Here is a 47,885-nt window from a genome sequence, read left to right on the forward strand (position 1 = left end):
GCCGAGCGCCTAACACCACCCCACCCCAACAAATCTGCCACCCAACAACACCCCCGTGCTCGGGGGGGGGGCCGCCCCCCCCGCGCCGAGCATGGGGCGGAGCGGGCGTTGTCACCTCCGGGGTGGGCGGAACGGCGCAATCCCGTCACCCGTACAGGGCGGAACCCTTGTGACGCAGGGTGCCTGAGGAGGCGTCAGCCTTCTCGTCCGGATCGATGCCGGGCCTCGCGCCCGCGGCCCTACGTCTCCGGCTTCGCGTCCGGTTGCACGTCGGATTGCACGTCGGGCTGCACGTCCGGTTTCGACCAGGGCCACTTCAGCGTGCGGGGCCGCCCGTCCGGTGCGTACACGTACTTCCAGCCGCGCTGGATGCCCAGCCGCCTGGTATGGCCGGCCGGGGTGCGGACATAGACCAGTACGGTCGGCGGCCCGCCCCCGGCGTCCGGTACGGGAACCTCGTACACCTTGGGCGGCTGACCGGTGGGGCCGAGCAGGACGGGCAGGATCCGCCCGTCCAGGGGACCGCCTTCGAACAGGGTCTCTTCGCTCTTCACCGGGCCAGTCTGACCCAGCCGCCCCGTCAGACGCCCGCCCGGGGCGCCCGGCCGGCGGCCTCCACGTCCGGACCGCCGCCGAGCAGCCGCGCCGCCTCGTCCACCACCGGCACCAGCCGCCGGGCCAGGACTCCGACGGCTCCGTCCGGCCGCTCACCGGCCAGTGCGGTTCCGATGGCCGCAGCGGTCTGCGGGTCCGTCCCTGCTGTCGCCGCGAGGAGCGCGACGAGATGGTCGATCAGCCAGTCGCGCAACTCGCCGACCGGCGGCTGCTTCTCCTCGTCCAGCCAGATCAGCGAGGCCGCCTCGACAGCGGCGATCCAGGTCCGCACCATCATCCGCAGTCGGGGCCCCGGCTGACCGACCCCGAGGTGGACCAGGATCTGCTCGGCAGCGGCCCGCCGTACCTCGTCCACGATCGCCCCGGTACGGGAGGTCTCGGCGACGCTGCCGCCCTGGAGCAGTGCGGAGAACCCGGCGTCGTGCTCGTCGACGAAGGCGAGATAGCGGTCGAGCACCCGGGCCAGTCGTACGGTGAGCGGTCCGGTCTGCGGCTCGGCGAAGCAGAGTTCGAGCTGGTCGGCCGCCGAGCGCAGCGCCTTCTCGTACAACTGCTGCTTTCCGCCGGGGAAGTAGCGGTAGACCAGCGGCCGGGAGACCCCGGCCGCCTCAGCGACGTCGTCGAGCGAGACCTCGTCGGGCGCCCGGTGCGCGAAGAGCGTCAGGGCCGCGTCGAGGAGCTGGACACGGCGCTCCTCGACGCTGAGACGGCGGTACGCGGGGATCGCTGCGGGGGTCATGACCGCAGCGTAATCCCGGTGTTCAGGGCGGGGCACGTTCCGGGCAGCCCCCGGGGACGGCCGCCGCCCCGCCACCGCCATACTGCGGGTGATCGTTTCAGCGGTTCCGGCCCGTGCCACCTCTGCCCTCGTCCTCCCCCGTGCCCCCACCGGACTCGCCCCCGCTCCGCATCCGAAGGGATCCCCCCGACGTGTCCTCGGCTCTTCCCGTCCTCACACACACCTCCGTCGTCGTCATCGGCGCAGGCCCGGCCGGCCTCGTCGTGGCGAACCGGCTGCACGACAGCGGCGTCGACTGCGTACTCCTGGAGGCGGAGAGCAGAGAGTTCATCGAGCGCCGGCCGCGCGCCGGGTTCATGGAGGAGTGGGCGGTACGGGCGCTCGCCGCGCACGGCCTCGCGGAGCGGGTCCTCGTACGGGCCGAGACCCAGGGCGAGTTCGAGTTCCGCTTCGACGGCGAGCGGCACACCGTACCGACCGCGGAACTGTCCGGGCGGCGCCATTTCGTCTACCCCCAGCCGGAGTTGGTCACCGACCTGCTGGCCGCGTACGCCGACAAGGCCGCCGGGGAGGCCCGCTTCGGTGTCCGTGACGTACGCCTTGACGGCATCGGCGGCGACCGCCCGGTCGTCTCGTACACCGATCCGCTGACCGGCTCCCGGCACCGCGTCGTCTGCGACCACGTCGCGGGCTGCGACGGTGCGCGCGGGGTCTCACGGGCGGCGATACCCGAGGACCGTGTCACGGTCAGCCGCCGCGACGACGGGGTGGCCTGGCTGGCGCTGCTCGCCCAGGCTCCGCCATCGGCGGGCGGGGTGGTCTTCGGGATCCACGAGCGCGGCTTCGGCGCCCATATGGCCCGCAGCCCCGAGGTCACCCGCTACTACCTCCAGGTCCCGCCCGGCGACGGCCCGGACAACTGGCCGCACGAGCGTGTCTGGCACGAACTGCGCACCCGGCTCGCGGCGGACGGGGCCGCGCCGCTCACCGAGGGGCCGATCGTCGAGAAGGTGGTCCTGGGCATGCACAACTACGTGGTGGAGCCGATGTCCCACGGCCGGCTCCATCTCGCGGGCGACGCGGCACACCTGGTCGCACCGATCGCGGCGAAGGGCATGAACCTCGCGATCCACGACGCCCTGCTCCTCGCGGACGCGCTGATCGCGGCTGCTCCGGGGCGTGAACGCGGAGCGGGGAGCGGGGACGGCGGTACCGCCCTCGCGGGGTACTCGGACGCGGCGCTGGAACGCGTCTGGCAGTACCAGGAGTTCTCGCAGTGGTTCTCGGACGTCCTGCACGGGGCGTCCTCCGGCGACCGCTTCCGCGCGGGCACGGCCCGCGCCCGCTTGCGAAGGCTCCTGGCATCGGGGCTCGACGCCAGGGCGTTCGCCGGGCTGTACATGGGGGAGGAGAGCGGAAGGTGACCCGGGCGCGGGCGACCGCGACCCGGGGCGGCCGTCACCGTACGAGGTCGATCTCCGCCCACACCACCTTCCGGGGTACGGGTCCCAGGGCCACGCCCCAACGATCGGCCAGCGCTTCGACGATCAGCAGACCACGCCCGGCTTCGGCGTCGTCCGGGGGCGGGGCGGTGCTGCCGGGCCGGGCGGGCGGAAGCCGGTCGCCCCGGGTGTCGGTCAGCTCGATCCGCAGCAGCGTGTCGCCGTGCACGGCGAGACTCAACCGGAAGTCCCGGCCCCGTACCCGCCCGTGGACGGCGGCGTTGGCGGCCAGTTCGGCGACGATGTGCGCGGCTGTGTCCGACGGCAGCCCCCAGGCCCCGAGATGGGCGACGGCCAGCAGCCGGGCAAGTCTGGCGCCGCGGCGGGTGGGGGAGAGCAGCACGGTGAACTGCCGGGCAGGAGCGGAATGTTCGGTTCGAGTGATTTCTTGGGTCACGTCACTCAGAGTGGCCGCAGCCGCCTACCGTGAACAGCGACATGGCGCCTACGTACGGTGACTGTCCCGAGCTTGTCCAGTGCTGTCCCGGCTGTCCGGGGTGACGTGCGGGGGACGAACAGGGTTGAGCCAGAACGGCACTGAGGTCGGAAGCGGGGCACGGATGAGCGTGGACGAGGCTGGTACGGAGCGTGGGGACGGCGGAGCGGACGAGCCCGGCTGGGACGTCGATCCGGATGACGAGTCCGGCACGGCGGTGGTCGCCGCGGTGGGCCGCCAGCTCAAGGCGTGGCGGGAGTCGGCGGGGCTGCGGGCGAGCGAGTTCGGGGGCGCGATCGGGTATGGGGAGGATCTGGTCTACAAGGTGGAGGGCGGTCGGCGCATCCCGCGCCCGGAATTCCTGGACCGGGCGGACGAGGTGCTGGGCGCGGGCGGGAAGATCGCCGCGATGAAGAAGGACGTCGGTGACGTCCGGTATCCGAAGAAGATCGGGGATCTGGCGCGGATGGAGGCGAAGGCGGTCGAACTGGAGGCCTACCACCATCACAACATCAACGGCCTGTTGCAGACCGAGGAACACATGCGGGCCCTGTTCGCATCATGGCTGCCCACCTACACGCTGGACGAGATGGACCGCGTGGTGGCGGCTCGGCTGGCTCGACGGGCCATCTTCGACCGGGACCCCCTCCCGTCCCTGAGTTTCATTCAGGAGGAGGTGACGCTTCGTCGTCCGGTCGGAGGCACAATGGTTCAGCGCCGACAACTCGAACGCCTACTGGAAGTAGGGGAGTTGCGCAATGTGACGATTCAGGTGATGCCGACACACCGCGAGGAACATCCCGGCACAGGCGGCTTGATCGAGGTCCTCAAGTTCCCGGACGGCAGCGCTGTGGGCCGCTCGGAGGGCGCTTTCAGCGGCCGTCCGGTCTCCGATCCGAAGCAGCTCAGGATCCTTGAGTTGCGCTATGGGATGATCCGGGCCCAGGCTCTCACACCACGGGAGTCGCTGGCCTTCATCGAGCAACTTCTGGGGAAGACATGATCCACAGGCCCTCTGCCGGGGACACCGCCGAGCTGAACTGGTTCAAGAGCAGCCACAGCAGTAGTGGCGATGGCAACGACTGCGTCGAGGTCGCGTCCGTACCCGGCGCGGTCCATGTCCGCGACTCCAAGAAGGCGCCGGGCCCGGATCTCGGCTTCGGTCCCGGTGCGTGGGCGGAGTTCGTGGCGTACGCGTCCACGAACTGACCGAGCTGTGTGGAGCAGGGCTGATGTCCTCGCCTGACGACGGGCGAGGGCATCAGCGTGTCCGGGCGGCCCGGGTCCCGCAAGGGGAAAGCCGGAATGTCAGAGGCGGCCAGTAGCCTCTGGTTCCATGGGAGTTCAGATAGACGCAGTGGTGGAATACCCGGTCAACGACGAGGTGGAGAGGGTGCTCGGTCTGGCCGAGGCGGCCGACGAGCCCATCACTGTCACGTTCGTCTGGGAGGGGCGGGGGGTCGAAGAGGCGGAACGCGCCGTCCTGGTGCCCGCGGCCACTCTGGCCCTCTGGGAGCACTGGGCCCCCGCTGCCTGCCCGACGAGCGACGCCAGGGCCAGGAACCAGGCCGAAGAGGACAAGCCGGAGCTGGCCCACCCGGAGGAGTTCGGCCCGTACACACTCTTCCGTCGTCGCGTGGGAGGGCGCACGGCGGTAGCGCGCGGAGGCGTGGTGGTCGCCGAACTGCTCGCCCCCGACGAGGCGCACTGGCTCCAGGAGCAGGCCCGCGACGTCCGCCAGGGCTTCATGGATCCGAAGCAGAGGGCGGCGTTCGAGGAGTTCCTCGCCCGCCAGCCACCCGTCCATGAGCAGTGACGCATGAGGCCCTCGCTGTCCCCACCGAACCTGAGTAGCCGTACTCAGGCGTGCGGCAGTCGCCCGCGTCAGCATGACGGGCATGCTGACGTGGGGCGTGGACATGGGTGCGGCGGTTCTGCTCTCGGCCCTGGACGTGGCCGCACTTGTGGCTTTCTGGTTCGCCGAGAGCCTGAAACAGTGGGCCGCCCAGGGGCAGGCCGTTCCCGGCGCGGTGATCCGGTTTTTCCTGGTAGGGAGTGTGGGGTCGGCTTTCTTGGCAGCAGTCGGCTACGGCTTCTTCTGTGCCGGTCTGCCAGTGGCTTGTGTGTCCCAGGCCCTCTTGTCCGGCTTCCTCGCCCTGCTGCTGATCCTGAGCGCAGGGAGGACGTGCCGTAGGCGAGTGGCGACCTGGCGGACCCGGCGTCGTCTGCGCCGAGAACGCCGTCGTTGGCACGAGTCGCCCCCCCCCGGAGGCCCTGATGCGCGTAACGCTGAGAGAAGTACGAGACGGTGACCTGCCCGTCTTCTACGCTCAGATGAACGATCCCGAGGGGATCCGGATGGCGGCGTTCACTGCCGAGGACCCATCGGACCGTGCGCATTTCGCCGCCCACTGGGCGCGGATCCGCCGTGATCCAGAGTGCATCCTGCGCACAGTCGTGGGCGAGAACGGGGAAAACGTCGGCCACGCCGGCGTGTTCGGGCCACCCGAGGAGCGTGAAGTCACCTACTGGATCGGTCGGGAGTACTGGGGCCGGGGAGCGGCCACCGCCGTGCTGCGAGAACTGCTCGGCACCGTACCGTCCCGCCCGCTGTACGCCCGTGCGGCTGCGGACAACGGCGGCTCTGTAAGAGTCTTGCAGAAGTGCGGATTCGTGGTGACCCGCCACGAGCGAGGTTTCGCGAACGCACGCGGCGAGGAGATCGCAGAGGTGATCCTCACCTCGTCCGACTGACAGGCACCCGTTCAGGCCCCGGCGCCGCGCGCCCCGGCCAGGCACAGGACCTGGTGGAACTCACGTGGGTCTCAGCGCGGGTCGGCCAACTCCTGCCGCACGGCCAGGGCTTCGTCGGAGGCGCGAGCAAAGCCGAACTCGGTCATGGCTTCTTTCTCTCCTGGGCGGGTCTGGGCGGAACATCGCGCGAACGACCGCCCACACGAGGAACAGTCAGCAGTGGTGGATCGGTTCGGTGCCATCGGCTCAGTCGAGGCGGTCCTTTCTACGCCCAGCCTTCCGCCAGAGCACCGTCATCCCGAGCGTCAGGATGCCCAGGGCCGCGACCACGATGGCGACCTTGATCGCGCGGTCCAGCAATAGGTGGCGAAGGAGGTCGGACGACTCCGCTGCAAGGGTGGTCATCGCCCACCACCCTGTCGCCGCGACCAGGACGCACCGCTCCGCCTGTCCTCGAACCGTCGTGCGGCGGCACGCAGTCCGGCCCTCGCCACGGGGTCCGCATAGCGACGCACTTTGTCGAGCCTGCCCCTGTGCTTGAGGGTCAGGGCAATGGCGAAGACCAGCAGCGCCAGCACCACGAGACCGCCCACGATCAGGCCGAACCTGATGAGCATGAAATTGAGATACGTCTCCACGAAGAATCCTCCACCCGTTCTATCACGCCTGTGATACTTCTTTTGTAGCACACGCGTGATAGAACGTATGCATGCCCAAGCACGTTGACCCGGACGCTCGCCGCCGCCTCGTCGTCGACGCGTTGTTTCGAGTCGTCGTCCGTGATGGCCTGCAGCGCACCTCACTGCGAGCCGTGGCCGACGAGGCCCAGCTCAACATCGGCTCCCTGCGCCACTACTTCGCCAGCCAGCAGGACCTGATGCGGTTCGCGATGCAGTCGATGCTCGACCGGGTCGGCGGTCGACTGCTCGAACACATGGAGGACATCGGCGATCTGGGCAGCCACCCCCGCCCGGAACAGCTCCGGCTCGCAGCCGGCCTCCTGGCCGAACTTCTGCCTCTCGACGAACGCCGCCGCGCCGAGGTCACCGTCTTCCTGGACTTCAACACGACCGCCCGCACCAACCCGGCCTTCAGCGACCTGTCCCGCCAGGCCGCCGAAGGCGCGAGACGTCTGGTGCGCCGCGTGCTCACCCGGCTCAACGCATCAGGCACCCTGCGCCCCGGCCTCGACGTCGACATCGAGACCGAGCGGTTGACCGCGCTCCTGGACGGACTCGGCCTCAACGCCGTCCTGCACCCCCAGATCCTGAACCCGCGGACATGTGTTGATGTGCTGCTCACGCACCTGGGCGATCTGTCACTGCCTTTCGAGCCTCCGAGTCCGGCTCGGTGATTGGAGGTGAGTCAGGCGGCGTGAGTCTCGGGGCGTTCGCCGAGGTAGCCGCGTTCGAAACGGGCGCCGGCCCGGACCAGAGCGACGAGGTGGGGTGCGTTCACGGCCCGCCGGCGTCCCTGGGTGGACTCGATGAGTTTGAAGACCACGGCGAGGGCGGCGGCCCGGCTGCCAGCCCCTTTGGTGACCTTGGTCCGTAGCCGGACGGTGGCGAAGGTCGACTCGATGGGGTTCGTGGTCCGCAGGGGGTCCAGTGCTCGGCGGGGGAGTGAAAGAACGTCAGCACTTCGTCCTCGTCGTCCGTGATCCACTTGGCGGCCTTGGGGTATTGCGCCCCATCCTTCGGGAAGGTGCGTCGTTCGCGTGCCGGCCCGAGGCTGATCCACAGGTCTTGAGCATTGCTCCGCCCGCACTCAGCAATCTCTTCTGCCGGCGGGCCAGTTGTTACAGCCTCCCGGCTCGCTCACCCTCCTGAAGAGCGAACGCACCTGTTCGCTCGCTGGCCTTGCCCCTGCTGAGGCCGAGTCCCTTTCAGCGGAGGCGTTCATGGCTCCGGTACAAGGTTGTTGTGGGCCGTCGGGCGTTCTCGCCAGGCCCCATATGGGAGGCCGGCCGCGTGCGGCCTCTGAGGGAGGGGGCGGCAGTCCGGCCATCGGCCCGACTCCAGTACCGGTATAGTTTGACCGGTATAGTTGTTGGTTCCATGAGGGAAAGTGGCACATGATCGAGATCCTGAACCCCGCCCTGCTGACCCGGGCAGAAGACACAGGCGCCCTGGTCGCAGAGATCCTGCAGACGCTGAAGAGCCGGAGCGCGGTCGGCACGAACCTCCTGGACATCGACCGGTGGACCAAGACCATGATCGCCGAGGCGGGAGCGTTGTCCTGTTACGTCGACTACGCGCCGTCCTTCGGGCGCGGACCCTTCGGCCACTACATCTGCACCTCCGTCAATGATGCCGTGCTCCACGGGCGGCCCTACGACTACACGCTCGCCGACGGTGATCTGCTCTCGCTCGACCTTGCCGTCTCCAAGCGCGGAGTTGCCGCTGACTCTGCCATCAGCTTCGTCGTGGGCAAGGCCCAGCCTGCGGAGAGCATCGCGATGATCGGGACAACCGAAAGCGCACTGGCCGCGGGGATCGCCGCCGCCAAGCCCGGGGCCCGTATTGGCGACATCTCACACGCCATCGGTACCGTTCTCAGCCAGGCCGGATACGAGATCAACACCGAATTCGGAGGGCACGGCATCGGGTCGACGATGCACCAGGACCCGCACGTCGCGAACACCGGACGGCCCGGCCGTGGATACAAGCTGCGCCCCGGGCTGCTGCTGGCGCTGGAGCCGTGGGTCATGGCGGACAACGCCACACTCGTCACCGACGCCGACGGGTGGACACTCCGAAGCGCGACGGGCTGCCGGACGGCGCACAGTGAGCACACGATCGCCATCACCGAGGACGGAGCCAGAATCCTCACCTTGCCGAAGCCGTGATGGTGGGCGGCGTTCACCGCCACTTCGGCAGCCTGTGCGAAGTGGTCCGCGGCATTCTCGCCTTTGTGTTGGGTTCCGCCCCTCGCCGGCGCGGATGGCAACTCGATCGCCAAACGGTTGAAGAACTACGGGTACTTCACCAGCCACCGACTCGTAGTCGACACCGGCACCCTTGGGGTGTCGTGGTCGGCTGACTGCCAACTGATCGCGAAAATTTCAATGGGTGCCTGGCCGGAGCCGTACTCGAAAACAGCGGTGCTTCCTCCTTGAGCGGGTGTGGCGGACTTATTTCGACGCCCGCCACACCCGGAGTTCCCTGACGGGCTTCCGCCCCTTTACCTGCCGAGATCACTGCTGGTTCAAGGCGGCTCTCAGGTAAGCGATCAGATCACCGGTCGGTACTTCAACCCAGGTGGACCCGGGAACCCCCGCACGAGAAACCACCTCGTAACGTTCCCGGTCCCACTCATGTACTAGGACCTGACGGCTCGTTCCGTCCATTGGATCAACTCGCAGGCGGACAGCGCCATGTGTGATCGATGGGAAGGCATTCTGCAGTTCCTCATCCGCGTGGAGGCGGCGCAGAAGGTTCCACTGCCTTTGGTGAAAGCTCGACGACAGGAGATCGGACCACTGTAAAGAGGTTGGCTCGCCAGTTTCGATCGCCCTAGCGAATTCACCGAGGTCCATGAAGTCGAATCTCGCTTCCAGCTCGTCGAGCGGCATGTCTTCCCGCCATGCGGCAACCGCCTCCACGAGCAGCTCAAGATCGTCTGTTGAGCCGATATCCCAACTGAACCCCGGAGTGCCCCAAGTGGCCCCGGGAACCAGGAGGCGCACTCGGAACAGACGCTGCTCGGCCTCGGAGCAAACTGACACGAACCCCCTGGAGGTTTCGATGCTGATCGGGTCGGTATCCCAAGACAAAACCCCGAGGTCGTATCCGCGCAGCTTTGCTGCTTCTCTTATAGCTGACCCCAGTCCGCCCGAAGCGGTAATGTCCGGGTGCGGGTCTTTCGAGTGGGGATTCATAGTCCATTCCTCAGCAGTGGCAGTATCCGATGATTGATCCTTTCACTGGCGATAGATCCCCCTTCAGGATGGATAGGTCCGGCATATCTGTCAGGGGGTCCAGTCGCATGGCTCCGTCCGGACCCGACGGTGAGTAGAACTTGACCGAATCCCAGGGTCGTTGTCCATTGGTAAGAGCCCGAGCGATCATGGACATCTCGTAGTCCGTAGCAGGTCCAGCTGAGCCAGCCCTTAGGCCGCGCTGGGCAGCTTCCATAAATCCTCCAAGCTTGTTCAGCCCTGTCATGTTCACGTGTAGCGTCACGCTTGGGTCGGCGATGGCCATTTCTGCGATCCGGGCGAAGTCCTTTGGGGAAACGGAAGAGAAGGTGACGAATTTGTTCTCCCCGGCCCACTTGTCGAGCTTGCCGTTATTTTGCCACCCCAAAGCCACTTTGCAGTTGTGGACGAGGATGGGAGTGGTCCCCGCCAGTACGTAGAAGGTGTGCAGGTCGTCGACCGTGAGGTCGTACACCACGCGCGGAGTCAGGCCCGAGCGGTCGTGGAGGGCGGCCACCGCGTGGACGGAGCCGTCCGCCGTGCGCAGATGGTCACCGACGCGCAGGTCGGAGACCAGCGTCCAACCCCGTTTCGCCACGTAGAACTTGTGGCCGGCGGTGCTGGTGAGATTCCCTCCATCGGCAACGGTTATGTCCACCAATCGCTGGGTGTCGTGCTTGAAGGTGTCAGTCACTTGCCGGGGCTGCAACTGGCTGGAGGACGGATCCGTGGCCTTGACGATGTCTCCCACCCTCACTTGGCTGATAGGCCGGTGTGAACCGTCTGCCATCAGCACCTGGGTTGTGGCAGGGAAGCTGTTCGCCTTGCAGGCGGTGTACAGGTCTTCGTAGGCCTTGAGGGTGTTGTCGAGTTTGGCGAGAGTCGCTGGGTCCAAGTTAAGGGCCTTGAGGGCCTTGAACGCGTCGCGGATCCCGACACCCGTCTTCATAGCGGCATCCAGAGCGCGGACCCCGTCGAAGACCTTCTCGAACGCCGTACTGGGGATGAAGTTGCTCAGCGCCCAGGCGCAGCCACTGACGCTGCCGTGCCAACAGTCGACGAAGTCCTGAACCAGGGCCGCCTTGATGACCTGGTAGGTGAGGCTCTGCTGGATGAGTTCGAGCTTGGAGAAGTATCGCGTGACGTCCTTCTTCAAACCGTGGATGCGCTTACTCTCGATGAGCAGCGTGTCCTGCGACCGACAGCCACCGGCGCTGGCTGTCGTGTCAGGATTGGTACAGAGGAAGAAGTCGACCATCGCGCTGAAGGTGACCGTGAACGTGGTGGTGCAGCCTTCGAAGCCGATCGTGATCTCGCAGGGGTCGTGCTGTTTGGCATCGGTGATCTCGATGCTGTCCTCGTCGACGACGTACCACGTGCCGCCGACTCCAGTACCCGCACCTGTCGAGACCTGCTTGTTCGCGGCGTTGCGTTCCGCTTTCTCGGCCGCTTCCTGGGCGTCCTTGGCGTACTTGGCGGCGTCCTTCGCGGCCTGTTCGGCTTCGGTCGCTGCGGTGTCGGCGCGGTCGGCTGCTGCGCGTGCGTCCTTGGCGTCCTGTTCCGCGAGTGCTGCTGCGGTGCGGGCGGCCTCCGCGTCGAGTGCTGCCTGGTCGGCCGAGTCGCGGGCGTCTTTGGCGTAGCCCTCGGCGCGGCCTGCTGCCTTGTCGGCGGCGGTTGCGTCGATGGTGGCCTGGTTGTCGTAGGCGACGGTTCGGGCCAGTGACGCGGTGGCCTTGGATGCCGCGGTGGCTGCGTCGGCTGCGTAGCCGAGGGCTTCCTTGGCGTAGGTGCGGGCGTCGGCTGCGTATCCGGCGGCGTTGGCGGCGGACTGGTAGGCGGCCTTGGTGTCAGCCCCTGCCTGGTCGGCGAGGGCCTTGGCGGCGGCTGCTTCCTCCAGGGCGTTCTTGGCGTGGGCGTCGGCGACGGCCTTCTGCTGTTCGGCGATCGTCTTGGACGCCTGCCCGGTCAGCACGACCAGGCCGGCGGCCGAGTCGGTGGTGACGTAGGGGGAGCCCAGCTGGATGGCGTCGTTGGCGGGCTTGGCGACCTGTGCGGCTGCGTTGCCCGCGTCCTGGGCTGCCTGGGCGGTGACGTGGGCGAAGCCCGCGGCCTTCGCGGAGGCGGCGAGGGCCTTGGCTGCTTCCTTGTTCGCCGTGTCCGCTTGGGTCTTGGCGGTCTTGGCCTGTGCTTCGGCTTCGTCGGCCAGCTTGACGGCTGTCCTGGCCTCGGACGCGGCGTGCCTGGATGCCTCGATCGCGTCGGCCGCGGCGCTGGTGGCGGTCTTCACCGCGGCATCGGCCTTCAGCTTTGCCGCCTGTGCTCCGTCGGCGTCGGAGCGGGCGCGCTTGGCGGCTGCTTCGGCGCGGGTGGCCGCGGCGTCCGCGTCGGCGGCTGCCTCGGTTGCGGCGTCGGCCTCGGAGCGGGCTTTCCCGGCTGCTGTCTCGGCGTCGTCGGCGTGCTTGTCGGCTTCATTGGCAGCGGTACGGGCGGCGTCCGCCGCGTCGCCCGCGTCGAGGGAGTCGGCGTAGGCGCCCTTGGCGTCGGCCTTGGCGCGGGCGGCGTTCGCCTTCTCCTCGGCGTCCCACGCATCGTCCCGCTTGGCCTTCGCGGCATTGCTCGCCTTGACCGCGGCGTCCCGCTTCTCGCTCGCGGTGGCCTCGGAGGCTTCGGCCTTGTCCTTGGCGCCCTTCGCCTTGGTGGCCTCACCCTCCGCGTTCTTCTTGTGCTGTGCGGCCTCGGCCTGCTTCGCGGCGGCGGTCTCCTTCTCCGCCTTGGCCGTCTTCTCCTCGGCCTCGGCGGCGAGCCGCTTCGCATGCGCCTGGGCGGCCGCCGTCTTGGCGTCGCTCTCGGCCTTCAGGGATGCGGCGAGCTTGGCCTCGGCCTCCTCCTTGTCCTTCTTCGCGTTGTCCCGGTGCACCTTGGCCGCATCCGCTGCGGCCTTCGCCTGCAACTCCGCACTGTGCGCGGCTTCCTTACGGAACTCCGTCTTCACCTGCGCGGCCTGCGCCAGCGCCCGCTGCGCGATGGTCTCGCTGTCCCCACCGGAGGCGCGGGTCGCGGCCTCGGCGGTCTCGCCGGCCTTCACCATCGCTGTCAGCGCGGCTGATGCCCCCTGGGTGACCTGTGCCTTCTGCTGACCGACCAGCAGACCGCGGCCCCGGGGCGCGCCGTTCTTGTCTGCTACGGCGTACGCGGCGGTCTCGGCGGTGTCCGAGTCGGTCGCGGCCTTCTTCGCCGCAGTGGCCTGGGTCTTCAGGGAGGCGAGCTGCTTCTTCGCGGCTGCCTGGGCGTCGGTGACGCCCTTCTTCGCCTGGTCGAACTGCGCCTTCGCGAGAACCTCACCGTCGTGCCCGGACGGCTTGATGTCGAACTGCTGCGCAGCGGTGTTGTTGCACGTGTACAGCTGCGCGTTGAGACCCTTGTCGAAGGTGTGCAGGTCCAGGCACTTGCCGGTGCCCACGTTCTTCAGACTCGTGGTGGCCCGGAGGTTGTACTCCCAGGTCTGCGCCGGGTTGCTGTGGCAGCCCCAGATCTGGATCTTCGTGCCGTTGACCGCGGCGTTCCCGTTCACGTCAAGGCACTTCATGGAATTCACGTTCCGCAGGTGAGAACCGTTGCCGTCGACGTAGACCTGCCACGCCTGCGCCGCGGAACCATTGCACGTGTACACCTGGACCGGAGTGCCATCGGTCTTCGCTGCGCTCTGTACGTCCAGACACTTGCCGTTCGCCGCGTGCACCTCGATCACGGCCGGCGCGTCACCGATCCACCCGGCACCGCCCGCCGACCAGAAGTCCTGCCAGCGGGCAAGATGGTCGGCGATCCACGACTGGCCCAGCAGCTCGCCGAGCGCCTTGGCCCCGGAAGCGAGAGCCTGCGTGGCCGTGGTGTTCGCGTCCAGGATCTGGTTGCGCTGCACCTGCTGGGAGGCGATCTCCTGCTGCCACTCCGTGGCTGCGGTAGCCGATATACCGCCGAGTACCTGGTCCGGGTCGATCGGGTCACGCCACGCACATCCGGCGAAACGGGACTTCAGGTCCTCGACCGCGATCCGGTACTCCGCCGTGCCCGGCTGCGGAGCCGTGTGCGGGAAACCGCCGGACGAAAGGAAGATACGGGCGTTGTCCGCGCCCGCGTTCTCCCCAGGCCCCCCGTGCAGCCAGTCGAATGCATCGTGTTCGGCGACCGCACGGTTCCACTCGTCACCCGACAGGCCCGTCGGGTCAGGGTCCTTGCCGTAGAGAGGTGTGCCCACCGCGTCCAAGGCCTTCAGCGTCTTCGCATCAGCCTCGGGGGTGGCGTCCTCGTAGAAGTCGTCCTCGTTTTTCCAGAAGCGGTCGGCGACCCACTGGCCCAGACCCGTCTGGGAGTAGAAGTCTTCTCTCTCATCTCCTGGATACCCCGGAGGCCAGCGGAAGTCAGTGTCGGTGAAGCTGTCCGGGGGAGTCAGTCCGGTGAGCGGCTTCTGCCACGCGGCCCGGCGGGCATCAAGGGCATGCAGTTCCTTGAGCGCCGCATCCCGGTCCGCCGTGTAGGCGGCGTCGAGCGGACTCTTCTGCCAGTACTCCCGGTCAGCCAGTACATGGAGCTGCTCGGGGGTCTGGTTGAGGCCCCCTTGCGCGGTCCTGGCCATCGACGTACCGCCCAGCCGCAGCACATCTCCCATCAGGCACTGGTCCTGCCGCAGTTGTTCGGCCGCGGTATCGGTGAACCAGTCGTACGAATTACTCGCCGACTCGGTACTCCGTCCGAGATCAAGCAGTTCGGGCCGTACGGTCAGCCCGCCGAGAACGGCCAGGGCGGCCACGGACGTGACAACGGGGGTCAGGATCCCGGATCTTCGAAATCCGGGCATACGGAACCACGGTCTGGGGCGCAACGGAGTATCCCTTCTCAAGGTGAAGGGCACGCCGAAGGAGAACAGAACGGACCGCCGGAAAGGAACGAGCCGTCAGGTGCTGTGCGGCACCCCCCGGCATGCCAGTCCGGTCGACGCCGCCGGCGGGGTGCGGTCAAGATCCTCACCGTGGCGCGGCACGCACCATAGGCACAGGCCAACGGGGTGTTACAAGAGACGACTGTGGCGTTGACTTGAACACAACGGCGACGATCCGGGCCTGTGTGAGCGGGTAACTCCCGTGCGTGTTGCGCGGATTACCTGTGAGGAATATGTGAAGAGTGTGTGAGGTGAATGCCTGGCTCAGGGGTGGAATTGGCTGAAAAGCGATCCCGTCCTCGCAACGCCCCCCGGGTGGCCCCGCCCTACCCCGCCAGCAGCCCCGAACTCACCCACAACCTCCGCCCCGCCCCCCGCAGTACCCCGATGTCGTCCAGGAAGTCAGTCAGGCGCCTGGCGCCGTTCTGCATGACCTCCGCGCGGTGGCCGCTGGCCTTCACCTGGGCGACGGCCTCGCGGCGGTCCAGGCCGGTGTTCGTGTACACCTGCGGGTTGATGAAGCAGGTGGAGAAGACCCGCGCCGCCTCACCGCAGCTCAGCCGGGTGAGGTGCTGTTCCCAGCGGGGTGCGGTCACCATCTGGCGGCGCAACTCCTCGCGGGCGTAACGGACATGGCGCGCTTCCTCGACCACATGGATGCGGGTCACGCCGCGCACCAGGGTCTGGACGCGCTCGTCCGGGAAGGTCAGCCGCTGCATGTAGTCGAGAATCTCCTCGCCCAGCAGGGTCGCCGCGAAGGAGCCCGGGGTGGTCGAGGCGGTCTTCAGGATCCGGGCCAGGTTGTGGTAGATCCGCGGGACCGGGTACGCCGGGGCCCCGCCCTTCTCGATCATCCTGGCGAACATCATCGAGTGCCGGCACTCGTCGGCTATCTCGGTGAGGGCGTACCGCACATGCTTGCTGGTCACCGACTTGTCGTAGATGTGCCGTACGAGCAGCTGCATCAGGATGATCTCGAACCAGATGCCGAGTGAGGCGAGCGACGCCGCCTCGTGCCGGGCCAGGTCCATCCGCTGGTCCTCGGACATTCTCCGCCAGAGCGGGGTGTCGTAGAGCGAGACCAGCTCGGGCGGCCAGAACCACTTGCCGTCCTCGGGCGGTGCCACCCAGTCCAGTTCCCTGTCCGGGTCGAACGAGTGCCTGGCGGACGATTCGAGGAGCCGCGCGGCCACTTGTTCGCGGTCCCTGAGCAGGCCGAGGGCGTCACGGAGCACTTCGTGTTCGGTCGCTGACGTCATCTCTGGGGCACCTCGCGCTTGGGGTTACCGGTGGTCACCCCTTATGAGACTGCTTGTCAGTAAGCTGCGTCAATCCCTCGTGCGTGACTTGTGCGCGACTTGTTGACCCGGCGTCTACCAACGTGTGAGCCTGCCAGGTATGTCGACGCATGAGCTCTACACCAAGGGACCGTCCGAGCCCAACTGGCAGATACCGGCGTCGGGTTCGGCCCGGTTCAGCTGGGAGTACGACGAAGGGCGCGACCGTCTTCTCGCCCTGTACCAGAAGGGCAAGGACAAGCAGTGGGACGGTGCGAAGCGCATCGACTGGTCGCTCGAAGTGGACCCGTACGATCCGCTCGGTACGCCCGACGAGGCGATGACCCTCTACGGCACACCCCACTGGGCGAAGATGACCGACCGCGACCGGGGCGAGCTGCGCAAGCACTACACGTCCTGGCAGTTCAGCCAGTTCCTCCACGGTGAGCAGGGCGCGATGGTGTGCGCCGCCCGGATCGTGGAGTCGGCCCCGGACATGGACGCCAAGTTCTACTCGGCCACCCAGACGATGGACGAGGCCCGGCACGCCGAGATATACGGCCGTTTCCTGCACGAGAAGATCGGGATGCTCTACCCGATCAACGACAACCTCCAGGCCCTGCTCGGCGACACCCTGCGCGACTCCCGCTGGGACATGCCCTATCTGGGGATGCAGGTCCTCATCGAGGGCCTGGCGCTCGCCGCGTTCGGCATGATCCGCGACACCACCGACAAGCCGCTGCCCAAGCAGATACTCGCGTACGTCATGCAGGACGAGGCCCGCCATGTGGCCTTCGGGCGGATGGCGCTGCGCGACTACTACAAGCAGCTCACCGACGCGGAACTGCGGGAGCGCGAGGAGTTCGTCATCGAGGGCTGCTATCTGATGCGCGACCGGCTGCGCGGCGTGGAGGTCCTGGAGAACTTCGGCATCGCGCGCAAGGAGGCCGAACAGCTCTCGGAGCAGTCCGAATTCCTCACGCTCTTCCGGCAGTTGCTCTTCAGCCGGATCGTCCCCTGCGTCAAGGACATCGGCCTGTGGGGCAAGCGGCTGCAGCAGGCGTATGTGGACATGGGCGTCTTCGAGATGGGCAACTCGAATCTGGACCTGCTGATGTCCCAGGACGAGGAGATCGCGGAGCAGCTCGACCGGGAGCGGTTCGCGCAGGAGGAGCAGGAGCGGGTCTCCGAGGTGGAGTCGGCGATAGCTGAAGGCGCCTCACACGCGTGAAGCGCGTTCCTTCCGTGGCCACCCGCCCGCTTACGGGCCCGGACCCTCCATGCCGTCCATGCCCTCCAGGTCATCCAGATCGTCCAGGTCGTCCAGATCAAGAGTCCACTGCTTCGGGGGCGGCCCGGTGAGCAGCTGCTCGGCCCAGATGATCTTCCCCTGTGGCGGATACCTGGTACCCCAGCGCTCCGCGAACTGCGCGACGAGATAGAGCCCGCGCCCGCCCTCGTCCATCGCCGCCGCCCGTTTCAGATGCGGGGATGTGCTGCTGCTGTCCGCCACCTCACAGGTCAGGGTCGCGCTGTGGAGCAGCCGCACCCGGATCGGCGCGGTGCCGTAACGGACCGCGTTGGTGAGCAGCTCGCTCAGGATGAGTTCGGTGTTGAACGCGATCTCGTCCAGGCCCCATTCGCCGAGTCTGCGGGCGGCCTGGGACCGTACGGTGGCCACGGCCGCCGGATCGGCGTCCAGCTCCCAGTCCGCGACGGACGAAGGTTCGAGCAGCCGGGTCCTGGCCACCAGGAGGGCCACATCGTCCTCCCGGTGCGAGGGCGACAGCGCATCGAACACGCTCCGGCACATCTCCTGCGGGTCCGTGTCCCGGCCGGCCTGTTCCGCCAGGGTGGTGCGCAGCAGCTCCAGGCCCGCATCGATGTCCCGGCCGCGCTCCTCCACCAGGCCGTCGGTGTAGAGCACCAGGCTGGTGCCGGCGGCGAGTTCGAGCACCACCGTCTCGAAGGGCAGGCTGGCGGTGCCCAGGGGCGGCCCCGCGGGCACGTCGGGGAACCGGACCGTCCCGCCGGGATCGACGAGCGCCGGGCCGAGGTGCCCGGCGCTGGCCACCGTGCAGCGGCCGGAAACGGATTCGTAGATCGCGTACATGCAGGTGGCGCCGGACACGGTGGTGCCGTTGCCCAGCGAGCTGTTGCCCTCGTCCATGGTGAGGACCAGATCGTTGAGGTGGCCCAGGATCTCGTCGGGGGAGAGGTCCAGCGACGAGAAGTTGTGGACAGCCGTACGGAGCCGGCCCATGGTCACCGCCGCGTGCAGACCGTGGCCCACGACATCGCCGATGACCAGCGCGACCCGGGCGCCGGGCAGCGGGATGACGTCGTACCAGTCCCCGCCCACCCCGGCACGGGCGGGGACATAGCGGTGCGCCACGTCCAGGGCCCGGTTCTGCGGCAGCTCGTGGGGGAGCAGGCTCTGCTGGAGGGTGACCGCCGTGGTGTGCTCCCGGGTGAACCGGCGGGCGTTGTCGACGCTCAGCGCGGCCCGCAGGGCCAGCTCCTCGGCGAAGGACAGATCGTCCGCCTCGTACGGGTCGCGCTCCAGGGCGCGCCAGAAGGCCACAAGCCCCAGCACGACCCCCCGTGCCGTCAGCGGCATCCGGATCAGCGACCCGAACCCCTCCTCCACGGCCCGCAGCCCGCCGGCCGGGTCCTGGGCCCGCCAGTCGTACGTACCGGAGAGATCAGCCTCAAGGGTCGGCTCGCCCGCGGCCAGGTACTGCGCCAGCGGGGTGCCCGGCTCGACGTCGATCCGGGTGCCGGGCGGGTCCAGCGCCGCGCTGCCCCGGACGCCCCGCACGGCGGCCCGCCGCATCGAGGTGAAGGCGCCGCCCGGCTCCCCGCCGGACAGCACGGGCTCCGTCAGATCCACCGTGACGAAGTCGGCGAACCGGGGTACGGCCACCTCCGCCAGCTCCTCGGCGGTCCGTACGGCATCCAGCGAGGTCCCCACCCGCCCGCTGGCGTCGTACAGCAACTGCAGCCGTTCCCGCGCCACTTCGGCGCGTCCGGTCAGGGCGCGCAGCTCGGTGGTGTCCCGCAGGGTCACCACTCTGCTGCCGAGTCCGGCCCGGGTCGGGGTGAGCCGCAGGTTGACCGCGAGGAGCCGGTCCCCGCTGAGGTGCACGACGTCGGTCACCGGCTCCCCCTGGCTCAGCAGCCGCTCGGTGGCCGGGGCGAGGCCGAGGTCCGCGACCCGGCCCAGTTCGGCATCGGGGGGCAGGGCGAGCAGCCGGCGCGCCTCGTCGTTGGCCAGCAGGACCTGGCCGTCGCTGCCGACGATGAGCACACCCTCGCGCACCGCGTGCAGAACGGCGTCGTTGTGCTCGTACATCCGGGTCATCTCGGCAGGTCCCAGGCCGTGGGTCTGGCGGCCGAGGCGGCGGCTGACCAGGGCCGCCCCGGCGGTGGCCAGGGCGAGCGCGGCGGCGGCGGTGCCGAGCAGGAGCGGCAGTCTCCTGCTGACGAGATCCGAGACGTTGCTGATCTCGATCCCGGCCGCGACCAGGCCGACCACCCGGCCGTGCGCGTCGGTCACGGGGGCCAGGGCTCGCACGGCGTCGGACGGCTCCCCGCTGAAGATCTCGGTGAAGGAGTGTCCCGCGAGCGCCTTGCTCAGATCGCCCATGGACCGCTTGCCGATCAGTGAGCGCTGTGGGTCCGTGATGCGGATGCCACGGGTGTCCGTCACGGTGATGAAGTCGACGTCGGCCCCCTTGCGCGCGGCCTCCGCCAGCGGCTGCAGGACGGCCGTCGGATCGCGGGAGCGCAGCGCCTGTGGCAGGCCGGGCCCGTGGGCGAACGCCTCGGCTGCGGCCAGTGAGCGGCTCCGGGCCGCGTTCTCGCTGTCGGACCTGGACTGCACCACCAGCACGGCCGCCGCCGCGATGACCAGCAGGACGATCAGCACCACCTGCATGGCGAACACCTGCATGGCGAGACTCCGGCGCAGCCCCCAGCGGGACGGGTGCGGCACGGGGCTCCGGCGGTGTGCGGTCACTCTCGTTTCATAGCATTGTTCCTTTACCGGGGCGAAGCGGACCAGCCGCCGCCGTCCATGACCGCCCCGGCCCCGGAACCCCCTCGGCGGCCCGCGCCATCTCCACCAGGGACGCGTCCTGCCCGTGCGCGGCGACGAGCTGGAGCCCCACCGGGCACCCGTCCGGGTCGAACCCGGCGGGGATACTCGCCGCCGGATGGCCGCTGAGGTTGAAAGCCCAGGTCAGCGAGGTCGAGTACTGCTCGCCCGGCCCTTCGTGGCCATGCGGCCGGTTCGGGGTCACCGGTGTCAGCAGCAACGGCGTACGGGCGAAGAGCGACGCCAGCCGGTGGTCGTTCTCCGCGCGGACCGCTCCCGCCAGGTCCGGCTGCCCGCCGCGCACCGCCAGCCAGGCGTCGCAGGGGTCGAGCAGGTCGTACGAGGTGGCGACGAGGCGTACGAGACCGGCTGCCACCAGCCGCTCCACCGCCCGCCGGGCGACCCGTTCCACCTCGTCGTCCACGACGGCGAAGCCCAGGTCGGGCGACCAGACGGCGGGCAGCGGGAACTCCGGCGGGGACGGTTCGTACCGGCCCGTCACCGCCCGCAGATACGCCGCGGCCCCGGCGGCGTCGGCGGCCAGCACACCGGCCGACGCCAGTCCGGTCGGGTCGGGCGACGGCAGCAGCCCGGCCGTCGTCCGGAGGCCCAGCACCCCGCACCACGCGGCCGGTATCCGTACCGACCCCGCGCCGTCGCTTCCGGTGGCCAGCGGGACCATCCCGGTGGCCACCGCCACCGCCGAACCGGCCGACGAGCCGCCGGGGTGCGGTCCGGGCGCCAGGGATTGAGGGTGCGGCCGTGTGCGCCGAGACCCCAGGTCTGCCAGTGGGTCCCGGGGCCCGGTACCGCCGTGGAGCCGACCGGCACGGCGCCCGCGGCCCGCAGCCGCCCGGCCGCGTATCCGCGGATACCGGAGGGACCCTTCACCGCGAACGGCACCCCGGACAGCGGAAGCCCGCCGGCCGTGGAGCGGCCCGGGGGGTCCGCTGACCGGTGTTGGCTGCCCGTGGACCTGTCCGGGATGTCTGCGGACCGGTCCCGCACGTGGCCGCCCGGCGCACTGTCCGGCGCTCCGCCCGGCGCTCCGTCCGGCCAGACCTCGGTGAAGGCGCTCAGTGCCGGGTCGAGCCGGCCGATCCGTCCGAGCGCCTCCGCCACCGCCGCATTGCCGGGTACCCCACTCCGCCCCGTCACCCTCATGCCCTCACTCCGTCCCGGTGTCCCGCCGGCAGTGCTGCAACGCCGCCCCGTCAGTGCTGCAACGCCGCCCGCATGACCGCCCGTGCGATCGGAGCCGCGAAGCCGCCGCCCGTGATGTCGGCGCGGTGGGCCGACGCGTCCTCGACGACCACGGCCACCGCGACCGCGGGCCGGCTCGCGCCGTCCGCCTTCGCCCAGGAGATGAACCAGGCGTACGGCGTACCGGCGTTGCCCACTCCGTTCTGCGCGGTACCGGTCTTGCCGCCCACCGTCGCGCCCGGGATCGCCGCGTTGGACCCGGTGCCCTGCGTCACGACATCGACCATCATCTGCTGGAGCTGGACCGCCGTCGACGCGTCCATCGCCCGGCGGTACGACTTCGGGCCGGTGCGGCTGACGACCCGGCCGCCCCTGGCCCGGGTCTCGTCCACCAGATGCGGGTACATCAGCTCACCGCCGTTCGCCACGGCGGCCGAGACCATCGCCATCTGCAGCGGTGTCGCCGAGGTGTTGAACTGCCCGATGGACGAGAGCGCCAGCTGGTCCTCGCTCATATCGGTGTCGAAGTTGCTCCTCGCCACCCCGGACGGAATCCTCAGCCCGGCGTCGTTGAAGCCGAACTTCCCGACCGCCTTGTCCATCCCGTCCAGCCCGACCTTGACGCCCAGGTTGGCCATCACGGTGTTGCACGAGACCTCGATGGCGTACGCGAGTGAGGCGTCGCCGCATCCGCTCGCCTCGTTCGGCAGGACCGTCGTGGTGTGGGGCAGGGTGTACGGGTCGGGGGTGTCGGTGTCCGCGTTCACGTCGGTGACCGCACCCGAGTCGAGGGCGGCCGCGGCCGTCACGATCTTGAAGGTCGAACCGGGCGGATACGTCTGCCGGATGGCCCGGTTGAGCATCGGCTGGGTCGAGGAGGCGTTCAGCCGCGACCAGGCACCCGTGACCGAAGGGCCGGTCCCCGACAGGACCCCGGGATCGTACGAAGGGCTGCTGACCAGCGCCAGGATCTTCCCGGTCGAGGGCTCGACGGCGGCGACCGCGCCGCGCCTGCGGCCGAGACCGTTGTACGCGGCCTCCTGCACCGGGGCCTTGATGGTGGTGGCCACACTGCCGCCCGGCTGCTGGGCGCGGGTCAGCTCGTTCCACAGCGGGAAGGGGGTGAGCATCGGGTCGGTGCCGGAGAGGATGCCGTCCTCGGCGTTCTCGATCAGGGTGGTGCCATAGGTCTGCGAGGCGTAACCGGTGACCGGCGCGTACAGCGGACCCTCGCGGTACGTGCGCTCGTACCGCAGCTGTTCGCCGGTGTCCTTCGACCCGGTGACACTGTGCCCGCCGACCAGGATGTTGCCGCGCGGCTGGTGGTAACGGGTGATGGTCAGGCGGCGGTTGGCCTGGTTCTTGTCCAGTGAGTCCGCCTGGAACACCTGGATCCGCGCGGCGTTGGCCAGCAGGGCGACCAGGAGCAGCAGACAGCAGGCGGCGGCGCGCCGGATGTAGCGGATCACGGTTCGTCCTCCACGATCGGCGCGATGATGCCGGTCTCCGGGAACCCGGCCCTCACCAGACCGGGGTCGGGTCTGCGTGCGGAGTCGCTGATCCGGATGAGCAGCGCCACGATCACCCAGTTGGTGACGAGCGAAGAGCCGCCCTGGGCGAGGAAGGGCATCGCCATACCGGTCAGTGGGATCAGCCCCATCACCCCGCCCGCGATCACGAACACCTGGATCGCCAGGATGGAGGAGAGGCCGATCGCGAGCAGCCGCCCGAAGGAGTCGCGGAGCGCCAGTCCGGCGCGGTAGCCGCGCGCCACCACCAGGGTGTACAGCAGGAAGACCGCGGAGAGTCCGGCGAGCCCCAGCTCCTCGCCCGCCGTCGCCAGGATGAAGTCGGACTTCACGGCGAAGCCGATGAGGATCGAGTGGCCGAGCCCGAGGCCCGTCCCGAGGACACCGCCCGCGGCGAAGGAGAAGAGCGACTGGGCGAGCTGGTTGGCGCCCCGGCCCGCGTCGATGGAGGCGAAGGGGTGCAGCCAGTCCTCGACCCGGCCGCGGATATGGGGTTCGAGGCTGCCGACGACAAACGCCCCGAAGGCGGCCATCACCATGCCGATGGCGATCCAGCTGAGCCGCCCCGTCGCCACGTACAGCATGATCACGAAGAGTCCGAAGAAGAGCAGCGAGGTCCCGAGGTCGCGCTCCAGGACGAGGACGCCCACGCTGATCAGCCAGATCGCCAGCACCGGCGCCAGCACCCGCATGGTGGGCAGTTGGAGCCGCCAGATCCTGCGGCCGGTGTAGGAGAGCGCGTTGCGGTTGGCGGCGAGGTACGAGGCGAAGAAGACCGCGAGCAGGATCTTGGCGAACTCCCCCGGCTGGATGGAGAAACCGCCCACCCGGATCCAGATCTTCGCGCCGTTCACCGCGGGGAAGAAGATCGGGATGATCATCAGGACCAGGGCGGCGGCGACCGAGAGATAGGTGTACTGCTGGAGGATCCGGTGGTCGCGCAGGAAGAGCACGAAGCAGATGAAGAGGGCCACCGCGAGCGTGGACCAGATCAGCTGGGTGGGGGCCGCGCTGTCGCCCGGGGTCTCCAGGTCGAGGCGGTAGATCAGGACGAGCCCGATGCCGTTGAGCAGTACGGCGATCGGCAGCAGCAGCGGGTCCGCGTACGGGGCGCGGAAGCGGACGGCGAGATGGGCGAGGAGAGCCAGCAGACCGAGCCCCGCACCGTAGTTCAGGGTGTCCGCCGGTACGGCGTCGTGCTTCGCGAGTCCGACGTTCATGTAACCGTAGACGGAGATCAGTACGGCGCCGATGAGCAGCACCAGCTCGACGCCCCGACGCTTCGGCAGACGTAGTTCGGGCGGGGGAGCGTCCGCCGTCGTTGCGGTCATGCCAGGAAACGTAGCAAGACGGGTGACGCTATGTCCGTCAATGTCACAGTGCGCCGATGGGGAGCCGGTGGAGCGCGGGGGCGGCGGGAGTCACCGGATCACCGCCGGGCGGCCCTGCGATGACGCGGTATCAGCGCGACCCGGACCGGTGCCGCCGCCTGGACCGGTACCGCTGCCCTGACCGTCTCGGCCGACCGCACCGGCCGGCGGCGCGGCTCACTGCTGGTACGGGTTCTGCCCCTGCTGCTGCGCCGCGGGCCGGCCGTACCCCTGCTGCGGGCCCTGCGGCTGACCGGCGCTCTGCGCGAGGAGCTGCTCGGCCTGCTCCTTGGTCGTCCGGGTCTCGGTACCGCAGAAGGTGCACTGCGTCGCGTACTTGGTGGAGAACGGGAAGAGCGGCACGAAGAACAGCGTGAACTTCGTGACGCGCTTACGGAGCGTGTGGGCGGCCGGATTGCCGCACTGGCCGCACACCAGCGTCAGTATCGCCAGCTGGTAGAGATAGCCTCTGCTGCCAAAAATGATCATGATGGGTCCCCTCCTGGTCGGTAATAGCGGTACACCGTAACCGGGTTCTTGCCCCCGCGGTGTCCGGGCTGTTCCCATGGCCGGGTGGGGGGACGGTGTCCGGACTGCCCCCCCCCCGGCCGGGGCGGGGTGATGGGGCATGCCGGAACTCAGGGTCACACCGGGGCGGTACCAGGGCAGGACCCGGCTGTACGTCACACTGCCGGAAGGCACGGCCGCCGCCTGGTACGACCGGGAGCCGGGGCGGATCAGCCTGGCGCTTGAGGAGTACCGGGCCGAAGTGCTCGACGCCCTCGCGCCCTATCTGACCGGGCAGCCGGCGGTCGGCCCGCCACCGGTCCCCACCCCTGCCGAACTCGCGCTGCTCACCCTGCATCCCGATGACGACCTCGCACCCAACAGGCCCGGTGAGGCGCTGCATGCCGCCCTGGCCGGGCTCGCCGTCTCCCGCTTCCGGCCTGCCCCACGACGTGCGGCCCTCGCGGCACTCGCCGCCCAGGAGACGCTGGGGGCCGAGCTGGACACGCTGGAGGGGGCGGGGTGGCGGGTGCTGCACTCGGTACCGCTGCCCGGCGGCGGGTGTATCGGCCATCTCCTGATCGGCCCGGCAGGGGTGCTGTCCGTGCGGACCCTGGCGGCCCGGAAGCGAACAGTCCGGATCGCGGATCCCCTGGTCGCCACCGGCCGCACAGAGCCGGAACCACAGCTCCGTCGGGCCCGCCACGAGGCAGAGCGCGCGGCGCTCGCCCTGGCCACGACGGTACGCCCGGTGCTGGGGATCGTCGGGGCGGCGGCGGTACGGGTGGGGCCGATTGCGGGGGATCCCGGCGGGGGCAGGTCCGGTGGAGCCGGTGGTTTCCGTGCGGCGGGTGGGCCCGGTGGGCCCGGTGGCCGGGACGGTACCGGCGGGACCGGCGGGACCGGCGGGACCGGCGAGACCGGTGAGTCCGGTGGGCCTGATGGGTCGCGGGCGGGGCCGGACGGTGTGCGGTTGTTGCGGGGCAGCGGGCAGGTGGGCGTAAGGCTGGTGCGGGACGGCGAGGCGGTCGCGGCGCTGGCCGGGCTCGGCGGCGTACTGAAACCGGCGGACATCGAGTCGCTCTACGCGACGGCCCGCGACCGGAGGACCTGGCTGCGGGTATGAGGGCGGGTACGGCCGGGCCGGCCGGGCGGGATCTGCCGCGCGGCCGCCCGGCTCGCCCCGCGTCAGCGGCAGGCACCCGCCGCGTCGCCGCCCGCAACCCTTGAACTGGCCCGGCGCCGCCCAACCAGCCAACAGACCGCTGGAACCGCCTCCGCTACCCCGTAAGGAACCACGCCATGACCACCCCGCGAACCTTCCCCCTGGAGCTGGAGCCCACCCCGATCCATGTGCCGGACGAGGTCCTCGACGACCTGCGCGCCCGGCTCGCACTGACCCGTCCGCCGCTGGACGAGGGGAACGAGGACTGGTCGTACGGCGTCCCGGACAGCTATCTGCGTGAGCTGGTCGCCCACTGGCGGGACGGCTACGACTGGCGCCAGGCCGAGGTTGCCATCAACGCCTACGAGCACTATCGGGTGAGCGTCGCCGGTGTCCCGGTGCACTTCATGCGCAAGCCCGGCCGCGGCCCTCGCCCGATCCCGCTGATCCTCACCCACGGCTGGCCGTGGACGTTCTGGCACTGGTCGAAGGTGATCGACCCGCTCGCCGACCCGGCAGCCTTCGGCGGGGACCCCGCCGACGCGTTCGACGTGATCGTGCCCTCCCTGCCCGGCTTCGGTTTCCCCGGCCCGCTCAAGGGCTTTCCGGACGTCAATTTCTGGAAAGTCGCCGACCTCTGGCACACCCTGATGACCGAGACCCTGGGATACGGGAAGTACGCCGCCGGAGGCTGCGACATCGGCGGAATCGTCTCCAGCCAGCTCGGCCACAAGTACGCCGACGAGCTGTACGGCATCCACATCGGCTCCGGGCTGCCGCTCGACTTCTTCACGGGCCCCCGCGCCTGGGATTTCGCCCGGAACCGGCCCCTCACCGACGACCAGCCCGCCGACGTCCGCGCCCGGATCATCGAGCTGGACCACCGCTCGGCCTCCCACCTCGCCGTACACATGCTCGACGGCGCCACCCTGGCCCACGGGCTGAGCGACTCACCCGCCGGACTGCTCGCCTGGCTCCTTGAGCGCTGGAACGCCTGGAGCGACAACGGCGGCGACATCGAGTCCGTCTTCTCCAGAGACGATCTGCTCACCCACGCCACGATCTACTGGGTGAACAACTCCATTGCCACGTCCATGCGTTACTACGCCAATGCCAATCGCCATCCCTGGACCCCCGCCCACGACCGCACCCCGATCGTGCAGGCCCCGGTCGGCCTCACCTTCGTCACGTACGAGAACCCGCCCGGTATCCACACCGCCGACGAACGCGTCCGGGCATTCGAGACCGGTCCGCAGGCCGCTTGGTTCAACCACGTCAACGTCAACGCCCACGACCATGGCGGCCACTTCATCCCCTGGGAGAACCCCAACGCCTGGGTGAACGACCTGCGCCGTACCTTGCACGGCCGCAGGCCCTGAATGGCCTGTTGGGGCAGGCGGCCGGGCGGTTCAGGCGCGGGGCAGCGGTCCGGCGTGGTCGTGGTTGATCAGCGGTGCGAGCAGGTCGCCGTGCTGCTGGAGGCGCGGGCCGATGTCGTCGATTCTGAACACCAGGCCGGCGGGGTCCGTGCACCCCTCGACCTCCTCCCAGGTCACCGGCGTGGAGACGGTCGGCTCGGTCCGTGCGCGCAGGGTGTAGGGGGTCGCGGTGGTCTTCGCCGCCGCGTTCTGGCTGTGGTCCACGAAGACCTTGCCCGGCCGCAGCGCCCGCTTCATCCGGTGCAGGGCCAGATCGGGCAGGGCGGCCTCGGCCTCGACGGCCAGGGTCTTGGCGTACGCCGAGACGTCGTCCGAAGGCGCCGGCTCCAGCGCTGCCAGCAGATGGAGGCCCTTGGAGCCCGAGGTCTTCGCGTACGCGGTCAGCCCGTCCGCCGACAGCCGGTCGCGCAGCCAGAGCGCCACCGTGCAGCACTCGGCCACGGTGGCCGGTTCGCCCGGGTCCAGGTCGAGTACGAGGCGGTCGGCGCGGGCGGGGGAGTCGGCCTGCCACTGCGGCGTATGGAACTCGACCACCAGATTGGCCGCCCACATCAGACTCGCCAGGTCCTGCACCAGCACCTGGCGCGCGTCCCTGGTCCTGGAGCGGGGGACCTCCGCCGTGTGCACCCAGGCGGGGGTGCCCGGCGGCACGTTCTTGGTGAAGAACCGCTCGCCGCCGGGACCGTCCGGATACCGCAGGAAGGAGACGGGGCGGCCGTGCAGATGCGGCAGCAGGGCTTCGGCCGTACTGGCGTAGTAGTGCAGGGCCTCACCCTTGGTGGTGCCCGTAGCCGGATAGAGGACCTTGTCGAGGTGGGTGAGCGGCAGACGCCGCCCCTCCACCTCGGTGATCGGCGACATGGGTCGAGAATCCCATGGATGGCCGGCCGGTGGCCCGCGCTGCGCCGGGCGGCGCGGGCGGGGCGCCGACCCGCGCCGGTGCGGTGCGGCCTGGGTGTACCGGTGGCCCGCGCCTGCCGGCCGGCGTCGTCAGCCGAGTGCTTTGGCCAGGGTCCCGGGACCGGGGTGCGTGCCGGCCCAGGCGATGTGACCGTCGGGGCGTACGAGCAGGGTGAGGGTGCGGTCACTCGTCCAGTGCGCGTGGACGAGCGGGACCGGCCCGGTGGGGCCGGGCGCGCCCGGGGGTGTGACCAGGACGAAGGCGCCCTCGCGCAACAGCTCGGGCAGCCGCCCCTCGGCCAGTCGCAGCGCGGGCGCCCGGGTGCCCGTCAGCCGGTGGCTGCCCCGGGGGGCGGGGTACGAGATGCCGATGCCGGAGATCCTCGCGATGGCCTTGTCCGACGCCGGGCGTACGGCGGAGAGCAGACGGGTGAGGGCTGTGCGTGTGGCGCGCTGCCCCGGGGTGCTGGCCATGGCCAGACGGATGATCGCCCCGCTGGTGCGCAGCACCTGGGACCCGACCGGGTGCCGCTCCGTGTGGTAGCTGTCCAGTAGCGCCTCGGGTTCTGCGGAGTGCCCGCGCAGAACGGCCGCGAGCTTCCAGGAGAGGTTCGCGGCGTCCTGGAGGCCGGTGTTCATGCCCTGGCCGCCCGCCGGCGAATGGACATGGGCGGCGTCACCCGCCAGAAAGACCCGGCCGGTGCGGTAGGCGGGCACCTGGCGTTCGTCGCTGTGGAAGCGGGAGAGCCAGCGGGCGCCGTGCATCCCGTAGTCGGTGCCGAGTGCGGTGCGGGCGATCCCGCGGAGCTCGTCGAGCTCCACGGGATCGCTGTCGTCGGTCTGCCGGGTGCGGTCCCAGCCCATGACCCGGTACCAGCCGTCGCCGAACGGCGCGATGAAGGCGAAGGAGTCGCCCACGCCGTTCACCGTGAGCACCTCCGGAGGCGTCCCGGTCAGCCGGACATCGGCCAGGATGATCGACCTGATCACGGACTCGCCGGGGAACGGCAGCCCGAGCGCCCGGCGCACCGAGCTGCGCACCCCGTCCGTCCCCACGAGATACCGGGCCCCGACCGTGGAACCCGCCCCGTCGGTCCCGCGCAGGTCGGCGGTGACCGTCCCGGCGGCGGACTGGCTGAGGCCGACCAGCTCCGTCCCATGGCGGAAGCGCACGCCCGCCTTGAGCGCGCGGTCCTTCAGCAGGCGTTCGACCTCGTACTGCGGGGTAATCAGGACGAACGGGAACCGGCTGCGCAGCCGGGTGAGGTCGAGCGAGACCCGGCCGAAGATCTCCAGCTGGTCCAGGCACGTACCGGTCCTGATCAGGTCATCGGCGAGCCCCCGCGCGTCGAGCAGCTCCAGGGTGCGGGCGTGCACGGCGAAGGCGCGCGTCAGGCTGCTTGTTCCGGGCGGACGCCGCTCGACGACGGTGACCGACAGCCGCTGGGCGGCGAGGTCGCCCGCCAGGAGCAGGCCGGCCGGGCCCGCGCCCACGATCAGTACGTCCGTCGGCAGGTCGCTTGAAGCCTCGGTGGTGTTCGCGTCAGTTGTGTTCGCGCGGTTCGCTCCGGTGCTGGGTGTGTCCGTCATGACAGCCTCCGCATGGGCACATGCCATCGCTTGTTGGCCAACATGCGTTGGTCAACGCTTGTTGGCAAGGCTAGAGCGGGCCGGCCTGGCGTGTCAACGTCTGTTGGCCTACGCTTGTTGGCATGCCTGCCCCCTCCGCCCCGCGCCGTACCGCCGCCACGACCAAGGCGGCGATCCTCGAAGCCGCCCGGGAGCGGTTCGCCAGCGACGGGTACGAACGCGCCACGATCAGGGCCATCGCCCGGGACGCGGGCATCGACCCGTCGATGGTGATGCGCTACTACGGTTCGAAGGAGGGGCTGTTCGCCGCGGCGTCCACGATCGATCTGCGGCTGCCCGGCCGGGGCGCACTGCCCGCCGACCACATCGGCGCGATCCTCGTCGGGCACTTCCTGGACCGCTGGGAGCGGGACGACGTGCTCACGGGCCTGCTCAGAGTCGGCGTCACCCACGAAGCGGGGGCCGAGCGGATGAGGGCCATCTTCGCCGAACAGCTCGGACCGGTCGCCGCCGGCACCTGCCCCGACCCCGCGGACGCCCCGCACCGTGCGGCACTCGTCGCGTCGCAGATCCTGGGCATGGCACTCGCCCGGTACGTCCTCCGCATCGAGCCCGCGGTGGCGATGTCGCGCGACGAGATCGTCGGCTGGCTGGCACCGACGGTCCAGCGCTATCTGACGTCCGAACACCCGTAGCCGGATCCCTCTCCGCGGCCCACCTGCGCAGCTCCCCTCCGCGGCCCATCTCCGCAGCTCCCCTTCGGGGCTCTCCTCCGCGGCTTCTCCTCCGTAGCCCTCCTCGGCGGCGTTACACCGTCGCTCTCCGTCGCTCGCTCTCCGGCGCTCTCCTCCGCGAGCGCCGCGGCCGCATCCACGCGAGACTTGGGTGCCGGACCCGGAGCAAGGCGGGTGCCGGACCCGGAACGAGGTCACCGAACAGGACGGGAGCCATCGTGCGATCCATCTGGAACGGGGCCATCTCCTTCGGCCTGGTCAGCATCCCGATCAAGCTGGTGAACGCCACCGAGAACCACTCCGTCTCCTTCCGGCAGATCCACACCGCCGACGGCGGCCGCATCCGCTACCGCAAGGTCTGCGAGCTGGACGGCGAGGAGCTGACCGCCGACGAGATCGGCAAGGCGTACGAGGCCGACGACGGTTCCATGATCCCGATCACCGATGAGGACCTGGCCGCACTGCCGCTGCCGACCGCGAAGACGATCGACATCGTGGCGTTCGTGCCGCTCGATTCGATCGACCCGTTGCAGATGGGCTCGGCCTACTACCTCGCGGCCGGCGGGGCCACGGCGGCCAAGCCGTACACCCTGCTGCGCGAGGCGCTCAAGCGCAGCCGCCGGGTCGCCATCGCCAAGTTCGCGCTGCGCGGGCGGGAGCGGCTGGGGATGCTACGGGTCGTCGGCGACGCCATCGCGATGCACGGGCTGCTCTGGCCGGACGAGATCAGATCGTACGAAGGGGTCGCCCCGGAGACCCCCGTCACGGTGCGCGATGCCGAACTCGACCTGGCCGACGCCCTGATGGACACCCTGGGCGAGGTCGAGATGGACTCGCTGCACGACGACTACCGGGAGGCCGTCGAGGAGTTGATCGCCGCGAAGACGTCCGGTGGCGAGACGCCCGCCCGGCCCGCGGCGGAGGCCGGTGCGGGCAGAATCATCGACCTGATGTCGGCGCTGGAGAGAAGCGTGCAGGCGGCGAAGGACTCACGCGGCGGGGAGGAAGCGGACGACGGGGAGGACGCCGAGGTCCGGGAGCTGCACCCGGCGCGGAAGCGGAAGGCGGCCACGAAGAGCGGTCGGGGGAGCGGGAGCGGGCAGTCCGGTGCGGCGGCCGCCAAGTCCGCACCGCGGAAGGCCGCTTCGGGCCGGGCGGCCCCCAAGAAGACCGCGGCCAGGAAGACCACCGCGCGCGGGGCGGCGTCGGGCGGCAGCGGCTCATCGGCCAAGGGGGCCGCGGCGAAGGGTTCCACGGCGAAACGGGCCCCGGCCAAGAAGAGTGCCGGGGGCAGGGCATCGGCCGGGAACGGGACGTCGAAGAAGACAGCGGCTGCCAGTGGGTCATCCGGTACCCGGGGGAAGAAGCGCGCCTCGGCGTGACACCCGGCGCGACCGGCCCCGAAGCGGCCCCACGGGTGCCTGGCCAGGCGTCACCCGCCCCTGCTCCACAGTCAGTTGCCCCTGGGGTGTCACCCTCCGCGTACTGACAAATGTCCTGCCGGGTACAGGACAGCTGCCTCTGCCGGGGCACCCTCCCTCCTCGCCAAGCTGTACGTATGGAAACCGCGACGAAGAAGCCGAAGAAGAGCATGAGCCCGCTGGTCCTGGATGTCGTCGTCCCGATGGGCGGTTACTACTTCCTCAAGCACGAAGGCATGGGCACGGTCGCCGCTCTCGCCTGGAGCAGCGCCCTGCCGGCCGTACGCACGGTGTGGGGCGTCGTCAGGGAGCGCCGGGTCAACGCACTCGCCGCCCTGATCCTCTTCGTCAACCTCGTCGGCCTGGCGCTCACCACTCTCTCCGGCGACCCGCGGCTGATGCTCGCCAAGGACAGCGCGGTCAGCAGTACGGTCGGCATCGGTGTGCTGGTCTCCGTACTGCTCGGAAAGCCGCTGATGTCGGCCGGCCTGAAGCCCTGGGTCGTCAAGAGCAGCGAGACCAAGGAGGCGGCGTGGAAGCGGCTTTCGGTCGAGTCGAAGCCCTTCCGCCGCCTGGAGTCGGTCTTCTCGCTGGTCTGGGGCGTCGCCCTGGTCGCCGAGTGTGTGGTCCGGGTGATCGCGGTGTACTCCCTGCCGGTCGACACGATGGTCTGGTTCGGCAACGTGATCATGGGCTGCTTCATCGTCCTCGCCATGCTGGTGGGCGGCGCACTCGCGGCCGCACCGATGGAGAGGCTGGTGGCGGCGGAAGCGGCCACCGGCTCGCCGGAGGCGGCCCGCCCGGCGCGCCCCGCCTCCACCGGAGCCACCCGTACGGCGTGAGGCCCTGGACGGCCCGAGCCCGTAACGCCTCCGCTGGGACGCCACTGTCCCGGGGGAGGCGTTACGGCGTACTGACGTACCGGCCACCCCCCTCCACTTCATGTGATCTGAGTCACAAATAAAAAACACACGCGAGGGAGGGCGGCAGCGCGCGCCCCATGCCCGCGCCCCCGCCGGTTACCCGGAGCGCCGGTTCGCGTACCGCCTGACATGCCGCTTTGCCGACGCCCCTGCACCGCGCGCCCGCGCACCACCGGCCGTGACCCCTGGGGCGTGAGAGGCGGAGGAGGTGCGCCGCCCGGCCCGTGAGTCGATCTTCAGGGCGCTCAGGAAATGTGGATGCCCCGTACAAGAGTTAGATTGCTTGCGTCAACTAACGACCCGTGTCCACCGGCGTCGGCGGGCAGGGGTGCGCGCAGAGGGGAACGTGCATCGTGGGCATGACCGGTCGAATACCTGCAGAGTCGTCGCCTCCGGCAGGGCCGGGGGAGCACTACAAGTGGATCGCGCTGTCCAACACCACGCTCGGCGTACTGATGGTGATGATCAATCAGTCGATCGTGCTGATCGCCCTTCCTGACATCTTCCGTGGCATTCATCTCGACCCGCTGGACTCCGCGAACACCAGTTATCTGCTCTGGATGCTGATGGGCTTCATGGTGGTCACCGCGGTGCTGGTGGTCACCTTCGGCAGGCTCGGCGACATGTTCGGCCGGGTCCGTATGTACAACCTCGGCTTCGCCGCCTTCACGCTCTGCTCGGTCATGCTCTCGGTCACCTGGATGGACGGCAGCGCGGGCGCGCTCTGGCTCATCGGCTGGCGTATCGCGCAGGGGATCGGCGGTGCGCTGCTCTTCGCCAACTCCACGGCGATCCTGACCGACGCCTTCCCGGCCAACCAGCGCGGTACGGCGCTGGGCATCAACTCCATCGCGGCCATCGCCGGTTCGTTCCTCGGGCTGATCCTGGGCGGTGTACTGGCCCCGGTGAACTGGAAGATGATCTTCCTGGTGTCGGTCCCGTTCGGCGTCTTCGGCACCATCTGGGCCTATGTGAAGCTCCATGACACCGGGGTGCGGGCCAAGGCGCGCATGGACTGGTGGGGCAATGTCACCTTCGCCGTGGGGCTGATCTCGGTCCTGGTCGGCATCACGTACGGCATCCAGCCCTACGGCGGCAGCACCATGGGCTGGCTGAACCCGTGGGTGCTGACCGCGCTGATCGGCGGCGTGGTCGTGCTGGGGGCGTTCGTCTGGATCGAGATGAAGGTGGCCGAGCCGCTCTTCCGGCTCTCGCTCTTCCGGCTGCGCGCCTTCACCGCGGGCAACATCGCCAGCCTGCTGACCGCGCTGGGGCGCGGCGGCCTCCAGTTCATGCTGATCATCTGGCTCCAGGGGATCTGGCTGCCCCTGCACGGCTACAGCTTCGAGAAGACCCCGCTCTGGGCGGGCATCTACATGATCCCGCTGACCGTCGGCTTCCTCCTGTCGGCCCCGCTCTCCGGCTGGCTCTCGGACCGGCTCGGGGCGCGGCCGTTCACGGTCGGCGGCGCGCTGCTGACAGCGGTGAGCTTCCTGGTCCTGATGACCCTGCCCACCGACTTCCATTACTGGATCTTCGCGCTGCTGCTGCTGGTCAACGGCGTCGGCTCCGGTCTCTTCGCCTCGCCGAACCGCGCCGAGATCATGAACGCCGTCCCGGCACGGTCGCGCGGCGCCGGCTCCGGAATGACCGCGACGTTCCAGAACTCCGCGATGGTCCTCTCGATCGGCATCTTCTTCAGCCTGATGATCGCGGGCCTCTCGCACACCCTGCCGAGCGCCATGCACGACGGCCTTGTGGCCCAGGGTGTGCCCGCGTCCGAGGCCACCCAGGTGTCCCAACTCCCGCCGATCGCCGTGCTCTTCGCGGCCTTCCTCGGCTACAACCCGCTCCAGCAGCTCCTCGGGGACCATCTGGCCAAGCTGCCGGACGGCGGCAAGCACCTCACCAGCAAGGAGTACTTCCCGCATCTGATCTCCGGCCCCTTCCACCAGGGCCTGGTCATCGCCTTCTGGTTCGCGGTCGCGGCCTGCCTGGTGGCCGCGCTCTCCTCGCTGCTGACCGGCCGGGTGAGCCGTAAGCACCGGGTGCTGCCCGCCGAGTCCCTGGGCTCCGAGCTGGCCGGCGTCTCCGGAGGCGCCGGCCTGGGCCTGAGCGAGCCGGTCGTACCGGACGGCGAGGGTGCCCACCCGGCGCCCCCCGGGCGCGGGGCGGCATCGGCGGGGCACGGCGGGACGCCACGTACGTAGCGGAGAAGCGCCGAAGCGGAGAGGCGCCATAGCGGAGAAGCGCTGGGAGGTGAGGCGCTCACGAGGTGAGGCGCTCACGAGGTGGGGCGTTGAAGCGGTGGGGCGCTGAAGCGGTGGCGGAGCCCGGCGGATCGGTTCGCCGACCGGGCACCGCGACCGTTCCGGTCCGGGCGCCGTACGGCGGACTCCGGTGGAAGCCGGACGCGGGCACGGAGGCCGTGGAACGATCTCTACGATGTCAGCCACCGGCCGGAACGGGGGCCGGCACGGGAGATCGGGGGAGCCATGGGAACCACGCAGTGGGCGGAAGGTCCGGAGAGCGCGGAACAGTACGGCTGGGGCACGCTGGACGACCATCTGCTCTACACCTGCGGCCTGGTGCACGACCTCCAGGCGGGCCGCATCGGCGAGCGCCCCCCGATCCCCACCAGGGCGCGGCTGCACCAGGGCGAGCTGTCCCTGGCGGTGGGCCCGGCCGCCCGCTCCACCTGGCGGGCCCTGGGCAACGGCTCGTACGTGAACAGCAGCACGGTCGCGTTCGGCTCCGCGTCCTTCGTGATCGGCAGCATGGTCGGCTCGGCCGTGGGCAACGCGGCCCGCAGGAACAGGGCGATGGCCGACGCACGCCCCCGCTGGATACCGGACGGTCCTGGTGAACTCACCGTCACCGACCGCCGGGCGGTCTTCGGACAGCAGCAGAACCCGCTGGACCTGGGCTGGACGGGTCTGGACTCGGTGGAGCTGATAGCGCCCGAGATCGTCCAGTGCAGCTTCCAGGACACGTACGGCAACGGCTATATGACCGTACAACTGCACACGCTCTGGGCCTCGTTGGTCTTCGTCCTGGCCGCGCGGGCCGCCTTCCCCGCCCACCCCCGGCTGCTCCAGGGGGACTGGCTCCCGCCGGGGTTCGAGGCCCGCTGCGCGGCCATGGGCCGGCCCTGCCCGCCGGTGCGCTGAGGCGGCGGGGCCCCACCCGGACCGAGGCGGCCGTAAAGGGCATGCAAAAAGGCTCTGACCAGCATTTCTGCTGGTCAGAGCCTGATTCCGGAAGTGCCCCCGGCAGGATTCGAACCTGCGCACCCGGCTCCGGAGGCCGATGCTCTATCCCCTGAGCTACGGGGGCGTATCGCTGCGGTAGGCGGCGACGAGTGAAACCCTACCAGCTCAGTGGGGGTGACCATGAACAGGTTTCCGCGGAGGGACCGCGTCCGGTGTCCGCACGGGGTGGAAGTGGGCAAAACCCGGACGCGGCGGTGGCCGCGGTCCTACGCTCGTAGGTGTGTCAGGCGCGTACGGCAGGGTGCTCGTTGTCGACGACAACAAGGTCATCCGGCAGCTGATCAGGGTCAATCTCGAACTGGAGGGCTTCGAGGTCGTGACCGCGGCCGACGGTGCCGAGTGTCTGGAAGTCGTCCACCGGGTCGCCCCTGATGTGATCACCCTCGATGTCGTCATGCCGCGTCTCGACGGTCTGCGTACCGCCGCCCGGCTCCGTGCCGACCCCCGTACCAGCCGGCTGCCGCTCGCGATCGTCAGCGCGTGTTCGCAGCAGGAGGTGGAGAGCGGACTCGCCTCCGGCGTCGACGCCTTCCTGGCCAAACCGTTCGAGCCCGCCGAGCTGATCCGGCTGGTGAGCCGGCTGATGTGCCGGGAGCAGTCGTCGTCCGCCGGTCCCGGCCGGAGCGCCCGCGGCGGCGGCAGGCCCGCAGGGCGGGCCGGGAGCACCCTCGGCTGACCGCATGGCGAAACCGGTTCGCGGAGTGGCCCCCCTTCTCCCATACGCTGGTCCTGTGACTCCCGCAGAGCTCTCCCGCACCGTCGCGCGCGCCGTGCGCCGCGCGGTCGACGAGGGTGCCCTGTCCGTGCCCGTCCCCGAGCGGATCAGGGTCGAGCGGCCCAGGCCCGGCGGGCGGGGCGACTACGCGACCAGTGCGGCGCTCCAGCTGGCCGGCCCGGCCGGGATGGCCCCCCGGGCGGTCGCCGAGGCCCTGCGGCAGCGGATCGCCGGTACCCGGGGGATAGAGCAGGTCGAGATCACCGGGCCCGGCTTCCTGAACTTCACGCTGGTGCCGGACGGCTCGGGCGCGGTCGTCCGCGCCGTGCTCACGGAGGGTCTGCGGTACGGACTGGGGGGAGCGCCCGACGCCCCGGCGGCCCCCGGGGAGCGCGACACCCCACCGGTTCCGGCCACGCCCGACCAGCCGGCTCCCGACCAGCCGGCTCTCGACGCGGCCCGCTGGGGCGCCCTCTTCGGCGGTGGCAGTGACGAACTGCTGGTGCGGCGCGAGAGCAATCCGCTCTTCCGTGTGCAGTACGCCCATGCCCGCAGCCGCGCCCTGCTCCGTAACGCCAGTGAGCTGGGCTTCGGTGCCGCGTCCTGCGCCGAGTACGACGCGGCCTGCGAGCGGGACCGTGAGGCAGCCGTACTGGTCGCCGCTCTCGCCGACTACCCCGGGGCCGTTGAGTCCGCGACAGGCCCCGGGCCCCGCAGGACCTCCCGTACCGCCCGGTCCGCGGCAGCCCCCGCCCCAGCACCCGCGGCAGTCACCCCAGCCGCACCCATAGCCGCGTCCACCCCCGCGGCAGCCCCCAGCCCCACCCCCACCGCACCCTTCGGTGCCGGTCACCGGATCGCCCGGCAGCTCGTCGTGGTCGCCGATGCCTTTCTGGCGTTCCACAGCACGGTGCTCCCCGTCGGGGACGAGAAACCCTCGGCCGCCCACCGCTCCCGGCTCGCCCTCACCGAGGCCGCCGGGACGGTGCTGGCAGGCGGCCTGTCCCTGCTCGGTATCAGCGCACCCGAACACATCTGAAAGAGCGAAGAGATGAGCCGTTCCGCACACCCCGCCGGGCCCCGGCACGCCGATGTCTACACCGAGGGCCACTACTCCGCCCCCGCCGAAGACCTCAACTCCCTGGACGAGAAGGTCTGGTCGCGCACGGTCGGCCGTAACGCGGACGGAGCCGTCACCGTCGGCGGCATCGAAGTGACCCGGCTGGCCGAGGAGTTCGGCACCCCCGCCTACTTCCTCGACGAGGCCGACTTCCGGGCGAGGTGCCGGGCCTGGGCGGACGCCTTCGGGCCGGACGCAGACGTGTTCTACGCGGGCAAGGCGTTCCTCTCGCGCGCCGTGGTGAAGTGGCTCCAGGAGGAGGGGCTCAACCTCGACGTCTGCTCCGGCGGCGAACTGGCCACCGCGCTCGCCGCCGGTATGCCCGCCGAGCGCATCGCCTTCCACGGCAACAACAAGACCGCCACCGAGATCGAGCGGGCCGTCGTGGCCGGTGTCGGCCGTATCGTGCTCGACTCGTTCCAGGAGATCGTCCGGGTCGCCCACATCGCGCAGAGCCACGGGGTGCGCCAGCGGGTCCAGATCCGGGTGACGGTCGGCGTCGAGGCGCACACCCACGAGTTCATCGCCACCGCCCACGAGGACCAGAAGTTCGGGATCGCGCTGGCCGGGGGCGAGGCCGCAGAGGCCGTCCGCAGGGCGCTCAAGCTCGACGGGCTCGAACTCATCGGAATCCACTCGCACATCGGCTCGCAGATCTTCGACATGGCGGGCTTCGAGGTCTCCGCACGCCGGGTCGTGCAGCTGCTCGCCGAGATCCGTGACGAACACGGTGTGGAGCTCCCTGAGATCGACCTCGGCGGCGGCCTCGGCATCGCGTACACCTCGGAGGACGACCCCCGCGAGCCGCATGAGATCGCCAAGGCGCTCGGCGAGATCGTCACCCGTGAGTGCGAGGCGGCCGGTCTCGCCACCCCGCGTATCTCCGTCGAGCCGGGCCGCGCCATCGTCGGGCCGACCGCCTTCACCCTGTACGAGGTCGGGACCATCAAGCCACTGGAGGGGCTGCGCACCTACGTCAGCGTCGACGGCGGGATGTCCGACAACATCCGTACCGCGCTCTACGACGCCGAGTACAGCGTCGCCCTGGTCTCCCGGACCTCCACGGCCGAGCCGATGCTCGCCCGGGTGGTCGGCAAGCACTGCGAGAGCGGCGACATCGTGGTCAAGGATGCATTCCTGCCCGCCGATCTCGCGCCCGGCGATCTGCTCGCCGTACCGGCCACCGGCGCCTACTGCCGCGCCATGGCCAGCAACTACAACCACGCGCTGCGCCCGCCCGTCGTCGCTGTCAGGGACGGCGAGGCCCGGGTGATCGTCCGGCGTGAGACGGAGGAAGATCTCCTGCGCCTCGATGTCGGCTAGTGAAATAGTCATCTCAGAATCCGGACAGGGGACAGAAACCCCCGTCCGGTGAGTGAGACTGGTCCAACCGTAGAAGTATGAGAAGTGAGGTCGGATGATGCGTACGCGTCCGCTGAAGGTGGCGCTGCTGGGCTGTGGAGTCGTCGGCTCAGAGGTGGCGCGCATCATGACGACGCACGCCGACGACCTCGCGGCCCGGATCGGTGCCCCCGTCGAGCTCGCCGGTGTGGCCGTCCGCCGCCCCTCCAAGGTCCGCGAGGGCATCGACCCCGCGCTCATCACCACGGACGCGATGGCCCTGGTCAAACGCGGTGACATCGACGTGGTGATCGAGGTCATCGGCGGCATCGAGCCCGCCCGCACCCTCATCGCAGCCGCCTTCGAGCACGGCGCGAGCGTCGTCTCCGCCAACAAGGCGCTGCTCGCCAAGGACAGCACCGCGCTGCACGCGCTCGCCCAGGGCCAGGGCCGGGACCTCTACTACGAGGCCGCCGTGGCCGGCGCCATCCCGCTCGTCCGCCCGCTGCGCGAATCGCTCGCAGGCGACAAGGTGAACCGCGTCCTCGGCATCGTCAACGGCACCACCAACTTCATCCTCGACAAGATGGACAGCACCGGCGCGGGCTACTCGGAGGCGCTGGACGAGGCCACCGCGCTCGGCTACGCCGAGGCCGACCCGACGGCCGACGTCGAGGGCTTCGACGCGGCGGCCAAGGCCGCGATCCTCGCCGGGATCGCCTTCCACACCCGGGTACGGCTCGACGACGTCCACCGCGAGGGCCTCACCGAGGTGACCGCGGCCGACATCGCGTCCGCCAAGCGGATGGGCTGCACCGTCAAGCTGCTCGCCATCTGCGAGCGCGCCGCCGACGGCAGGTCCGTCACCGCCCGGGTCCACCCCGCGATGATCCCGCTCAGCCACCCCCTGGCCTCGGTGCGCGAGGCGTACAACGCGGTGTTCATCGAGGCCGAGGCCGCCGGGCAGCTGATGTTCTACGGTCCCGGCGCCGGCGGCTCACCCACCGCTTCCGCGGTCCTCGGCGATCTGGTCGCGGTCTGCCGGAACAGGCTCAACGAGGCCACCGGGCCCGGCGAGTCCGCGTACACGATGCTGCCCGTGAGCCCCATGGGCGATGTCGTCACGCGTTACCACATCAGCCTCGACGTGGCCGACAAACCAGGCGTTCTCGCCCAGGTGGCCACGGTCTTCGCCGAGCAGGGCGTATCGATCGACACGGTACGCCAGCAGGGCCGAAATTCAGGCAGCGGTGACGAAGTCGCCATCGAGCAGGGTGGCGGCGGGCAGCGGGCGGGCGGAGGCGGCGAGGCATCACTCGTCGTCGTCACCCACCGCGCGCCCGACGCGGCCCTCTCCGGGACCGTCGAAGCGCTGCGCAAGCTCGACACCGTGCTCGGTGTCGCCAGCATCATGCGTGTTGAAGGGGAGTAAGGACCCATGACCACCAAGGGCACCCACCAGTGGCGCGGCATCATCGAGGAGTACCGGGACCGCCTCCCGGTCACGAGCACGACACCGGTCGTGACACTCCGTGAGGGCGGAACGCCGCTCGTCCCCGCGCAGGTCCTTTCCGAGCGCACCGGCTGCGAGGTGCACCTCAAGGTCGAGGGCGCCAACCCCACGGGGTCCTTCAAGGACCGGGGCATGACCATGGCGATCACCCACGCCAAGGAGCAGGGCGCCCAGGCCGTCATCTGCGCCTCCACCGGCAACACCTCGGCATCGGCCGCCGCCTACGCTGTACGGGCCGGAATGGTCTGCGCCGTCCTGGTGCCGCAGGGAAAGATCGCCCTCGGCAAGATGGGTCAGGCGCTGGTGCACGGCGCGAAGATCCTCCAGGTGGACGGCAACTTCGACGACTGCCTGACGCTGGCCCGCTCGCTCTCGGACAACTACCCGGTGGCGCTGGTCAATTCGGTCAATCCATCCCGTATCGAGGGCCAGAAGACCGGAGCCTTCGAGATCGTCGACGCGCTCGGTGACGCCCCCGACATCCATGTGCTGCCCGTCGGCAACGCCGGCAACATCACGGCGTACTGGAAGGGTTACAAGGAGTACGCGGCGGACGGCCCGGCCACCCGCACCCCCCGTATGTGGGGCTTCCAGGCATCCGGCTCCGCTCCCATCGTGCGCGGCGAGATCGTCAAGGACCCCTCCACCATCGCCACGGCGATCCGGATCGGGAACCCGGCCTCCTGGCAGTTCGCGCTCGACGCACGCGAGGAGTCCGGCGGCTTCATCGACGACGTCACCGACCGTCAGATTCTGGCCGCCTACCGGCTGTTGGCCTCCCGGGAGGGCGTCTTCGTGGAGCCCGCCTCGGCCGCTTCGGTCGCCGGTCTGCTGAAGGCCGCGGACGAGGGCAAGGTGGATCCCGGCCAGCGGATCGTCTGCACGGTGACCGGCAACGGCCTTAAGGACCCCGACTGGGCCGTCGCGGGAGCCCCGCAGCCCGTCACCGTACCGGTCGACGCCGTGGTGGCTGCCGAGCGGCTGGGCCTGGTTCCGTAGCCTCGGGTCCGCACGGACCCGCAGGTCAGGAGCCGGTCCCCGGGGCGCGCCCGGACTGTGCACCGGATGCGCCCCGGCTGTGCTCCCGATCTGCCGCATCACCCGCCGGTGGACCGCCCGGCCGACCGGTCCGACCCGGAGCGCATGGGTAGCGTGCGACACGCATCGTGCGCCTCCTGTGCGCCCTATGTCGCGACAGAACCTTCCTTCGATAAGCTGTAGGCAACCCACCCCGCCGCATGTGCCGCGGTGTTGCTGCCGTGATGGCCCGCAGGTGCTCGTTCTGCCTGTCCGGGTTGTCCGGCCCAGGGCCTCCGGGGGAGTGTTCTCCCGGGAAGCACAGCCGCATCCCCGTCACCACTCCGCGGTCGAAACCAGACGCGCAGTCTCACAAGGAGAGTCATCAGACCGATGGCCGGTCCCGCGTTCCGTGCCGCCGCCGTCCGGGTGCGCACCCCTGCCACCAGCGCCAACCTCGGACCGGGCTTCGATGCCTTCGGCCTGTCGCTGGGGCTGTACGACGACGTGGTCGTCCGGGTCGCCGACGCCGGGCTGCACGTCGACATCGCCGGTGAGGGCGCCGAGACGCTCCCGCGCGACGAGAGCCATCTGCTCGTACGGTCGCTGCGCACCGCCTTCGACCTGCTCGGCGGGCAGCCGCGCGGCCTCGAAGTCGTCTGCGCCAACCGCATCCCGCACGGCCGCGGCCTCGGCTCGTCGTCGGCCGCCATCTGCGCCGGCATTGTCGCCGCCAGGGCTGTGACCATAGGCGGGGCCGAGAAACTCGACGACACGGCCCTGCTCGAACTCGCCACCGAGATCGAGGGCCACCCCGACAACGTCGCCGCCTGTCTCCTCGGCGGCTTCACCCTGGCCTGGACCGACGGCGGAACGGCGCGCGCCATCAGGATGGACCCGGCGGATTCCATCGTTCCGGTGGCCTTCGTGCCCGGCAGGCCGGTACTCACCGAGACCGCGCGCGGTCTCCTTCCGCGGAGCGTCCCCCATGTGGACGCGGCCGCCAACGCGGGTCGCGCGGCCCTGCTCGTGGAGGCGCTCACCAGGCGCCCCGAGCTGCTGCTCGCGGCGACCGAGGACCGACTGCACCAGGAGTACCGTGCTCCGGCGATGCCCGAGAGCGTGGCCCTGGTCGCCCGACTGCGCGCGGACGGCGTCCCCGCGGTCATCTCCGGCGCGGGCCCCACGGTGCTCGCGCTGGTCGAGAACGGTGCGGCCGACAAGGTCGCACGGCTGGCCGGCGAAGGGTGGGCGGCCAACCGGCTGCCCCTCGACGCCTCCGGTACGAGCGTCCTGCCCCTGGGGTAGGTGCGCGTCCGGTTGCCGGTGAACGAGAGGGGGAATATTTGTTGGATCCGGTAGTGTTAACCTCAAGTCAGCACTCGACGTCGTTGTGGCTCGGTGCTCAGTGTCCCCATCAGGGACCGCCTTTTCTTCCGGGAGCCTCCCCAACTGCCTGACAGCCTGCCTGAGCAGTTTCGAGCACGCTCCGGAACCGGCCTCTGCCGGACCCCATGCACGTCTTGCCCTCCGCCGTATCCCGGCGGACCACCGCCCCGGCGTCGGTTCGCGATCAGTCAAGATCTGAACCGCAGTCGGACAGCACAACCGGTCGCCGAGCCAGACAGGCCGACGCCCGCTCCAGGGAAGGACCCTTCGTGAGCGACACCACCGATCTGATGGGCGTGACTGCCGACAACTCTGTCGAGGCCGCGCCCGCCGCCGGTGCTGCCACCGGCAGCACCGCACGGCGCCGCCGCTCCGGCACCGGCCTCGACGGCATGGTCCTGGCCGAGCTGCAGCAGGTCGCGTCCGGCCTCGGCATCAAGGGCACTGCGCGCATGCGCAAGAGCCAGTTGATCGAGGTCATCAAGGAGGCGCAGGGCGCTTCGTCCGCGCCGAAGAGCGCCAAGGCGGACGCCGGCGCTCCGGACGCGGCCGAGACCAAGCCGAAGCGCCGTGCCACGTCCAAGTCCCGTACGGGTGACGAGTCCGCGGCGGCCGAGAAGTCCGCGGCCCAGCAGCAGATCGACATCCCCGGGCAGCCCGCCAGCGACGAGCAGCCCGCGGGCGAGCGGCGCCGCCGCAGGGCCACCGCACAGGCCGGCAGCCCCGAGCCCGCGGCAGCCGAGACCAAGGCCGTCAAGTCCGAGGCCAAGGCCGAGGCGCAGTCCGTGGCCACCGGCGTGAAGACCGAAGCGCCGGCCGATGCCAAGGACTCCAGGGACACCAAGGACAACAGGGACTCCAAGGACTCCAAGGAGGCCAGGGCGGAGTCGGCAACCGACACCGCCGAGGGTCGCCGCGGAGACCGCCAGGACCGCGGCCAGCGCGGTGACCGCCGTGACCGTCAGGACCGCGGTGACCGTCAGGACCGCGGTGACCGTCAGGACCGTGGCGACCGCGGTGGCCGTGACCGCCGTGACCGTGGCGGCAAGGGCGACGACCAGCAGGGCGGCGGCCAGCGCGGTCAGCGCCAGGGCAACCAGAACAACGGCCCCCGCGACGAGAACGACGACGACTTCGAGGGAGGCCGCCGCGGACGCCGCGGCCGTTACCGCGACCGCCGCGGCCGCCGCGGTGACCGTCAGGAGTTCGGTGACACCCCGCAGGTCTCCGACGACGACGTCCTGATCCCCGTCGCGGGCATCCTGGACATCCTCGACAACTACGCGTTCATCCGGACCTCCGGCTATCTGCCGGGCCCGAACGACGTGTACGTCTCGCTCGCCCAGGTCCGCAAGAACGGCCTGCGCAAGGGTGACCACGTCACCGGCGCCGTCCGCCAGCCCAAGGACGGCGAGCGCCGCGAGAAGTTCAACGCGCTCGTCCGCCTGGACTCGGCGAACGGCATGGCGGCCGAATCCGGCCGCGGGCGCCCCGAGTTCCAGAAGCTGACCCCGCTCTACCCGCAGGACCGGCTCCGCCTGGAGACCGACCCGGGTGTGCTGACGACCCGGATCATCGACCTGGTCGCGCCGATCGGCAAGGGCCAGCGCGGTCTGATCGTGGCCCCGCCGAAGACCGGCAAGACCATGATCATGCAGGCCATCGCCAACGCGATCACGGTCAACAACCCCGAGTGCCACCTGATGGTGGTCCTCGTGGACGAGCGTCCCGAAGAGGTCACCGACATGCAGCGGTCGGTGAAGGGCGAGGTCATCTCCTCGACCTTCGACCGGCCCGCCGAGGACCACACCACCGTCGCCGAACTGGCCATCGAGCGTGCCAAGCGTCTCGTCGAGCTGGGCCACGACGTCGTCGTGCTGCTCGACTCGATCACCCGGCTCGGCCGTGCGTACAACCTGGCGGCCCCGGCCTCCGGGCGCATCCTCTCCGGTGGTGTCGACTCGACCGCCCTCTACCCGCCGAAGCGCTTCTTCGGTGCCGCGCGGAACATCGAGGACGGCGGCTCGCTGACCATCCTCGCCACCGCGCTGGTGGAGACCGGATCGCGGATGGACGAGGTGATCTTCGAGGAGTTCAAGGGCACCGGCAACATGGAGCTCAAGCTCGACCGGAAGCTCGCCGACAAGCGCATCTTCCCCTCCGTGGACGTCGACCCGTCCGGTACGCGTAAGGAAGAGATCCTCCTCAACGCGGAGGAGCTCGCCATCGTCTGGAAGCTGCGCCGGGTGCTCCACGCGCTCGACTCGCAGCAGGCGATCGAGCTGCTGCTGGACAAGATGAAGAAGACCAAGTCGAACGCCGAGTTCCTGATGCAGATCGCCAAGACGACACCTTCGGCCGGCAACGGAAACGACTGACCTTCCGTCACGGAACGTCAACTGGCCCGCCCCGTCACGGAAGTGACGCGGCGGGCCAGTCGTATGAGGCGGCGCACCGGTCGTACGGGGCGCTGCGCCCGACCGGTCGCAGGAGGCCCCGGCCGCCCGCCCGGCTCCCGTACACCGCCTCTGCACGCACCGCACACGTGTCGCCCACCCGGCTGCCGTACCGCATCGGCACCGGCCGAGATCTTCGCCACAGCACACCGCCCGCACCGCTCCGGGACGATCTTCCGCACGAAGGGAAAAACCCCAGGTCGGGACCGCTTTTCGAGATCGGGGCCGGCTACCGTCCGTGATGGCGGGGCCGCTCCGGGGTCACAGCGCGTTGTGCAACTCTTTCGCGAGATACGTCGTCTCACAGGGGACGACGGACCGCGCCTGAACTTCGGGGCAGGGGGTAGCGGGACCACCGAGAAAGCTGGAGGGGACATGGGCGAGCCGCAGAAGGGCAGCCGAATACGGGGCAGCGGCAAACGCCGCAGGACGGCCACCGGGCGCCGCAAGGCGCTGGTGATCACCGCATGGGCGGCGGCCGGAGTGGTCGTGCTCGGCGGCGGTGGCCTCGGCTTCCTCTACTTCAAGCTCGACGGCAACCTCAAGAGCGTCGACATCAACGCCCAGCTCGGCGCCGACCGCCCGCACAACGTCGACAACGGCTCGATGGACATCCTGGTGCTGGGATCCGACTCACGGGCCGGCGCCAACTCCAAGTACGGCAAGGACGAGGGCGGCGCCCGCTCGGACACCGCGATGGTCGTCCACGTGTACAAGGGCCACAAGAAGGCCAGCGTGGTCTCGATACCGCGCGACACCCTGATCGACCGCCCCGACTGCACCACGTCCAAGGGCGCGGACGCGCCGGGAGCCCAGCACGCCATGTTCAACACGGCGTACGAGACCGGCGGCCCGGCGTGTGCGGTCAAGACCGTCGAGAAGATGTCCGGGATCCGCATGGACCACTATCTGGAGGTCGACTTCGCCGGCTTCCAGAAGCTGATCGACGACCTGGGCGGCGTACCCGTCACCACCAGCAAGGCGATCAACGACGACAAGAGCCACCTGCACCTGAACGCGGGCACCCACACCCTCAACGGACAGGACGCGCTCGGTCTCGTACGGACCAGGCACGGCGTCGGCGACGGCAGCGACCTCGGGCGAATACAGCTCCAGCAGGCCTTCATCAAGGCCCTCATCAGCCAGGTCAAGCATGTCGGGGTCTTCAGCAACCCCAAGAAGCTCTACAGCCTCGCCGACACCGCGACGAAGGCCGTCACCACCGACTCCGACCTCAACTCCGTGAAGAGCCTGACGTCCTTCGCGGACGGCCTCAAGGGCATCGGCGCGGGCTCCATGAAGATGGTGACGATGCCGGTCGAGTACGACCCGACGAACCTCAACCGCGTCATCCCGCTGGAGGCCAAGTCCCAGCAGGTATGGGCCGCGCTGAAGCAGGACAAGCCGATTCCGGCCTCCGCCACCAAGGGCTCCGCCGGGGACAAGGGCTCGGCGGGCAAGGTCGTGACGAGCTCCTGACCGGCGTACGGAGCCCGGGGGCGGGGCGTCCGGCGGAATAGATCCGGTCCGCCCCCGGTTCACCGACTGTCCGAAATTTTGACGGGCGGGCCACTCCTGGCAGACTGGTCCGCTGGCCCCGGTTCACGTGCTGACAATTCCGCCCGCACGACCCGGCGCCCTCCCGAAACTAGGAGTCACCTTGAAGCGCGACATCCACCCCGAGTACCACGAGACCCAGGTCAGCTGCACCTGCGGTGCGTCGTTCACCACTTTCAGCACCCTCGCCGAAGGCAACATCCGTGCCGAGGTCTGCTCCGAGTGCCACCCGTTCTACACGGGCAAGCAGAAGATCCTCGACACCGGTGGCCGTGTGGCCCGCTTCGAGGCCCGCTTCGGCAAGAAGGCCGCGGACTCCGCCGCCAAGTAGCGAGCTGCTGCGCCGGTCCTCGGACGCTCCTCCCCCGCGCCCCCCGCCCCGCGCGTGTTGCGTGCCCGCAGCGCCCCGCGTGTCGGAAGAAAACACGAAACCCCCCAGTTGGAGGC

Annotated in this window: 38 protein-coding genes, 1 tRNA gene and 2 pseudogenes; 24 read left to right on the forward strand and 17 right to left on the reverse strand. The window is 69.9% G+C overall.

Annotated elements, in window-relative coordinates:
• Positions 1-239 precede the first annotated feature (239 nt).
• Both ACFXBC_RS00150 and ACFXBC_RS00155 read right to left on the reverse strand, forming a co-directional pair.
• Positions 240-554, reverse strand: coding sequence for a hypothetical protein (locus tag ACFXBC_RS00150; protein ID WP_385016549.1), 315 nt, complete (start codon positions 552-554; stop codon positions 240-242).
• Positions 555-580: 26 nt separating this feature from the next.
• A complete protein-coding gene (locus ACFXBC_RS00155; RefSeq protein WP_385016552.1) occupies positions 581-1,354 on the reverse strand; it encodes a TetR/AcrR family transcriptional regulator in 774 nt (257 codons plus the stop codon).
• Positions 1,355-1,545: 191 nt separating this feature from the next.
• On the opposite strand from ACFXBC_RS00155, the gene ACFXBC_RS00160 reads away from it, so the two are divergent.
• On the forward strand, positions 1,546-2,778 hold the full coding sequence (locus ACFXBC_RS00160; RefSeq protein ID WP_385016555.1) for a 4-hydroxybenzoate 3-monooxygenase: 1,233 nt from the start codon (positions 1,546-1,548) through the stop codon (positions 2,776-2,778).
• 34 nt (positions 2,779-2,812) lie between these two features.
• Here ACFXBC_RS00160 and ACFXBC_RS00165 read toward each other — a convergent pair whose 3' ends face one another.
• Positions 2,813-3,253: an ATP-binding protein gene (locus ACFXBC_RS00165; protein ID WP_385016557.1), complete on the reverse strand. Its 441-nt coding sequence runs from the start codon at positions 3,251-3,253 to the stop codon at positions 2,813-2,815.
• 163 nt (positions 3,254-3,416) lie between these two features.
• Between ACFXBC_RS00165 and ACFXBC_RS00170 the strand changes: the two genes are divergently transcribed.
• The 4 genes from ACFXBC_RS00170 to ACFXBC_RS00185 all read left to right on the forward strand — a co-directional run bounded on the left by ACFXBC_RS00170 (position 3,417) and on the right by ACFXBC_RS00185 (position 6,046).
• A complete protein-coding gene (locus ACFXBC_RS00170) occupies positions 3,417-4,295 on the forward strand; it encodes a helix-turn-helix domain-containing protein (protein ID WP_385016559.1) in 879 nt (292 codons plus the stop codon).
• Positions 4,292-4,501, forward strand: a complete 210-nt coding sequence (locus tag ACFXBC_RS00175) for a DUF397 domain-containing protein (RefSeq protein WP_385016562.1) — start codon at positions 4,292-4,294, stop codon at positions 4,499-4,501. The genes ACFXBC_RS00170 and ACFXBC_RS00175 overlap by 4 nt, the downstream gene beginning before the upstream one ends.
• Before the next feature lie 127 nt (positions 4,502-4,628).
• A complete protein-coding gene (locus ACFXBC_RS00180; RefSeq protein WP_385016564.1) occupies positions 4,629-5,108 on the forward strand; it encodes a hypothetical protein in 480 nt (159 codons plus the stop codon).
• A gap of 461 nt (positions 5,109-5,569) precedes the next feature.
• Positions 5,570-6,046: a GNAT family N-acetyltransferase gene (locus tag ACFXBC_RS00185; RefSeq protein ID WP_385016567.1), complete on the forward strand. Its 477-nt coding sequence runs from the start codon at positions 5,570-5,572 to the stop codon at positions 6,044-6,046.
• A gap of 246 nt (positions 6,047-6,292) precedes the next feature.
• Here the strand turns inward: ACFXBC_RS00185 and ACFXBC_RS00190 are convergent, their stop codons facing one another.
• Together ACFXBC_RS00190 and ACFXBC_RS00195 are read right to left on the reverse strand one after the other, a co-directional pair.
• Entirely contained in the window at positions 6,293-6,451 is a 159-nt protein-coding gene (locus ACFXBC_RS00190) for a hypothetical protein (RefSeq protein WP_385016570.1), read from the reverse strand.
• A complete protein-coding gene (locus tag ACFXBC_RS00195; protein WP_385016573.1) occupies positions 6,448-6,684 on the reverse strand; it encodes a hypothetical protein in 237 nt (78 codons plus the stop codon). Before ACFXBC_RS00195 ends, ACFXBC_RS00190 begins: the two co-directional genes overlap by 4 nt.
• 71 nt (positions 6,685-6,755) lie before the next feature.
• Between ACFXBC_RS00195 and ACFXBC_RS00200 the strand changes: the two genes are divergently transcribed.
• Positions 6,756-7,400, forward strand: coding sequence for a TetR/AcrR family transcriptional regulator (locus ACFXBC_RS00200; RefSeq protein WP_385016576.1), 645 nt, complete (start codon positions 6,756-6,758; stop codon positions 7,398-7,400).
• A gap of 11 nt (positions 7,401-7,411) precedes the next feature.
• Here ACFXBC_RS00200 and ACFXBC_RS00205 read toward each other — a convergent pair.
• Positions 7,412-7,737: pseudogene (locus tag ACFXBC_RS00205) on the reverse strand (transposase); the annotation flags it as partial.
• Positions 7,738-8,120: 383 nt separating this feature from the next.
• Here ACFXBC_RS00205 and map point away from each other — a divergent pair.
• Entirely contained in the window at positions 8,121-8,894 is a 774-nt protein-coding gene (gene map / locus ACFXBC_RS00210; protein ID WP_385016579.1) for a type I methionyl aminopeptidase, read from the forward strand.
• 348 nt (positions 8,895-9,242) lie between these two features.
• Here map and ACFXBC_RS00215 read toward each other — a convergent pair whose 3' ends face one another.
• The 3 genes from ACFXBC_RS00215 to ACFXBC_RS00225 form a co-directional block, all read right to left on the reverse strand.
• Complete coding sequence (locus ACFXBC_RS00215) at positions 9,243-9,926, reverse strand: hypothetical protein (RefSeq protein WP_385016581.1); 684 nt, start codon at positions 9,924-9,926, stop codon at positions 9,243-9,245.
• A 10-nt stretch (positions 9,927-9,936) separates the two neighbouring features.
• Positions 9,937-14,820 (reverse strand): ricin-type beta-trefoil lectin domain protein, encoded by a 4,884-nt coding sequence (locus tag ACFXBC_RS00220; RefSeq protein ID WP_385016583.1) that lies wholly within the window; start codon positions 14,818-14,820, stop codon positions 9,937-9,939.
• Positions 14,821-15,227: 407 nt separating this feature from the next.
• The gene (locus ACFXBC_RS00225; RefSeq protein WP_385016586.1) at positions 15,228-16,160 is read right to left on the reverse strand and encodes a diiron oxygenase; all 933 of its coding nucleotides are present in this window, start codon (positions 16,158-16,160) and stop codon (positions 15,228-15,230) included.
• Between the two features lie 139 nt (positions 16,161-16,299).
• Here ACFXBC_RS00225 and ACFXBC_RS00230 point away from each other — a divergent pair, with 139 nt between their 5' ends.
• Positions 16,300-17,409, forward strand: coding sequence for a ferritin-like domain-containing protein (locus tag ACFXBC_RS00230; protein WP_385016589.1), 1,110 nt, complete (start codon positions 16,300-16,302; stop codon positions 17,407-17,409).
• Between the two features lie 30 nt (positions 17,410-17,439).
• Here ACFXBC_RS00230 and ACFXBC_RS00235 read toward each other — a convergent pair whose 3' ends face one another.
• The 5 genes and pseudogenes from ACFXBC_RS00235 to ACFXBC_RS00255 all read right to left on the reverse strand — a co-directional run bounded on the left by ACFXBC_RS00235 (position 17,440) and on the right by ACFXBC_RS00255 (position 24,868).
• Complete coding sequence (locus ACFXBC_RS00235; protein ID WP_385017068.1) at positions 17,440-20,133, reverse strand: SpoIIE family protein phosphatase; 2,694 nt, start codon at positions 20,131-20,133, stop codon at positions 17,440-17,442.
• 73 nt (positions 20,134-20,206) lie between these two features.
• Positions 20,207-21,441 (reverse strand): annotated as a pseudogene (locus ACFXBC_RS00240) (amidase family protein).
• A gap of 50 nt (positions 21,442-21,491) precedes the next feature.
• Positions 21,492-22,949, reverse strand: a complete 1,458-nt coding sequence (locus tag ACFXBC_RS00245; protein ID WP_385016591.1) for a penicillin-binding transpeptidase domain-containing protein — start codon at positions 22,947-22,949, stop codon at positions 21,492-21,494.
• A complete protein-coding gene (locus ACFXBC_RS00250; protein WP_385016594.1) occupies positions 22,946-24,340 on the reverse strand; it encodes an FtsW/RodA/SpoVE family cell cycle protein in 1,395 nt (464 codons plus the stop codon). The genes ACFXBC_RS00245 and ACFXBC_RS00250 overlap by 4 nt, the downstream gene beginning before the upstream one ends.
• Before the next feature lie 216 nt (positions 24,341-24,556).
• Entirely contained in the window at positions 24,557-24,868 is a 312-nt protein-coding gene (locus ACFXBC_RS00255) for a zinc-ribbon domain-containing protein (protein ID WP_385016597.1), read from the reverse strand.
• Positions 24,869-25,007: 139 nt separating this feature from the next.
• Here ACFXBC_RS00255 and ACFXBC_RS00260 point away from each other — a divergent pair, with 139 nt between their 5' ends.
• Positions 25,008-26,012 carry an NERD domain-containing protein gene (locus ACFXBC_RS00260; protein WP_385016599.1) on the forward strand — a complete coding sequence of 335 codons (1,005 nt, stop codon included), beginning with the start codon at positions 25,008-25,010 and terminating at the stop codon, positions 26,010-26,012.
• 176 nt (positions 26,013-26,188) lie between these two features.
• Positions 26,189-27,430, forward strand: a complete 1,242-nt coding sequence (locus ACFXBC_RS00265) for an epoxide hydrolase family protein (protein WP_385016602.1) — start codon at positions 26,189-26,191, stop codon at positions 27,428-27,430.
• 30 nt (positions 27,431-27,460) lie between these two features.
• Here ACFXBC_RS00265 and ligD read toward each other — a convergent pair whose 3' ends face one another.
• Together ligD and ACFXBC_RS00275 are read right to left on the reverse strand one after the other, a co-directional pair.
• Positions 27,461-28,351, reverse strand: a complete 891-nt coding sequence (gene ligD / locus ACFXBC_RS00270; RefSeq protein WP_385016604.1) for a non-homologous end-joining DNA ligase — start codon at positions 28,349-28,351, stop codon at positions 27,461-27,463.
• Positions 28,352-28,480: 129 nt separating this feature from the next.
• Positions 28,481-29,980, reverse strand: a complete 1,500-nt coding sequence (locus tag ACFXBC_RS00275) for an FAD-dependent monooxygenase (protein ID WP_385016607.1) — start codon at positions 29,978-29,980, stop codon at positions 28,481-28,483.
• Between the two features lie 122 nt (positions 29,981-30,102).
• On the opposite strand from ACFXBC_RS00275, the gene ACFXBC_RS00280 reads away from it, so the two are divergent.
• The 5 genes from ACFXBC_RS00280 (at position 30,103) to ACFXBC_RS00300 (ending at position 36,228) form a co-directional block, all read left to right on the forward strand.
• A complete protein-coding gene (locus tag ACFXBC_RS00280; RefSeq protein WP_385016609.1) occupies positions 30,103-30,675 on the forward strand; it encodes a TetR family transcriptional regulator in 573 nt (190 codons plus the stop codon).
• Positions 30,676-30,932: 257 nt separating this feature from the next.
• Positions 30,933-32,096 carry a Ku protein gene (locus ACFXBC_RS00285; protein ID WP_385016612.1) on the forward strand — a complete coding sequence of 388 codons (1,164 nt, stop codon included), beginning with the start codon at positions 30,933-30,935 and terminating at the stop codon, positions 32,094-32,096.
• A 176-nt stretch (positions 32,097-32,272) separates the two neighbouring features.
• The gene (locus ACFXBC_RS00290; RefSeq protein ID WP_385016615.1) at positions 32,273-32,977 is read left to right on the forward strand and encodes a VC0807 family protein; all 705 of its coding nucleotides are present in this window, start codon (positions 32,273-32,275) and stop codon (positions 32,975-32,977) included.
• 440 nt (positions 32,978-33,417) lie between these two features.
• Positions 33,418-35,268, forward strand: a complete 1,851-nt coding sequence (locus ACFXBC_RS00295; protein ID WP_385016618.1) for an MFS transporter — start codon at positions 33,418-33,420, stop codon at positions 35,266-35,268.
• Between the two features lie 285 nt (positions 35,269-35,553).
• A complete protein-coding gene (locus ACFXBC_RS00300) occupies positions 35,554-36,228 on the forward strand; it encodes a hypothetical protein (RefSeq protein ID WP_385016621.1) in 675 nt (224 codons plus the stop codon).
• Between the two features lie 94 nt (positions 36,229-36,322).
• Here ACFXBC_RS00300 and ACFXBC_RS00305 read toward each other — a convergent pair.
• Positions 36,323-36,394: transfer RNA gene (locus ACFXBC_RS00305), tRNA-Arg, on the reverse strand.
• 156 nt (positions 36,395-36,550) lie between these two features.
• Between ACFXBC_RS00305 and ACFXBC_RS00310 the strand changes: the two genes are divergently transcribed.
• The 9 genes from ACFXBC_RS00310 to rpmE all read left to right on the forward strand — a co-directional run bounded on the left by ACFXBC_RS00310 (position 36,551) and on the right by rpmE (position 47,769).
• Positions 36,551-37,006 carry a response regulator gene (locus ACFXBC_RS00310; RefSeq protein WP_385016623.1) on the forward strand — a complete coding sequence of 152 codons (456 nt, stop codon included), beginning with the start codon at positions 36,551-36,553 and terminating at the stop codon, positions 37,004-37,006.
• 55 nt (positions 37,007-37,061) lie between these two features.
• Positions 37,062-38,084: a DALR anticodon-binding domain-containing protein gene (locus ACFXBC_RS00315; RefSeq protein ID WP_385016625.1), complete on the forward strand. Its 1,023-nt coding sequence runs from the start codon at positions 37,062-37,064 to the stop codon at positions 38,082-38,084.
• 12 nt (positions 38,085-38,096) lie between these two features.
• Positions 38,097-39,488, forward strand: coding sequence for a diaminopimelate decarboxylase (gene lysA, locus ACFXBC_RS00320; protein ID WP_385016628.1), 1,392 nt, complete (start codon positions 38,097-38,099; stop codon positions 39,486-39,488).
• Positions 39,489-39,582: 94 nt separating this feature from the next.
• The gene (locus ACFXBC_RS00325) at positions 39,583-40,938 is read left to right on the forward strand and encodes a homoserine dehydrogenase (RefSeq protein WP_385016631.1); all 1,356 of its coding nucleotides are present in this window, start codon (positions 39,583-39,585) and stop codon (positions 40,936-40,938) included.
• A 6-nt stretch (positions 40,939-40,944) separates the two neighbouring features.
• A complete protein-coding gene (gene thrC, locus ACFXBC_RS00330) occupies positions 40,945-42,018 on the forward strand; it encodes a threonine synthase (RefSeq protein ID WP_385016634.1) in 1,074 nt (357 codons plus the stop codon).
• A 411-nt stretch (positions 42,019-42,429) separates the two neighbouring features.
• On the forward strand, positions 42,430-43,344 hold the full coding sequence (gene thrB, locus ACFXBC_RS00335) for a homoserine kinase (protein WP_385016637.1): 915 nt from the start codon (positions 42,430-42,432) through the stop codon (positions 43,342-43,344).
• A gap of 350 nt (positions 43,345-43,694) precedes the next feature.
• Positions 43,695-45,803 carry a transcription termination factor Rho gene (gene rho, locus ACFXBC_RS00340; protein ID WP_385016639.1) on the forward strand — a complete coding sequence of 703 codons (2,109 nt, stop codon included), beginning with the start codon at positions 43,695-43,697 and terminating at the stop codon, positions 45,801-45,803.
• Positions 45,804-46,256: 453 nt separating this feature from the next.
• A complete protein-coding gene (locus ACFXBC_RS00345) occupies positions 46,257-47,360 on the forward strand; it encodes an LCP family protein (protein ID WP_385016642.1) in 1,104 nt (367 codons plus the stop codon).
• A gap of 181 nt (positions 47,361-47,541) precedes the next feature.
• A complete protein-coding gene (gene rpmE / locus ACFXBC_RS00350; RefSeq protein ID WP_385016645.1) occupies positions 47,542-47,769 on the forward strand; it encodes a 50S ribosomal protein L31 in 228 nt (75 codons plus the stop codon).
• Positions 47,770-47,885: the final 116 nt, after the last annotated feature.

It is taken from the genome of Streptomyces sp. NPDC059398 (assembly GCF_042751845.1).
Taxonomy (GTDB): domain Bacteria; phylum Actinomycetota; class Actinomycetes; order Streptomycetales; family Streptomycetaceae; genus Streptomyces.

Coding starts and splice junctions, on each gene's coding strand:
- ACFXBC_RS00155 (WP_385016552.1), bottom strand. CDS start 1,354: ATGACCCCCGCAGCGATCCCCGCGTACCGCCGTCTCAGCGTCGAGGAG.
- ACFXBC_RS00170 (WP_385016559.1), top strand. CDS start 3,417: ATGAGCGTGGACGAGGCTGGTACGGAGCGTGGGGACGGCGGAGCGGAC.
- ACFXBC_RS00175 (WP_385016562.1), top strand. CDS start 4,292: ATGATCCACAGGCCCTCTGCCGGGGACACCGCCGAGCTGAACTGGTTC.
- ACFXBC_RS00180 (WP_385016564.1), top strand. CDS start 4,629: ATGGGAGTTCAGATAGACGCAGTGGTGGAATACCCGGTCAACGACGAG.
- ACFXBC_RS00185 (WP_385016567.1), top strand. CDS start 5,570: ATGCGCGTAACGCTGAGAGAAGTACGAGACGGTGACCTGCCCGTCTTC.
- ACFXBC_RS00190 (WP_385016570.1), bottom strand. CDS start 6,451: ATGACCACCCTTGCAGCGGAGTCGTCCGACCTCCTTCGCCACCTATTG.
- ACFXBC_RS00200 (WP_385016576.1), top strand. CDS start 6,756: ATGCCCAAGCACGTTGACCCGGACGCTCGCCGCCGCCTCGTCGTCGAC.
- map (WP_385016579.1), top strand. CDS start 8,121: ATGATCGAGATCCTGAACCCCGCCCTGCTGACCCGGGCAGAAGACACA.
- ACFXBC_RS00215 (WP_385016581.1), bottom strand. CDS start 9,926: ATGAATCCCCACTCGAAAGACCCGCACCCGGACATTACCGCTTCGGGC.
- ACFXBC_RS00220 (WP_385016583.1), bottom strand. CDS start 14,820: ATGCCCGGATTTCGAAGATCCGGGATCCTGACCCCCGTTGTCACGTCC.
- ACFXBC_RS00225 (WP_385016586.1), bottom strand. CDS start 16,160: ATGACGTCAGCGACCGAACACGAAGTGCTCCGTGACGCCCTCGGCCTG.
- ACFXBC_RS00230 (WP_385016589.1), top strand. CDS start 16,300: ATGTCGACGCATGAGCTCTACACCAAGGGACCGTCCGAGCCCAACTGG.
- ACFXBC_RS00235 (WP_385017068.1), bottom strand. CDS start 20,133: ATGCAGGTGTTCGCCATGCAGGTGGTGCTGATCGTCCTGCTGGTCATC.
- ACFXBC_RS00250 (WP_385016594.1), bottom strand. CDS start 24,340: ATGACCGCAACGACGGCGGACGCTCCCCCGCCCGAACTACGTCTGCCG.
- ACFXBC_RS00255 (WP_385016597.1), bottom strand. CDS start 24,868: ATGATCATTTTTGGCAGCAGAGGCTATCTCTACCAGCTGGCGATACTG.
- ACFXBC_RS00260 (WP_385016599.1), top strand. CDS start 25,008: ATGCCGGAACTCAGGGTCACACCGGGGCGGTACCAGGGCAGGACCCGG.
- ACFXBC_RS00265 (WP_385016602.1), top strand. CDS start 26,189: ATGACCACCCCGCGAACCTTCCCCCTGGAGCTGGAGCCCACCCCGATC.
- ligD (WP_385016604.1), bottom strand. CDS start 28,351: ATGTCGCCGATCACCGAGGTGGAGGGGCGGCGTCTGCCGCTCACCCAC.
- ACFXBC_RS00275 (WP_385016607.1), bottom strand. CDS start 29,980: ATGACGGACACACCCAGCACCGGAGCGAACCGCGCGAACACAACTGAC.
- ACFXBC_RS00280 (WP_385016609.1), top strand. CDS start 30,103: ATGCCTGCCCCCTCCGCCCCGCGCCGTACCGCCGCCACGACCAAGGCG.
- ACFXBC_RS00290 (WP_385016615.1), top strand. CDS start 32,273: ATGGAAACCGCGACGAAGAAGCCGAAGAAGAGCATGAGCCCGCTGGTC.
- ACFXBC_RS00295 (WP_385016618.1), top strand. CDS start 33,418: ATGACCGGTCGAATACCTGCAGAGTCGTCGCCTCCGGCAGGGCCGGGG.
- ACFXBC_RS00300 (WP_385016621.1), top strand. CDS start 35,554: ATGGGAACCACGCAGTGGGCGGAAGGTCCGGAGAGCGCGGAACAGTAC.
- lysA (WP_385016628.1), top strand. CDS start 38,097: ATGAGCCGTTCCGCACACCCCGCCGGGCCCCGGCACGCCGATGTCTAC.
- ACFXBC_RS00325 (WP_385016631.1), top strand. CDS start 39,583: ATGATGCGTACGCGTCCGCTGAAGGTGGCGCTGCTGGGCTGTGGAGTC.
- thrC (WP_385016634.1), top strand. CDS start 40,945: ATGACCACCAAGGGCACCCACCAGTGGCGCGGCATCATCGAGGAGTAC.
- thrB (WP_385016637.1), top strand. CDS start 42,430: ATGGCCGGTCCCGCGTTCCGTGCCGCCGCCGTCCGGGTGCGCACCCCT.
- ACFXBC_RS00345 (WP_385016642.1), top strand. CDS start 46,257: ATGGGCGAGCCGCAGAAGGGCAGCCGAATACGGGGCAGCGGCAAACGC.